Source organism: Streptomyces sp. NPDC002730 (assembly GCF_042888805.1).
In the GTDB taxonomy this organism is placed as follows: Bacteria; Actinomycetota; Actinomycetes; order Streptomycetales; family Streptomycetaceae; genus Streptomyces.
In genome coordinates, this window is the sequence record NZ_JBIAQG010000009.1 from 173015 (window position 1) to 229510 (window position 56496).

The window sequence follows — 56496 nt, forward strand, 5'->3', positions numbered from 1 at the left end:
CCGCCGGTGGCACCGATGAGTCGCAGGCCGGGGTACTTGTCCAGCCACCCCGCGAACGCGATCATGGCCATGCCCATCGAGACGTCGCCGAACCGGCCGATCTGCTCGACGAAGCCGAAGTCGTCGACCCGTTCCGTGCCGATCGGTTCGGCCGGGGCGTGCACCAGGACCGGCACTCCCATCTCGGCGGCCAGCGCGAAGAAGGAGTCGGCTCGCGGAGAGCCGAGCAGCTCGCCGTGGACACTGGAGGTGGTGATCAGGCCGACGAAGGCGGGGTCCGCCAGCGTCTCGCGTACCCCATCCAGGTGATCGTCGTCGCCGAACGGGTTGGCGTACACATACCCGCGCAACTGGTCGGGGAAGGATGCGATCAGGCCCGACATCCAGTCGTGGAAGCCGCGCAGCCGGTCCCGTGGTTGCGCGTAGTTGTCGACGCCCGGGACTCGCGCCATCGCGCCGGCGCCGACCGGACTGCCGATGATGGTGAGGTCGATCCCGGCCTCGGCGCGGGCGGCGAGCATCCCGTCGACGTCGGTCAGGCTGGGAGGCATGGGGAAGCGTCGGGCTGCCTCCGGTGGAGACAGATGCCCGTGGATATCGATGATCATGTGCGAGTCCCCGGGTTCGGTGTGAGTGCGTGGGCGACCGCGACACAGTCATCGTCGCCGCGTCCCTGCTCGGTGGCGCGGACGTGGGTCTCCGCGGCTGCGGCGGCGAGCGGAAGCCGCAGTCCGGCCGCCGCGGCCTGGTCCGCGACGAGCATGAGGTCCTTGGCCATCAGGCGCAGCCGGAAGTCGGGCTTGTCGAAGCGCCCGGCTGCCAGGCGTTTCGACTTGAACGCCATGACCGGCGAGGCGAAGCCGCTGCCGGCGATCGTGCTGAGGACGAGCTTCCGGTCGAGTCCGGCGGCGGCCGCCAACTCGACGGCCTCGGCCAGAGCCTGCACCTCGATCCCCATCAGCAGGTTGAGGAGCAGCTTCATCCGCATGCCGGAACCGAGTTCGCCGAGGTGGACGACCTCCTTGCCCAGCAGTTCGAGCAGCGGCCGCCCCGCGGTGAAGACCCGCTCCTCGCCGCCGACGAAGAGGCGCAGCTCGCCGGTGCGGGCGTGCTCCCGGTTGCCGAGCATGCCGACGTCCAGAACGGAGTGCGTGTCCCCGGTGAGGCGGACGACCTCGTCGGGGGCGACTGTGCTGGCGCAGACCAGGGCGCCGGGGTACGGGCCCCCGGCCAGGACCCCGTCCGGTCCCCGCAGCACGGCTCCGAGGGCTTCGCCGTCGGCCACGGTGCAGATGGCAGCGCTCGTGCCCTCGACGGCATCGGCCGGATGGGCTGCGGCGAAGGCGCCGGCCTGGGCGAGCGGCGCGGTCCGCTCCGCGGTGCGGTTCCAGACCCGTACCTGAATGCCCTGGTCAAGAAGGCGGGTGGCCAGGCCGGTTCCCATCGTGCCGAGACCGAGGACGGCGACAGGGCCGTCGGGGCGCTTCATGCCTTCCCTCCCACGGTCTCCTGAATGACCCGGAACCGCAGCGACTGGGTCTCGTCGACCCACTCGCGCAGCGGAGCCACCAGTGCGCGGTGGTCCTCGCCCTGCTGCCAGGCGAAGAAGTGCTCGGGCGTCTCCCACTCGCTGGTGATCACCCACTGCCGGGAGCCGTCGAGCGGTTGCCCCAGTCGGTCGATGAGGTGTCCGGGGACGCGGGCTACGGACTTGCGTATTCGCTCGTACACGTCCAGAAACCCTTGCTCGCCGCCCTCGATGACGTGGACCGCGTACACCACGGACAGCCGCTCGGCCGTTTGGCCCTTCTGCGCAGTGCTCATGTCTCCTCCTGATGGTGAGATCTGGCAGAACACGACTCCAACCGACTCATGGCTCCCGTGGCCACGCAACTCCGACGTGGGGACAGCCCAACGGAGAGAAGGGCTCCCCGACGGTTGCTAGCCCGTACGGGTGAGAATCGAATGGCCCCTTTCGGAGGCGGTCCTGGACGCCTGACGCCCCGTCAAGGGGAACCTGCTTGGTCCTTGACGATCAGTTGCGGCCACGCTGCCGCGACGCCGGGTCGTCCCGGAGGACGGCAGCCCGGCGACGCACGCTGAATCGAGGCCAGGGAGCTTGCGCGAAATTCCTGTGCTGAGGTGGTGCTGGAGCCCCCGGCGCGCCGGTGACGGCGCGTCCTCGGCTGGGGCGACCGGGTCAGCGCATTCGCACCCGGGACCCGTATTCCTCCACCGAGACGGCCGAGTCCGTCGAGTCCGTCGAGTCCATTGAGTTGATTGGGCCCTGCACCGGAGTCGGATCGAGGTAGAACCACTGCGCCGTCGGCCCCGGCACATGCGCCGCGCTGTTGTCGGGCGGCGGCTGCACCTCGGATGCCGACGGGCCGGGCGGGGCCGGCGCGTTCGGTGTGTTCGGGCGCAGCAGCTCCACGCGTACGTCCGATCCTCGGTGCTGGGCCACGAACTCGTCCACCTGGCTGCGACAGGCGTGGTCCCAGTGCGCCACGGCGGTCAGATCGAGCCGTACCCTCGGCTTCCCGGCGGCGGCGACCGCCTCCAGCGCGTCGATCAGCTTCGGCAGCCGCAGGAAGGTCATATTGCCCGCCATGACCAACTTCGCGGTGTCGCCCTCCACGCTGGTGCGTACCGAGGTCTGTGACATCCGCAGCGCGGCCAGCACAATGCCCGCCGCCAGACCCACCAGGACGCCTTCGAGCAGAGCGGTGGCGACGATCGCGACCGTGGTGAGGGTCATCACCACGAGCTCGCCGCGGTCCTGCCGCCACATCTTCGGGAATTCCTCCGGCGCGAACAACTTCCAGCCGCTGTGCACCAGCACACCCGCCAGTACGGAGATCGGGATGAGAGCCAGCACGCTCGGTAGTAGCAGGGCAAACGCGAGCAGCCACAGGCCGTGCAGCGTGCGGGACAGCCTGGTCTTGGCCCCTGCCTGCACATTGGCCGAGCTGCGTGCGACAACCGCGGTCATCGGCAGCGCGCCGAGGAAGCCGCAGAGGGCGTTGCCCGCCCCCTGGGCGATCAACTCGGAGTTGTAGCGGGTGCGTTCGCCGGTGTGCATGCGGTCCACGGCAGCTGCGGTGAACAGGCTCTCCGCCGAGGCGATGATGGTGAAAGTGACCACTGTGGTCAGTACCGAGCCACTGGCCAACGCCGCGAACTGCGTCGGTCCGGGAATCTGTACGGATGCCAGCAGGTTGCCGACCTGAAGCGTGGCGATCCGGACCCCCGGCAGGGAGGCCACCGCCATACCGCCCGCCACCGCGACCAGTGCGGGCGGCACCTTCCTCACCGGACCCGGCAACTTCTTCCACAGGAAGCTCAGCACGACGGTGGCCAGACCGAGCCCGGCCGCGATCGACTTCTGCGGATCGGCCGCGGTGTTCGCGATCAACTCCGGAATGCCCAGCATGTTTTCGACCGGCTTGCCGATGGCTTTGGCGTCGGCCAGCGGATAGGCCTGGCTGAACATCAGCGGCAGCCCGATCCCGGCCAGCATGCCCTGCACCACGGCTATGGAAATCGCCTGGAACATCCGGCCCAGCCGGATCAGCCCGAGCCCGATCTGCAGCACCCCGGACGCCAGCACGATCACCCCGAGCGTGGCCAGGCCGTGCTCCACCACCGCCTCCGCGACCAGTGCCGCCAGACCGGCCGCGGGGCCGCTCACCTGAAGGGTGCTGCCGCGCGCCATACCGACCACCAGGCCGCCGACGACCCCGGAAATGATGCCCAGTTCGGGCGGTGCGCCAGAGGCCACGGCCACGCCGATGCACAGGGGGAGGGCGACGAGAAAGACGACGAAGGAGGCGGTGATCTCGGTGGCGAGATCCACCTTCTGAGGAGTCCTGCCCTTATTCCCGCCGGGCGGCTGCGGTCGTCGTGACGGGGGCGGTGGTTGCGGGGCTGGTGTTCCGTGCGAGGGGGGCGCATCGCCGTACGCGTCGGACGAACCGTCGGTGTCGTACGAACCGTCGGCGTCGTACGGAGACGGCCCTGCGATGTCGGGTGTGGACGGCATCGCCTGCGTAGGACTCGGTCCGCGCACGGAGCGCTGGGCCCGGTGCCGACCGCCTCGGGCCCTGCCCTGGCGCCGCTTGCTGCCGTTGCCCTGGTCGTACCCGGAATCCTGTTCCTGACCGGGGCTCAGCATGCGTGCACCCGGAAGGTGTCGCCATCCTCGCTCAGTTCCCAGAGCTCGCCCGTGTCCACCTCGTAGTACCAGCCGTGCAGCCGCAGCATGCCCTGCGCCAGCCGTCGCCGGGCCGCCGGGTACTCCCGCAGCGCAGTCAGCTGTACCCGCACGTTGAGCTGCGCCAGTTCTGTCAGGCGTGCGGCTTCGCTCTCGGCGGAGGAGTTGACCGAACCGGCCGGCTCACGGTCCAGCACGGGAGCCAGCCCCGGCCTGGCGACCTCCAGCCAAGCCCCCACGCGAGGCAGTGTGGAGAAGTCGTTGCCGGAGGACAGCGCGCCCATCGCGCCGCAGTGCGAGTGCCCGCAGACGACGATGTCACGGACGTCCAGCACCTCCAGCGCGTACTCGACCGTGGCGGCCTCGCCGGACACCACGTGCTGCCCGAAAGGCGGCACGATGTTGCCCGCATTGCGTATTTCGAAGACTTCGCCGGGCCGTGCACCCGTGATCAACGCGGGTATGACACGGGAATCGGAACAGGCGATGAAGAGTGCCTGCGGAAATTGCCCCTCGGCGAGTTTCCGATATGTGTGGCTTTCGAAATCTACCCGGCGCCGGAACGACCGGGCGCGTTCGAGCAGAGCCTTCATGGTGCCTCCCTAGTGGGTGGTCATGGCCTGGACCTGGCTCAACACCGTAGAGAGGGCGATGCAAGGCGAAGGTTAGAGGAACACTAGAGCCACGTCAGAATCGGGCAAGGCGCTGTGACCTGTCTCCCAATGTCCGTGGACGCGGGTGCCGTCGATTTCAATCAATGTACGGTGATCGTCCCGGGTGCGGACTATCGGGAATTAATGTTGCGAGGATTTACTCAGGATTTACTCTGCATTCACGGGAAGACGGAACTCAATGACCCTGCGGGCTTTGCTCATCGAGGACGACGAGACGATCGCCGAACCCCTTGTGGAGGGCCTCGGCCGCTACGGCCTGACGGTGGGCCATGTGTCCACGGGCGCCGCCGGGCTGCAAGGCCCGTACGGCGACATCGTCCTGCTTGATCTGGGACTGCCCGATATGGATGGCATCGACGTCTGCCGTGGCATCCGCCAGGTCTCCGACGTGCCGATCATCATGCTCACCGCACGAGGAACGGAGGCCGACCGGGTGCTGGGCCTGGAGCTGGGCGCCGACGACTACCTGGCGAAACCAGTCAGCATCCGGGAGTTGATCGCACGCATCCGGGCCGTGACCCGCCGCACCGCAGCATGGTCGGGTGCCGCGACTGCCGCGGAAGCCGCCAACGGCCCCGGGGCCTTACCGCGGGCGGCTGTGGCGACCCCGCCCGCTACAGCACCCGACTGGGGATTGGGGGCATCTGCGTGGCAGGACCCCGAACCTTCGCGCGAACCCGGACGCATAGCGCCGCAGTCCTCCCCGACGGGGGCCCTGGTCGTCGACCGCCGCACCCGCGAAGTCTGGATCGGGGAAAGGCCGATCATCCTCACCCCCAAGGAGTTCGACCTGCTGGCCCTCCTGGCCGAGGACCCCGGGGCGGTCTACTCCCGCCAGGAGATCCTTGACCGGGTCTGGGATCTGCACTTCCACGGCCCCACCAAGACCCTGGACGTCCATGTCGCCACCCTGCGGCGCAAGTTGGGCGACCCGGCCTGGATCCAGACCTTGCGCGGGGTGGGCCTGCGCCTCGCCGTACGCCCCCGCACCGACACCAACCACCCGGAATCACAGCCCCGATGACACGCCGACTGCTGCTCAGCTATCTGACCCTCGCGGCCCTCGTCCTCATCTGCCTGGAGTTCCCACTTGGCTACGTCTACACCCGGGCCGAGCGTGAGCGCGCCACCAACGCCGCCACGGAAGAAGCGGAATCGGTTGCCGGCTACGCTGCCCTCTCCCTCGCCTACGGGCGTCCCAAGGAACTCGCCGAACGGGTCGACATCTGCGCGGAACGCATCGGTGGCCGACTCCTGGTTGTGGACAGCAGTGGCACCCTGCTCGCCACCTCGCACCCGCTCAGCCGCGACCAGCAGGCCGGCCTCGCCCAGCACCCGGAGATCGCTGCCGCGCTGCTCGGTGGTGACGGAGCCAACGTACGCACCTCCACCATCGGCGGCGTCCAGTGGCTCTCGGTCGCCGTGCCGGTACGGCACGGTGCGACGCTTCACGGCGCCGTACGCCTCACTGTCCCCACCGACGCGATCGCGAACAACGTCCACCGGGTGTGGCTTGTGCTGGGACTCGGCGGGCTCGGGGTGCTGGCCGTTGTAACCTTGGCCGCCTTCGCGCTGGCCCGCTGGATTGGCCGCCCGATCCTCGAACTGGAGCGCGCCGCCCACACCTTGGCCGGCGGCAGCCTCTCCACCCCGGCCTCCGTCACCACAGGACCGCCCGAAGTACGCAGCCTGGCCGCCACTTTCAACCGCACGGCCGCACTGCTGGAGCATCTGCTCGCTTCCCAGAGCGCCTTCGCGGGCGAGGCGTCCCACCAGTTGAAGACCCCGCTTGCCGCGCTGCGGCTGCGCCTGGACAACATGGAACCCGGCATCCCGCCCCAAATGCGAGGCAACCTGAACGCGGCGATGACCGAGACCGACAGGCTGGCCAGAATGGTCGAGGGCCTCCTCGCCTTCGCCCGGATGGAGGAGACCGCGCTCACGCCTGAACCCGTCGACCTGGACCGGGTACTGCAGGACCGCACCCTCGCCTGGACCGGGCTGTACGCCCGGGAGGGCGTCCGCCTCGTCCTCAAGGGCAATCCGGTCGGCACCGCCCTCGCGGTGCCTGGCGCACTCGAGCAGATTCTGGACAACCTGCTCTCCAACGCCCTGCGCGTCGCCCCCACGCGCAGCGTGGTGACCGTCTCCCGGCGGCTCTCGGCCACCGCGGCGGAGCTGCACGTCGAAGACCAGGGCCCAGGTATGACCGCCGAACAACGCAGCCGCGCGTTCGACCGCTTCTGGCGCGCCCCCGACGCCCCCAGGGGCGGCACCGGCCTCGGCCTCGCCCTCGTTCAGCGCCTCACCCTGGCCAGTGGCGGCGAGGCCCTGCTCCTCCCCGCCCCGGGCGGCGGCCTCAGGGCCGTCATCCGCCTCCAGCCCGCGACGCCCCGCCGCTCCAACAGCTTGCCGAGCCTCCCGCACCCCCGCCGCCGCCCGGCGGTAGGCGCCTGTACGGCTGCGGGGAAGCGGTGAAAGGCCCGTCGCCGAACGCGATTGCCCGGCCCCGGTCCTGGGGTCGGCGTGCAGGTCCAGACGCCGCCTCGCGCCCACGTCCCGGCCCGACCAACGCGGTGCGGGGCACGCCGTCGGCCCCCGCGCACAAGCGGCCGCCGTGGATTCGCGGTTACGGCCGCCTACAGCTCGCTGCTGTGATCACGTGCCCCTTTGCTGCTCATGTCTGCAGACAGGCGCTCGATCGCCACCATGGCCGCGTCGTCGTCCAGATATCCGCCTGCATGGCTGAGCAGGTCGTTGCACAGGTAACTCAGGAGGGCGCGAGGTCCCTCGCCGGACCAGACGGTCACCCGTTCAGCCAGGGGGTAGAACGTGCCGACCTTGTCGCGGGCCTCGATGACGCCGTCCGTGTAGAGCAGGACGATGTCGCCGACCTCGAAGGCAAAGACTTCGGCGGCGAAGGCGGACTCCACGAATTCGGTGAGGCCCAGAGGCGGTGCCGGGTGGTGAACTTCGAGCGGGGTGACCTGGCCACCACGCAGCAGCAGGGGTGGAGGGTGGCCGCAGTTGATCACGTGCAGGGCCGACTCGTCGTCGGGGACGTCGAGCACAGCGGCGGTGATGAATGTTTCGCTGTAATCCTCCATGTCGCTTCCAGGGGCTCCGGGGTCGGTCAGGTCCGAGGAGACGGTTCGCTCCAGATAGGCCACCAACACCGGCAGGTCGGCCTGTTGATGGGCGGCCGCCCGGAAGGCGCCGAGGAGGAGAGCGGCGTCTCCGATCGCCTCCAGTCCCTTGCCCCGCACGTCACCGATGATGAGCCTGGTTCCCTGGGCTGTGCGGGCGGCGGCATACAGGTCGCCGCCGATCTGCGCCTCGGCTTCGGCGGCCAGATACACGGAGGCGATGCGCAACGAGCCGATCCGGTGGGGAAGCGGCCGCAGCACCACTTCCTGTGCCGCCTGGGCCACCCAGCGCAGCTGGGTCAGTTCCTTCTCGTGCCGTTCCCGCAGATGGGCGAGGAAGGTCACGAACACCGAGATCAGGATCAGAGCGATGATCTGGAAGGTGTGGTTCAGGTCGGTGAGGCTGGTGCGCATCATCGCGACCACGGCCTGAGCCAGCACGGCTACCGCGCCGACGAGGCCCGTCGTTCGAGGACCGGCGAAAGACGCCGTGATAGCGGGAGCGGCGACCAGGAAGGGGCCGAGGTGGACTTCGGGTGGAGCCAGGGTGTCGACCACCGTGACGATCGCGATCAGCGCGAGCGGTACCGCCACCAGCACATGCCCCTGCTTCCATGACCAGCGCTCATCCCCACGGAGTCGTCGAGAGCCCATGGACCCTGAATACACCGCACCACGGCCGAGCGCCGCGCGCCCTGCCGTGGTGTGCTGCTGGAGCGCCGCACTCGGAGCGGCCCGGCCGAGCCGAGACGCGCGACGCGTCCTCGCTGTCGGGCTCGCCGGCACGGCCCTGCGGGGCACAAGGGTCCGGCGCTGACGGTGTCTCTCGCCGGGCTCGCTACGCCTGGCCGGCGTGCAGGCTCTCCAGGCGCCGCTGGAGCACCTGCAGCGCCCCGCGCTGACGGCCCGGGACACCCTGGCGCAGCCTGACGAGCGCCGGCGCGAGTGAGCGTGCCCGGGGCAGATCGCGGATCTGTTCCCACTGGTGGTGGGCCCGGTCGACCGCCCCTTCGACATCGGGATCGTCCGGGGCCTGCCGACGCGTCAGCCGGGCTTCGGCGGCGGCCATCCACAACTCGCAGCTGAGACCGGGATCCCGGGCGAGCCGGGCGAGATCGGCCCGGACCTCCAGCCAATGGATGGCCTGCACCGAGCCGGGGCCGTGGGTCCGTAGCTCCTGCTGTTCCCAGGCCGCGGCCGCCGCCGCGGCCTCGGCGTGCCGCCCGGCCTGCGCGGCGGCGAGAATCGCCGGATGCGGGTCGGCCGCCACCGCGGCCCGCGCGGCGGGGACCCCCGCGGGCGGAGGAGTGCCGATCGTGAGCAGCAGCGCGTCGTCGGCGCCGACCCGCGCCGCGGCCTGTTCGTGCAGCGTGGCACGGTCCGGCCGTGCGCCGCTGCGCCAGATCGCCGCACACGCCTTCAGATAGGCGGGGGCCGCGGTCCCGCGGCGTGGGGACGCCGGCGCGATACGGCCGTAGAGACGGACGCCATGCCCGAGGGCGAGGCCTTGCGCCGCGATGTGCTGCCACGCCTGGGCATCGGCGACCAGATCGACGACCACGGTCGTGGTGTCCGGACGCCGGATCGCCAGTTCGCCCGCGAGCCAGTGCCATGGAAGCGCCGTGTAGCGCATGGTCGTCGGTGTCGTCCGGGCGAGCGCGAGATGCAGGAGCCGCTGCCTGCGGTCCAACTGCAGCTGCCCGGCGATGTACAGGGACAGCGGCCCTTCCGCGGTCGCGGTGGCCCGGATCCGGGTGAGTACGGTCTGGGGGTCGAGCGGATCGGCGAGCTCGATCACGGTCGCGGCCGGTGTGCCCGTCAGCGCGCTGGGCGGTACGGCGGCGAGCGCGGGCAGCACCGAACTCGCGTCGATGAGACGGCCCTTGCCGACCGGGGCGGCTGCGATGAGCAGTGCGGTTCCCGGTTCTGCTGTGTCCCCTCCGTTGATCACCACAACCAGCACCGTAGCCGACGTCGCCGCGGCCGTAGCCGAACCCGAAGCCGAATCCGCCCGCAGGGTGCGGTACACCCTGGCCGAAGGCTTCCGGCCGTGCGGCCCGCCGGAGCCCACGGCCCGGCACAGCGGCCGGGCGGCAGCGCACACGGGTAGGGCTGTACGAGTTGTACGGCACGCAACCGCCGCCGTTTCTTGTCATGGCCCTTGCAGAGCGAGGTGGACGCTGCTATTCCACCGGTTAGGAAAGTTTCCTTCCAGTCGTATCCGTCAGGCAGCCGAATCCGTTGGTCCGTCGTATCCGCCTGTCAGTTCCACCGCCGGTCAGTTCCATCCGGCAGTCAGTCCCGCCCCCACCAGCCCAGGCAAGGGAGACCCCCCATGAGACCGGCACGGTTCTGGTTACGCTCGCTCGGCGGCGTCGGCACCCTCGGCGCCGCCCTGCTCCTCGGCCTCACCGCAGCGCCCACAGCCCCGGCCGCCCCTGCGGCGTCCGCGGCCCCGGCAGCTGCCACCGTCACCCACGAGGCCGAGAACGCGGTCATCTCACAAGGCGTCGTCGAGTCCAATCACGCAGGCTTCACCGGCACCGGCTTCGTCAACTACAACAACAGCACCGGCAGTTACGTCGAGTGGACGGTCGACGCCGCCCAGGCCGGCAGCACCTCGCTGACCCTCCGCTACGCCAACGGCACCACCGCCAACCGTCCGATGGACATCACCGTCAACGGCGCCGTCGCCGCCGCCAAGCGCGCCTTCCCCGGCACCGGCGCCTGGACCTCCTGGGCCACCACCACCGTCACCGCCGACCTCAAGGCCGGCGCCAACACCGTCCGGGCCACCGCAACCACCGCCAACGGCGGCCCCAACGTGGACCATCTCGCTGTCGAAACGGGCGGGCCGGCACCCGGCGGCAAGACCCCCGTCGCGATCAACGGACAGCTCAAGGTCTGCGGCACCAAGCTCTGCAACCAGTACGGCAAACCCGTTCAGCTGCGCGGCATGAGCACCCACGGTCTGCAGTGGTACAGCCAGTGCGTGACCTCCGGCTCACTCGACGCCCTGTCCACCGACTGGAACGCCGATGTCCTGCGCATCTCCATGTACATCCAGGAGGGCGGCTACGAGACCAACCCGCGCAAGTTCACCGACCTGGTCCACTCGATCATCGAGCAGGCCACCGCGCGCGGGCTGTACGCGATCGTCGACTGGCACATGCTCAGCCCCGGCGACCCGAACGTGAACCTCTCCCGCGCCAAGACCTTCTTCACCGAGATGTCGCAGCGCCACGCCAACAAGAACAACCTGCTGTACGAGATCGCCAATGAGCCCAGCGGTGTGAGCTGGTCGAAGATCAAGAGCTACGCCGAGCAGCTCATTCCGGTCATCCGGCAGAACGACCCGGACACCCCGATCCTGGTCGGCACCCGCGCCTGGTCATCCCTCGGCGTCTCCGAGGACTCGGACGAGACCGAGATCGTGAACAACCCGGTCAACGCCTCCAACATCATGTACACATTCCACTTCTACGCGGCCTCGCACGGCACCGAGTACCTCAATACGCTCTCCCGTGCCGCTGACAGACTCCCCATGTTCGTCACCGAGTTCGGCACCCAGACCGCCTCCGGCGACGGCGGGAACAACTTCACCAGGGCCCAGCAGTACATCGATCTGATGGCGAGCAAGAAGATCAGCTGGTCCAACTGGAACTACTCCGACGACGAACGCTCCGGCGCCGTCTTCAAGGAAGGGACCTGCAACAAGAACGGTCCCTGGACCGGCACGGGACAGCTCAAGCCCGCCGGTGTCTGGGTCCGCGACCGGGCCAGGACCCCGGACGACTTCCCGACAAGCTGACACCGGCTCCGTATGTACCCCGCCCGCCCATGTGATCCCATGGGCGGGCGGGGTACCGAAAGACATGAGCAGGAGCAGCAGTGACCAGCTATCGCCAGCCGGGAATCATCCTCACCGACCGGCACTTCACCGTCCCGCTCGACCACGCCGACCCGGCGGGGGAGCAGCTCGAGCTGTACGGCCGCGAAGTCGTCGCGAGCGGGCGGGCCGGCGGGGATCTGCCCTGGCTGGTCTATCTGGAGGGCGGCCCCGGCTTCGGTGCCCGCCGTTTCATCGGCAAACAGGCGTGGCTGGGACGGGCCGTGCAGGAGTACCGGGTGCTGCTCCTCGACCAGCGTGGCACCGGCCGCTCCACTCCGCTGAACCGCCAGACCCTGTCGCTGCGGGGCGGACCGCAGGCCCAGGCCGACCATCTCGCGAACTTCCGGGCCGACAGCATCGTGCGCGACTGCGAGACGATCCGGCCGCGGCTCACCGGCGGCGCGCCGTGGACCGTACTGGGCCAGAGCTTCGGCGGATTCTGCGCCACGCACTATCTCTCCACGGCGCCAGAGGGCCTGCGCACGGTGCTTGTCACCGGTGGTCTGCCCTCCCTGGACGCCGGGGCCGAGGACGTCTACCGAGCCGCGTACCCCCGCATCCAGCGCAAGGCCGAGGCCCACTACGCCCGCTACCCGCAGGACGTGGAACGGGCCCGCCGTATCGCCGCGCACCTCGCGGAGCACAAGATCGTGCTGCCAGGCGGCTACGCCCTCACGCCCGAGGCCTTCCAGTCACTCGGCATCCTGCTCGGCGGCGGGGAGGGCAGCCACCAGCTGCACTATCTGCTGGAGGACGCCTTCGTCCGTACGGGAGCGGGGTACGAACTCTCCGACGCGTTCCTGGAGAGCGTGCTCGCCACCCTCTCGCACGCCGCACATCCGCTGTACGCCGTATTGCACGAAGCGATCTACGCCCAGGGCGCGGAGCCGACCGCCTGGGCGGCCGAACGGGTCCGGGCCGAATTCCCGCAGTTCGACGCTGCCACAGCCCTGGCCGGTGACGGGCCCCTGCTGTTCACCGGGGAGACCGTCCACCCCTGGCACTTCGAGGTGGACCCAGCGCTGCGCCCGCTGCGCGAGGCCGCCGAACTCCTCGCCGCGCGCACCGACTGGACCCCGCTGTACGACCCGGCCCGGCTCGCCGCCAATTGTGTGCCGGTCGCCGCGGCCATCTACCACGACGACATGTACGTCGACACGGAGCACTCGCTGCGCACGGCGCGCACCATCCGGGGACTGCGCACCTGGGTCACCGACGAGTACGAGCACGACGGGGTGCGGGCGGGCGGTCCGCGCGTCCTCGACCGGCTGCTCTCCCTCGCCCGCGCGGAGCTCTGACGCACATTCAGCGCCGTATCCTGCGCCCATGACCGAGCAGTTGGAACCCATGCCCGACGACTGGCAGCGCGCGCTGGCCGTAGTCGCCCACCCCGACGATCTCGAGTACGGCTGCGCCGCGGCCGTCGCCGGCTGGACCGACGGCGGACGTGAGGTCGCCTACCTCCTGGCCAGCCGCGGCGAGGCCGGCATCGACACCATGGAACCGGCCCGGTGCGCCCCGCTGCGCGAGCAGGAGCAGCGGGCGAGCGCGGCCGTCGTCGGCGTCTCCACAGTGGAGTTCCTGGACCACAAGGACGGAGTGATCGAGTACGGGACGGGGCTGCGCCGGGACATCGCGGCGGCCATCCGGCGCCACCGGCCCGAGCTGGTCATCACCCTCAACCACCGTGACACCTGGGGTGGAACCGCGTGGAACACCCCCGACCACCGGGCCGTGGGCAGGGCCACGCTGGACGCGGCAGCGGATGCGGGCAACCGCTGGATCTTCCCCGAACTCATCGCGGAGCAGGGCCTCGAGCCGTGGAGCGGGGTGCGTTGGGTGGCCGTCGCGGGCTCCACTACGCCCACCCACGCGGTCGACGCGACGCCAGGCCTGGAGCGCTCCGTACTCTCGCTGCTGGAGCACCGCAGCTATATCGAGGTGCTGACGGACCAGGACCCGGAGACGTACTGCCGCAACTTCCTCACCGGAAGCGCCCAGGCTGCGGCGGAGCGCTTCGGCGGCCGTCCCGCGGTCACCTTCGAGCTGTTCCGGCGCTGACATCGGCGGTCCGGCCTTCTGGCAGTTCGTCGCAGGTGCCGGCCCGCGCCGAGGGCCGCCGCGCCCGGCCCCGGCTCGTACGGACCGGCTTCGCGATCTACCAGTACGACCGGGCGTACCGGTCCACACGGCTCGGCAGCGCCACGGGTCCGGGCCAGGCCGAAGCAGGCCTGATCGGGTCTTCCGCAGAGGCAAGCGACCGCTTAGTATGCGAAGGAGCGCAGTACCGCCTACGGTTTGTGGAGGCCCCGAAATGCAGGCATGGCGAGTGCACCGGAACGGCGAGCCGAGCGAGGTGATGCGGCTCGAAGAGGTGGACCGGCCCACGCCGGGCGAGGGGCAGCTGCTGCTGAAGGTCCGCGCCGCGAACATCAACTTTCCCGACGCGCTGCTCTGCCGCGGCCAGTACCAGATCAGGCCGCCGCTGCCGTTCACGCCGGGTGTGGAGATCTGCGGTGAGACCGAGGACGGCCGCCGGGTGATCGCCAACCCCGCCCTGCCGAACGGCGGACTCGCCGAGTACGTCGTCGCCGACGCGGCGGCGGTGCTGCCCGCGCCCGAGGCCCTGGACGACGCCGAGGCGGCCGCACTGCACATCGGCTACCAGACGGGCTGGTTCGGGCTGCACCGCCGGGCGCACCTCCAGGCGGGGGAGACGCTGCTCGTGCACGCCGCGGCGGGCGGCGTCGGCAGCGCCGCCGTCCAGCTCGGCAAGGCGGCCGGCGCGCGGGTGATCGGTGTCGTCGGCGGCGCGGAGAAGGCGCGCACGGCAAGGGAGCTCGGCTGCGACGTCGTCATCGACCGCCGGGAGGACGACATCGTCGCCGCGGTCAAGGAAGCCACCGGTGGCCGCGGCGCGGACGTCGTCTACGACCCGGTCGGCGGTGACGCCTACGCCAAGTCGGTGAAGTGCATCGCCTTCGAGGGCCGGATCGTGATCGTCGGCTTCGCCAGCGGCTCGATCCCCACCCCGGGCCTCAATCACGCCCTGGTGAAGAACTACTCGATCGTCGGCCTCCACTGGGGCCTGTACAACACGATGGAGCCGAGCGCGATCCGCGACTGCCACGAGGAGCTGACCAAGCTCGCTGCGCAGGGCGTGATCAAGCCGCTGATCAGCGGGCGCGTCGCCATGAAGGACGCCGCGGACGCCGTCCAGCGTGTCGCGGACGGCACGACCACGGGCCGCCTGGTCGTCATCCCGGAAGGAGAAGCCCGATGACGGACGCCACCGAAGTGCGCAGCCGCACTGAGCAGTTGCTGGCCGCACACCCACCGGCCACCACGGACCGCACCGACTTCCTGAAGGCGCGCTTCGACGCGGGCCTCGCCTGGGTGCACTACCCCAAGGGTCTCGGCGGACTCGACGCCCCGCGCACGCTGCAGACCGCCGTCGACGCCGAGCTGACTGCTGCGGCCGCGCCCGACAATGACCCGCGCCGTATCGGTATCGGCCTCGGCATGGCCGCGCCGACCATCCTCAAGTACGGCTCCGATGAGGTGAAGCAGCGCTTCCTTCGTCCTCTGTGGGTCGGCGAGGAGGTGTGGTGTCAGCTGTTCAGCGAGCCGGGCGCGGGCTCCGACCTCGCGGCGCTCGGCACCCGGGCCGTACGGGACGGCGACGACTGGGTCGTCAACGGCCAGAAGGTGTGGACGTCCAGCGCCCATGTGGCCCGCTGGGCGATCCTCATCGCCCGCACCGACCCTGACCTGCCCAAGCACCGGGGCATCACCTACTTCATCTGCGATATGACCGACCCGGGTGTCGAGGTGCGGCCGCTGCGCCAGATCACCGGTGAGGCGGAGTTCAACGAGGTCTTCCTGACCGATGTGCGTATCCCCGACGCACACCGCCTCGGCGAGGTCGGCGAGGGCTGGAAGGTCGCCCAGACCACCCTTATGAACGAACGCGTCTCCATCGGCGGCAGCCGCCTCCCGCGCGAGGGCGGGATGATCGGCCCGATCGCGCAGACCTGGCGCGAACGCCCCGAACTGCGTAACCACGATCTGCACCAGCGGCTGCTGACGCTCTGGGTGGAGGCGGAGGTCGCCCGGCTGGCAGGAGAGCGGCTGCGCCAACAGCTCGCCGCCGGCCAGCCAGGCCCCGAAGGCAGCGGAATGAAGCTCGCTTTCGCCCGCCTCAACCAGGAGATCAGCGGCCTCGAGGTCGAACTCCGCGGCGAGGAAGGCCTGTTGTACGACGACTGGACCATGAGCCGTCCCGAATTCGTCGACTTCACCGGGCGCGACGCCGGCTACCGCTATCTCCGCTCCAAGGGCAACTCCATCGAGGGCGGCACCAGCGAAGTGCTGCTGAACATCGTCGCCGAACGCGTCCTCGGGCTGCCCTCCGAGCCGCGCAACGACAAGGACGTCGCCTGGAAGGACCTGGCCCGATGACGACTCAGCCCACGCCCGATCTGCTGTACTCCGAGGCCGAGGACGACCTGCGGGCCGCCGTACGCTCTCTGCTCGCCGACCGCGTCGACACGGCGTCCCTCCTGGTGCGCGCCGAGTCCGGTACGCCGTACGACCCCGAGCTGTGGAAGGCGCTCGCCGGGGACATCGGCGCGGCCGGACTCCTCGTACCCGAGAAGCTCGGCGGGCAGGGCGCGAGCCACCGCGAGGCCGCCGTCGTGCTGGAGGAGCTGGGCCGCAGCGTCGCCCCCGCGCCGTATCTCACCAGCTCCGTCATCGCGACCCAGACCCTGCTCGCGCTCGACACGGGGACGGAGGCCGTCGCCGGGCTGCTGACCGAGCTGGCGGCCGGCCGCAGGACCGCCGTCCTCGCCGTGCCGCTGTCGGCGTCGCCCGACGGGCCGCTCCCGGTCGACGCACCCAGGATCACCGGTGTGGCGGATGCCGCTGCCGCCGATGTCCTCCTGGTGCTCAAGTCCGACGGCCTGTACGCGGTCGAGACGGCGAACGCCACCGTCGAGGCGCTGACCCCGCTCGATCTGACCCGTCCACTCGCCGCCGTCACCCTCGACGACGCGGCCGACGCCACCCGCCTCGCGGACGCGGAGACCGCCGAGACGGCCGTACGCCGCGGACTGCTCGCCGGGGCCGGGCTGCTCGCCTCCGAGCAGCTCGGACTCGCGGAATGGTGCCTGGAGGAGACGGTCCGTCACACCCGCGAGCGCCACCAGTTCAACCGGCCCATCGGTTCGTTCCAGGCGCTCAAGCACCGTATGGCCCAGGTGTGGCTGGAGGTCGTCTCGGCCCGGGCCGCGGCCCGCAACGCGGCGGACGCCCTCGCCACGGACAGCTCCGACGCCGCCCTCGCGGTGACCGTGGCGCAGACATACTGCTCCCGGGTGGCCGTGCGCGCGGCTGAGGAGTGCGTCCAGCTGCACGCCGGTATCGGCATGACCTGGGAACACCCCGCGCATCTGTACCTCAAGCGCGCCAAGTCCGACGAGATCGCCCTGGGCACGCCGGGCCGCCACAAGGAGGCGCTGGCCGCACTGGTCGACCTGCAGGCTCCGTAGGGGGCTGTGCACCGAGGCACTGTTCATCGCAACTCAGGCCGCCGCGCCGACCATCGGCGCGGCGGCCTTCGATGCCGCCGGAACTCAGCTCCGTGTGAGCAGGGCCGTACGGCCGGCCCGCGCCGTCCGACGCGGCAATCACCGGACGAGATCCGGCCGTTCACCACCCGGGACCGCCATGCCTGCGACACCCGGGACCGCCACGCCCCTGACGCGTTCGACCGCTGGACGGCAAGCTCCCCGCGCTCCGGTAGCCGTCTTGAGCACCAGGTGACAGGTGGCCGAACTCTTCGCGCTGCTCTGCCCATTGGGCTGCCCCGGGCGGATACTCACCGGTGTCCCTCCCGACCCGCAGAGCCCGGAGGCACCATCGTGCTGACCACCCGTCGCAGAGCCGTCACCACCCTCGCCGCCGCGCTGGCCGGCACCGTCGCCGTGCCCGCCTATGCGCAGGCCGCCGAGAAGTACGGCGGGCAGACCGGCCCGCAGCCGCTCCGCCGGGCCCACGCCCACAACGACTACCTGCATGAACGGCCCCTCCACGACGCCCTGTCGCACGGCTTCACCAGCGTGGAGGCCGATATCTTCCTGGTGAACGGCGAGCTGCTCGTCGCCCATGAGCCGGCGGACCTCGACCCGACCCGCACCCTGCGCTCGCTCTACCTCGACCCGCTGCTGGCCCGGGTGAAGGCCAACCACGGCTCCGTGTACCGCGGGTACCGGCGGCCCGTCCAGCTGCTGATCGACATCAAGACGGACGGCGCCGCCGCGTATCTCGAACTCGACCGCCGGCTGCGGCACTACCGGCGGATGCTCAGCACCTACGCGTACGGCCATGTCCGCCTCGGCGCCGTCACCCCGGTCATCTCCGGCGACCGCGCCGCCCGCGTACCCATGGAGGCGCAGCGCGTGCGGTACGCCTTCTACGACGGCCGCCTCGAAGACCTCGGCACCACCGCCCCCGCCTCCTTCGTCCCGCTGATCTCCAGCAACTGGACGCAGAGCTTCAGCTGGCTGGGCACCGGCCAATTCCCGGCCGCCGAGCGGCAGAAGCTGCACGCGATCGTCGCCGACGCTCATGACCACGGGCAGCGCGTCCGTTTCTGGGCGACGCCCGACGTGGCCGGTCCCGACCGCGACGCAGTGTGGACCGAGCTGCTCGCCGCCCGCGTCGACCACATCAATACGGACGATCTGGCCGCGCTCGAGCGCTTCCTCCGCGCACGGGGTCAGCACACCTAGTACGCCAGTGCGCACTTCGTGATCCATGTGCTGGATGCGTCAGAGGGCCGTGTTCCGGGGAAGCGGCTGCGTGATCCGTCACCGGTACCAGGCGGTGCGCCACGATTTCCTTCTTTCTGGGGGGAGTTGGTCTGGGTTACCAGACGACCGGGCCGGCCTTGTCGAAGAAGCCGCCGGTCGGGCCGTCGGCTCCGATGACGGCCATGCGGACGATGATCTCCGCGCCCTCTTCGACGCTGTTGGTGCCCCGGTGGCCGTTGAGGTCGGTGGCGGTGTAGCCGGGGTCGACAGCGTTGAACCGGATGGCGGGGTACGCCTTGGCGTACTGCGAGGTGACCATGACCAGCGCCGTCTTGGAGGAGTTGTAGTCCAGCAGCGCCACATGGAACTCGACGCGGCCCGGGTCGGCGGTCGCCGCCAGTGAGCCCAGACCGCTGCTGACGTTGACGACGACCGGGGCGTCGCCGGCCTGCAGGAGCGGCAGGAAGGCGTGCGTGACGCGCACGACTCCGAAGACATTGGTGTCGTAGGTGGTCTGCATGTCGGACCCGGTGACCTCGCCGACCGGCTTGCCCGCGCCGACGATCCCGGCGTTGTTGACCAGGACATCGAGGCGGCCGGCGTCGTCGCGGACGAATTCGGCGGCAGCCTTGACGGAGTCGTCGTCGGTGACGTCGATCTGGACGAAGCGGGCGCCGAGCTTCGCGGCCGCCGCCTGACCGCGCTGGGCATCGCGTGCCCCGACGTAGACGGTGTGCCCGGCCTCAATCAGGCGGCGGGCCGTCTCGAATCCGAGGCCCTTGTTCGCTCCGGTGATCAGTGTGGTGGTCATGCGCTCACTCCGGTGATCGGTGGGTCGGTGATGCCTCCACCCTCGTCGCACCGCGTACGAACAGGCAGTACCCGCCTTTGCCTATGGACTGCCAGTACCAGGCTGTCCGGGCGCGGCGGCCGGATACTGGGGGCGTGAGTGAATCCAGGGAACTGGGCAGGGCACTGCGCGGCTGGCGCGACCGCACGGCCCCCGCCGCGGTCGGACTGCCCGCCGGCGGAGTACGGCGCGCCGCCGGACTGCGACGCGAGGAACTGGCGCAGCTCGCCGACCTGTCGGTGGACTACATCGTCCGCCTGGAACAGGGCCGGGCCACCTCCCCGTCCGCGCAGGTCCTGTCCGCGCTGGCCCGCGCCCTGCGGCTGTCGGCGGCCGAGCGTGAGCACCTGTATCTGCTCGCGGGCCAAGCGGCGCCGGGCCCCGGGCAGCTGTTGGCTCACATCCCGCCAGGGGTCCGAAGGCTCCTCGACCAGCTGGACGGCGTACCGCTCAGCGTGCACGACGCGGCCTGGAACCTGATCCTGTGGAACCCGTTGTGGGCCGCCCTGTTCGGGGATGCGTCCGCTCAGCGCGGACGCGAGCGCAACATCGTCTGGCGCCACTTCGCCGGCCTGCCCAGCCGCGTCAGCCACACCCCCGAGCAGAAGGCCCGGTTCGAGGCGGCCGTGGTCGCCGATCTCAGAGCGGCGACCGCCCGCTACCCCACCGATGTCGGCCTGCGCTCCCTGATCAAGGACCTGCGGGGCAACAGCACCGACTTCGCACGCCTGTGGGACACCGGGATCGTGGGCGTCCACGAGACGGACACCAAAACCATCCACCACCCCGATGTCGGAGTACTCACCCTCGACTGTGACGTCCTGATGGTTCCCGGCAGCGATCTACGCATCGTCGCCTACACCGCCGCCCCCGGCAGCGACGCCTCCGACCGGCTGGGGCTCCTCAACGTCATCGGCACCCAGGCCATGACCGAGAACAGCACCCCGGCGTAGCAGTCAGCCGCGCCGCATACGACGCCCACGGCCAGCAGCCCGGCACACCCACCACCGACGACGGCTCGCTGACCCATCCCTGGGTCCACCTGCCCGAGGAGCACGGCAACTGACGCGCGGCCGTTTCTCAACCGTCGAGTGCCGCCGCCATGTGGTCGAGGTCGGCGTGGAGCTCGGCGAGACGTTGCTCCGGGACGGCGTCGGTCATGCGCTGGTCGATGGCGTAGAACGGCGGAGCGTGCCGCCGCAAGGCGACGGTGGCCCTCCTCGGTGAGGTGGGCGGGCAGAAGGCCGGGCCGGCGGTCCGCGGTCGCTCGGTGCGGTAGTGCCCAATGCGGCAAGTCCGCTTGTCGCCGGCATCTTCCTCTGGTCCACCGGATGATCCAAACGAAACGACCTACTTCGGACCCCCGAGGCCCGGCGCGCCCCAGACCGGGAACCAGCGGGCCAGATCCGTCTCGATGCGGAGGTCGTCCGTGAGCAACGCCCTGGTCTGCAGTTCCAGGGCGTTGTCCCGCTTCTCCTTCGTACCGGCGAGCGGCGCGAAGGGGTAGAAGGTACCGCGCTTGTACAGGTAGACCAGCGCCAGCGAGCGATCGCCGGATGTCTCATGGAAGGCGATCAGGGAGCAGAGCAGCTGCGGGCCGAAGCCGGCGTCCTGGAGCAGGGTGTTGACCGCGTGCAGGTCGTTGACCAGCGAGGCTGTATCGTCGGCGGGGTGGCGGGCGAGGAGCCAGGTGTAGCCGTACGCGTCCTGGCTGAACTCGACCGGGACACCGCCCCGGTCGGTGTCGGCGTCGAGCAGCTCTCGTACGTCCTCCTGGAGTTGCGCGAAGGCGCCGCCCTCCACGCTGGCGAAGCACACCGAGCCGATGCCGGTCGGAGTGAAGCCGGCGCCCGCCTGGAGGGTGATGGCGGCGGCGGGCAGGCCGAAGAGCTGGTCGAGGTCGGGCCGTACCGGCTTGCTGCGGCCAAGGATCGTGTCGAGGAGTCCCACAGAAGTGCCTCTGTCAGTCGTCTGTCGGGCGTCTGTCAGTCGTCGCGGGGGGCGCGTTACGGGCGGGCCAGCTGCGTCGAGATCTTGCCCAGCTGGTCCAGACGCTGCTCCAGCGTCGGGTGCGAGGACAGCAGGCGGCTCAGGCTCTCCTTGGAGGAGAACGCCGGCGCGAACCAGAAGGCGTTGAACGGCTCCGCCTTGCGCAGGTCCTGCGTCGGGATCCTCGCCATGTCGCCCGTCACCTTGGTGAGTGCGGACGCGAGCGCCGAGGGGCGGCCGGTCAGCAGGGCGGCCGCGCGGTCGGCGGACAGTTCGCGGTAGCGGGAGAGCAGCCGGGTCAGCAGGAAGCTGATCACGTAGACGACCGCGCTGACCAGGGGTATCAGGAGCATGGCGATCGCGGCGTTGCTGTCGCGGCTGCCACCTGCCCGGCCGAAGCCGCCCCACACGGCGATACGGGTCATCACGCCGGCCAGGACACCGAGGAACGATGCGATCGTCATCACCGCGACATCGCGGTGGGCGACGTGCGACAGCTCGTGGGCGAGGACGCCCTCCAGCTCCTCCGGCTCCAGCCGGCGGAGCAGGCCGGTAGTGGCGCAGACCAGCGCGGTCTTCTCGTTGCGGCCGATGGCGAAGGCGTTCGGCACATCGCTCTGGGCGATCGCGACGCGGGGCTTGGGCATGTCGGCGAGCGCGCAGATACGGTCGACGGCGCCGTGCAGCTCCGGCGCCTGCTCCGGCGTGACCTCGCGAGCTCCCATGCTGAAGGCCGCGATCCGGTCGCTGAACCAGAACTGCGCGATGAACAGACCGCCTGCGATCAGCAGAATGATCGGCCACGAGCCTCGGAGGATCGCCAGCAGGGCGCCAACGAAGACGACATAGAGCAGCCCGATCAGGAACATCGTCGTCACCATGCGGGTGGTGAGTCCGTGATCCGGGGCGTAGCGGGACGGAGGCCTGTTCCCTGGCATCTGACACCCTCCGGGACGGAGCTGTTTCTCGTTCCCCCTCACTCGATTGTGCTCCTGTCGCAGCTATAGCCGGGATAAGTGAGCTCGCGCACGCCGTGTGGGTGGACCGTGCCGCAGACCTTGGCGCGGGCGGGCCGGCCGCGTCGAGCCGTCCGTACTGGTCGCGACGGGGCAGATGCTCCGCGTCACCGGCACGCGTTCAGCACCTTCATCCGGCGCCTCTCCACTCGAAGTCACCGGCAGACAACACCCGAACGGCGGACACGCCAGTCGGCCGTATGGGCCCTCCACTACGCCAGACTGACGGCCGAATGCCGCAATTCCGGCGCGGCGGAGGAGGTTGGCGATGGCTATTTCGATCTCGTTGGTGCTGTTTCTGCTGGTGCTCACAGTGATCTTTCTGCGGAACGGCGGACTGAAGATGTCTCACGCCGTGGTCTGTGCCCTGCTCGGGTTCTTTCTCGCAAGCACGAGCATGGCGCCGACCATCCAGGAAGGCATCGCGGCCACCGCCCATGTGGTGGGCAGCCTCAGACCGTGACCTTCGGCGGCACTTCGACGTCCGGCGGCAGCTCGAAGTAGCCTCCGCCGCCGGCGTCCACATGCACCACATGGGTCCCGACGCGGACGATCTGAGCCTTGCCGACCCGCCAGGACCCGCACTCTTCCTCGCTGTCCACCAGCGGCGTCCACACCTCGCGGAACGTGCTGCCGTCCGGGTTCGTACCCGTCTCGATCAGCCGGTCACCGTCCCGTTGAAGGGTTCCCACATCCTCGCCGGGTTCCCCGACGTCGTGGTGGAAGCGGACACAGGTGCCGTCGTACGTGGTGATGCCGGCGAAGCCGCGGCTGTCCGCGTAGTAGGCGTCGATCTGGAGCCAGACCACCTGCTCGTTCTCCTGCAGGGGTCCGCCGTTGCGGCTGATTCCGGCGCGCAGCCAGGCGCCGCGAGTGGGGGCATTCACGTGCACCAGCATGTCAGCCGGTGCCGTGCGGCCCGCTCATTTCGCGATCATGAAGCGTCCATAAAACCCATGGCCCTTCCATGGACACCTCAAGGGGCCGGCTCTAACGTCGGGCGGCGGCGCGACCCGTACACCCGTACGCAACCGAGGAGCCGTATGTCCCGAAGAGCGCTCGTCCGCGCAGTGGCCCTGGCCCTGGCCGTCGCCGCGACCACCTCCACCGCCCCCGCCGCGCAGGCGGAGGAGATACCCAAGGCACCCGGCCACCGACTGGTCAGCCAGTACGAGGGCACGCCCGCCGACGCTCGGCCGGTGCCGGGACAGGCGCCCCCGCAGCACCCCTTCCTCGCGCCCAACGGGCGCAGCGGCATGCACGCGGACGCGGCGGGCAGCGGCACCCATCCCTACTCCGGTCCCCTCGGCCGCGACCCCGAGGTCACCAGCGAGCGGATCGCCCCGGTCGGTGGCGAGTGCGCCACCGCGACCTTCGACGCCGCCGGCCGGCTGATCACCGTCTGCGGGACCTTCACCGGGTTCCTGCTGAAGCTTCTCGACCCGCGCACGCTCGACACGCTCGCCGAGTACCGGTTGCCGCAGCGCTCCTCGACCGTCGAGGCCATCACCCGGCTGGACTTCTCCAAAATCTTCAAGGACACGTCCGGCGGCGCCTACTTCTACCTCGACGACCAGGACCGGGTGGTGCTGGCGGACTCGCGACAGCACATCCTCCGTATCGCCCATGAGCAGGCGGGGGACGGCAGTTGGCGCTTCGTCGTCGACAACGACTGGGATCTGACCGCCCACGTTCCGCACGACTGCGTCAGCTGGACGAACCTGTTCCCCAGCGGCACCTGCGACCCCGTCACCTCCGTCATGCCCGACTGGCAGGGCCGCATCTGGTGGGTGACACGGCTCGGACGCGTCGGCAGCGTCGATCCTCGGACGTCCGCGATCCGTTCGGTCCGGCTGGACGGCGAAGAGATCCAGAACTCCTTCTCCGTCGCCCAGGACGGCGTATCGATCGTCTCCGACCACGCCCTCTACAGCTTCCGTTCGGACGCCGACGGGACGCCGAAGATCCAGTGGCGCCAGACGTACGACCGCGGCACGGGCACCAAACCCGGTTCCGTGAACCAGGGCTCCGGCACCACGCCGGACCTGTTCGGCGACGGCTATGCCGCCATCACCGACAACGCCGACGACCGGATGAACGTCCTCGTCTACCGCCGTGGCACCGACGTCCCGGACGACCGCCGCCTCGTCTGCAAGGTGCCCGTCTTCGGATCCGGCGCGTCCACCACCGACAACTCCCTGATCACCTGGGGCAACAGCATCGTCGTCGAGAACAACTACGGCTACGAGAACCCGGCCTCACTCACCTTCGGTCGCACCGTTGTCGGCGGCGTGAGCAGGATCGACGTACGCGAGGACGGCAGTGGTTGCGACACGGTCTGGCAGAGCGGCGTCCGCTCGCCCTCCACCGTCCCCAAGCTCTCCACCGCCAACGGCCTCCTCTACTTCTACGAGAAGGAGCCCAACCAACTCGGCATCGACGCCTGGTATCTGACCGCCGTCGACTTCCGCACCGGCGAGCGGCGCTGGAAGCGGCTCACGGGCACGGGCCCGTCGTACGACAACAACTGGGCGCCGATCACCATCGGCCCCGACGGCACGGCCTACGCCGGGGTCTTCAACGGCATCGTGGCGGTACGGGACCGCGGCTGACGCCTCATGCACCCACGACACGCGACCGGATCAGGAACCGCACTCCTTCCGGCGCCTCCAGCGAGAAACCGCTGCCCCGGCCCTCGACGACATCGACGATGAGCCGGGTGTGGCTCCAGACCTCGTACTGGCTCCTGGACATCCAGAAGGAGACGGACTCCTCGACGCCGTCGACCCGGAGGTCCTCGAGGAGGACGTCGGACGCGCCTGTACGGAATTCACCGTCCGGGTAGCACATGGGCGCGCTGCCGTCGCAGCAGCCGCCCGACTGGTGGAACATCAACGGACCGTGGGCCGCCCGCAGCCGCCGCAACAGATCGGCGGCTGCGGGGGTCAGCTCCACGCGCGGGGCCTCAGTCATCCCGCCAGCAGAGCACCGGCGAGGTTGCAATGCCGTTGCAGCGCCTTCGCGGAAGATTCCTGCCCCTGCGGTGTCGATCGGGCCCGACGCCGTTCGACATACCGGTGCAGGCGCCGAAAGGGGCGCACCACGAACCAGGAGGAACGGTCATGCGGAAGATCATTTACTTTGTCCACTCGTCGCTCGACGGACACATCGACGGGCCCGGCGGAGCCTTCGACTGGCCGGTGCTCGGACCGGAGCTCGGCGCGTACGGCGACGGCCTGCAGGAACGCGTCGACACCTTCCTCTACGGGCGTGTGGTCTGGGAGATGATGTCCGGCTACTGGCCCGACGCCGAGTCGATCTCCGACGACCCGCACGATCTCGCCTTCGCGCCGGTATGGCGCCGTACTCCGAAGATCGTCTTCTCCAGGACCCTGCAACAGCCGGACGGGAACGTCCGCGTGATCGGCGAGAACCTCGCCGAGGAGGTCGCGGCCCTGAAGCGGGGCCCGGGCAAGGACCTGCTGCTGACCGGCGGTTCGACGCTGCCGGCCGCCCTCACGGAGCTCGGTCTGATCGACGAATATCACATCGTCGTGCACCCGGTGGTCCTGGGTGGCGGCAGGCCGCTGTTCCTGCAGGGGAAGGAGCGGCTGAACCTCGAGTTCGCCGAGTCGCGGTCCTTCGACGCGCGGACCGTGCTGCTCCGCTACGAACGTCCGGAGGGATGATTGCGTGGCCCCGGGGCGTTGAGTCCCTGTACGCAAGTCTCCGACGATGGGATGGATGACATGCCTCTTGAGGGCGAGTACGAGCCGAGCCCGGAGAAGTGGGTGCGCGACCAGGTCGAGCTCTTCGAGAGCTCCGGCGGTACCAAGGGAACGACGATGCGCGGTATGCCCGTCATCCTGCTGACGACCAAGGGTGCCAAGAGCGGCAAGATCCGTAAGTCCCCGCTCATGAGGGTCGAGCACGAGGGCACCTACGCCGTGGTTGCTTCGTTGGGAGGCGCCCCGAAGAACCCCGTCTGGTACTACAACGTCGTCGCCGACCCCCGGGTGGAGCTGCAGGACGGCCCGGTGCGTCAGGACATGACGGCCCGTGAGGTGACCGGGCATGAGAAGGCCGTGTGGTGGGAGCGGGCCGTCGAGGCGTACCCCGACTACGCCGACTACCAGAAGAAGACCGACCGTGAGATCCCCGTCTTCGTCCTGGAGCCCGCGGCCAAGGACAGCTGAGCGCAGGCCTCTGACCGGCGTGGCTTACGTCCCTGCCGGTCAGAGGCCCCCTGCCGACAGATCGTCACGCACCCCCCACGCGATCGCACGGCTGATTCTCGATGCCACCCACAGCGGCTGGGCTCGGAGGGGCTCCGACCTGCGGAGTGAGCCCGTTCACCAACTACCGGACGAGTCGCATTGCTGGTGACGAAAGCCGGCCGGCCCGCGCCGGCAAGGCCCACCACACGGTGAGCAAGGGGTGAGCAAGGGCTGTGCATGCGGCTGGCTCTTGATCGTCCTATGCTGATATGTGGAGAAATCGGGCAGTCGACGGCCGGTGCTGGGCCGGCGGAGAGTGGGCTTCCATGGCTGAGCGACTCAAAAGATCAGGGTTGATCGGCGAGCTTTCGGCCGAATTCGTCGGCACCATGATTCTCATCCTCTTCGGTTGCGGCGTGGTGGCCCAAGTGGTCGCCGGCGGAGCCCTCACGGATCCCCCGGGCGGCCTTGGGAACCACGACAGCATCGCCTGGGCATGGGGTCTCGGCGTGACCCTCGGCGTCTATGTGGCGGCGCGACTGAGTGGTGCTCACCTCAACCCCGCGGTGACCGTGGCCCTGGCGGCGTTCAGGGGTTTCCCGTGGACCAAGGTGGCGCCCTACGCGCTGGCGCAGACGGCCGGCGCGTTCGTCGCAGCCCTGCTGGTGCGCTGGAACTACACCGAGGCGCTGGCGAAGGCGGACCCCGGCCACACCATCAAGACGCAGTTCGTCTTCTCCACGCTGCCTGCCAACGGCAACCCGAATCTGCCGGTCAGCGAATGGGGCGCGTTCCGCGACCAGATCATCGGCACCGCGATCCTGCTGCTGCTGATCATGGCGATCACCGACCTGCTCAACACACCCCCCGGCGCCAACCTGGCCCCCTTCATCATCGGCCTGGTCGTCGTGGCGATCGGCATGGCCTGGGGCACCGACGCGGGGTACGCGATCAACCCCGCACGTGACTTCGGTCCCCGGCTGGCCAGCTTCTTCACCGGATACGGCGGAGCGTGGCGAGATCAGTACGGGAACTTCTACTTCTGGGTGCCCATCATCGGTCCACTGATCGGCGGCCTCGTCGGAGCGTTCCTCTACAAGTTCTTCGTCGGCCGGTTCCTGCCGACCGCGGAGCCGGAGCCCCCAGGACGCGTCCCGACCCCCGAGGCCTGACCGGCCCAGTGCGAGGCCGCAACCCAGTCCATCCCACAGGAGAGGCGGCATGCCATGGCGGACTTCGTCGGCGCAGTGGACCAGGGAACCACCAGCACGCGTTTCATGATCTTCGACCACGACGGGAACGAAGTGGCGAAGCACCAGATGGAGCACCACCAGATACTCCCGCGCTCGGGGTGGGTCGAGCACGACCCGGTGGAGATCTGGGAACGTACCAACTCGGTGATACAGAACGCCCTCCGGCACGGGAACCTGTCCCCGTCCGACCTGGCGGCGATCGGCATCACCAACCAGCGGGAGACAACCGTTGTCTGGGACCCCCGCGACGGCCGTCCCTACTACAACGCCATTGTCTGGCAGGACACCCGCACCGACTCCATCGCTGCCGCCCTGGAACGCTCGGGCCAGGGTGACGTCATCCGCCGTAAGGCGGGGCTGCCGCCGGCCACCTACTTCTCCGGCGGCAAGATCAAGTGGATTCTGGAGAACGTCGACGGCGTCCGCGAGGCGGCGGAGCAGGGCCATGCCCTCTTCGGCAACACGGACTGCTGGGTCCTGTGGAACCTCACCGGCGGTCCCGACGGCGGCATCCACGCCACCGACGTGACCAACGCCAGCCGCACGATGCTGATGAACCTGGAGACCCTCGACTGGGACGACGAGTTGCTGGGTTTCTTCGACATTCCCCGGGCGATGCTGCCCACCATCAGCCCGTCCTCCCACCGGGAGGCATTCGGCGCGACCCGTACCTCCCGGCCGCTGCGCGCCGCCATCCCCATCACCGGGGTGCTCGGCGACCAGCAGGCGGCCACCGTCGGGCAGGTCTGTTACGCGCCCGGCGAAGCCAAGAACACCTACGGCACCGGCAACTTCCTGGTGCTCAACACCGGGACCGAACTGGTCCGCTCGCAGCACGGCCTGCTCACCACCGTGGCGTACCAGTTCGGCGACAGCCCGGCGGTCTACGCCCTGGAGGGCTCCATCGCGGTCACCGGGTCCGCGGTGCAGTGGCTGCGCGACCAGATGAAGATCATCAGTGACGCCGCCGAGAGCGAGCGTCTGGCCGGCACCGTCGAGGACAACGGCGGCATGTACTTCGTCCCCGCCTTCTCGGGCCTGTTCGCCCCGTACTGGCGCTCCGACGCCCGTGGCGCGATCGTCGGCCTCGCCCGGTACAACAACAACGGCCACCTGGCGCGGGCCACCCTGGAAGCCATCTGCTACCAGAGCCGCGACGTGGTGGAGGCCATGGAGCAGGACTCCGGCGTCCACCTGGACGTGCTCAAGGTCGACGGCGGTGTGACGGCCAACGACCTGTGCATGCAGATCCAGGCCGATGTCCTCGGCGTACCGGTCAGCCGCCCGGTCGTCGCCGAGACCACCGCGCTCGGTGCCGCCTACGCGGCCGGTCTGGCCACCGGCTTCTGGCAGGACACCGACGAGCTGCGCACCCACTGGCAGGAGTCCAAGCGCTGGGAGCCCGGGTGGTCCGAGGAGCAGCGCGCGGAAGGCTATGCGGGCTGGAAGAAGGCGGTGGAGCGCACGCTCGACTGGGCCAAGGTCGAGTAGGTCCCCGCCGGGCGCGTCCCCGGCCACGCGCGGCGCACGACCGCAGCACGAGGAGGAGACCGATGGCGAACCCGGTGGCTCTCTCGCCCGAGGCACGCGCGGAGGCTCTCGTCCGGCTGGGGGAGGGGGAGCTGGACGTCCTCGTCGTCGGTGGCGGTGTAGTGGGTGCCGGGTCAGCCCTCGATGCCGCCACCCGGGGCCTGACGGTCGGTCTCGTCGAAGCCCGGGACTGGGCCTCGGGCACGTCCAGCCGCTCCAGCAAGCTGATTCACGGCGGCCTGCGCTACCTCGAGATGCTCGACTTCCGGCTGGTCGCCGAAGCACTCAAGGAGCGGGGACTGCTGCTCCAGCTCCTGGCGCCGCATCTGGTCCGGCCGGTGTCCTTCCTCTACCCGCTGCAACACCGGGTCTGGGAACGCCCTTACGTCGGCGCCGGCGTGCTGCTCTACGACACCATGGCCGCGGCCTCGGGCACCTCCAGCGGCCTGCCCCACCACCGCCACATGCTCAAGCGCCAGGCACTGCGCGAGGCGCCCGCTCTGCGCTCCGACGCCCTGGTCGGCGCGATCCAGTACTGGGACGCCCAGGTGGACGATGCCCGGCACACCATGTTCCTCGCGCGCACCGCAGCCGCCTACGGGGCATTGGCCGCCAACCGCACCCGCGTCAGCCGCTTCCTGCGCCAGGGCGAGCGGGTGGTGGGAGCTGTGGTCACGGACCTGGAGACCGGCAACGAGACCGAGGTGCGAGCCAAGCAGGTCATCAACGCGACCGGCGTGTGGACCGACGACACCCAGGCCATGGCCGGTACCCGCGGCCAGTTCCACGTCCGCGCCTCCAAGGGCGTGCATCTGCTGGTCCCGCGTGACCGGATCATTTCCCGCACCGGGCTGATCCTGCGCACCGAGAAGAGCGTGCTGTTCGTCATCCCCTGGGGGCGGCACTGGATCATCGGGACGACCGACACCGACTGGACACTGGACAAGGCCCACCCCGCGCTGAGCTCCAAGGACGTCAGCTACCTGCTGGAACACGTCAACCGCGTTCTGGTCACACCGCTGGCCGCCGAGGACGTCGAGGGCGTCTACGCGGGTCTGCGCCCGCTCCTGTCCGGCGAGGCCGCGGAGACCAGCAAGCTGTCCCGGGAGCACCTGGTCGCGCACCCGGTCCCCGGGCTCGTCGTGGTGGCCGGCGGCAAGTACACGACCTATCGGGTGATGGCCAAGGACGCGGTCGACGAGGCGGCCCGTGGTCTGGACGAGAAGGTGGCCTCCTGCGTCACGCAGCGCGTTCCGCTGCTCGGCGCCGACGGCTATCCGGCCCTGTGGAACTCCCGGCACAATCTCGCCAAGCGCTCCGGGCTGCATGTCGCCCGCATCGAACACCTGCTGAACCGTTACGGCTCCCTGGTGCAAGAACTGCTCGACATGGTCGCGGCCGACCCCTCACTCGGTGAGCCGTTGCCGAGCTCCGACGATTATTTGCGGGTCGAGGCCGTCTACGCGGTGACCCATGAGGGAGCCCGCCATGTGGAGGATGTGCTCGCCCGGCGTACCCGGATCTCCATCGAGTCCTGGGACCGCGGCGTGGACGCGGCGCGTACCGTCGCCGAACTCATGGCACCTCATCTGGGGTGGGACCGGGCGCACCGGGAGCGCGAGGTCGACCACTACCTGAAGCGGGTGGCGGCCGAACGCGAGGCTCAGCAGCAGCCGGACGACCAGACGGCCGACGCGGTGCGGCTCGGCGCCCCCGACATCATCCCGGTGCGCTGAGCGGGACGTTCCAGCGGGTGCCGGCCGAGCGCTTCGACGGCCGCCGGTGCCGCGCTTGGCACGGGGTACGACGACGCCACTCCCGGCTCGCCCTCGCCAACCCAGCGGTTCGTTACCACGGTGCGCCGGCGGTCGGATCCCAGGGGCTGCCGTCCGCGGCCCGCGGCCGCAGCAGAAAGCGGGCCGCCCCGCCGCCCCCGCTGCGTTCAGCGGGTCTCGCCGACCGGGTGTTGCCGGTCCGCCGGGCGGCCGAGGACCACGGCGGCAAGGTCGGCGACGGTCGACCGCGAGAGCAGGTGGAGCGCCCGCCTCGCCGGGGAGAGACCGACCGCGTGCCGGGGGAGCCGCAGGCGGAGAGCCCCGGGCAGCGTGGCGAACACGATCGGCGGCTCGAGCGTCAACGCCTCGCCGTCGACCCCGACGGCCACGGGACCGCCGGAGCGCACCTCGAACCGCTCCGCGGTCCACTCGCGCCAGCCGGGGAACCGCCGCACCTGCCCGGCCGCCTGCAGGGTCGCGAACCCCACGGCTTCGGCTGCGTCGCGGATCGTGAGCGTGACCACGCCGAGCCTCCCGGAGTCCATGCGCTCCCGGGTGCCGTGGCCTTCGAGGCGGTCGAGCTGGTAGGGGCCGTTCGAGACGAGGATCACCGTCGCCGTGGAGTGCGGGGCGCCGTCCGGCCCGATGAAGCGCAGGTCGGGCGGGACCGCGTCCGGACCAAGGAGGTCGGGGAGTGTCTCCGCGGCGGTTTTGAGCTTGGCATCCCGGTACTGGGACGACTGCACGAGGCGCCCGTACAGGCCGAGCGAGGCGTTGTTGACGAACACACGGCCGTTGATGGTCGCCAGATCGATCCGCCGCTCCACCCCGTCGACGAACGCGTCGAGGGCGCCGACCACATCGTCACGGTCCAGTCCGAGGTCGAGCGCGAGATGGTTGCGCGTGCCGGTGGGGACCACGACATGCGGGATGCCGTGCCGCGCGGCGACCTCCGCGACGATCGCCTGCGAGCCGTCCCCGCCGGCCATGCCGATCGCATCGGCACCGCGCGCGACTGCCTCCTCGGCGAGTTCTCGCAGGTCCTCACCCGGCTTCAACAGAACGGCCTTGATACCGCGGCGGCGGCACTCGTCCGGCAGGCCGAACTGCCCGACCTTGCCTCCGCCGGACTTCGGGTTCATCAGCAGGACCGGGCGGACCGGCTTCGCGGCGGGTCTGCCCGCCGCCGCGACGGAGCCTCCGCGCCGGCGCAGCGCGACGCGCGCCGCGGTCGTGGAGAGCGCCGCCAGCACGAGGATCACCGCGAAACGCGGCAGGCTGAAGTCCGAGAGGAACGCGACAGCCACCAGCAGTGCCAGCGCCAGGACCATGCCCAGGCCCGCCATCGCGCGTCGCATTCCTCTGCGCGAGACCGCGTGCCAGCCTGCCGTCACCCCGACCAGCAGCGCCGCGACGGTGGCTACCAGAGCCGCCCAGTTCATGACCGCTCCGACGATGAGGGTGGTCAGCGCTCCCGGCAGCGCCGCCAGGGCGGTGAACGCGGCGAGGCGTTCGATGGGGCGGGGCCGGCCGGGAAGGTCGTGATCGGCCACTACGGAAGGCACCTCCTGGGTCGGTGGCGGGGCAGGCGGCGCTCCGCTGCCCGTGCCGCAGTATCGGGATGCCGCCGGGGCACAGGCAGGCGGCCGCGGCGGAACGGCCGGGGGTCGCAAACCGCGGTCATCGGAACCTCCAGCATGGATGCTCGCCCGCACGCCGCTCGCGGGACCCGCTAGGTGCCCGGCACCGAGGGTAGACGGTGGCGTTGGGGCGAGACGGCTGGCGCACCCGGCGCCGTGGAGAGGTGGCAACGCCGACGCGCGCTGAGCGGTCCGCGTTCCGCGCGACCCGCGACAGCACCGGCGTACACCGCTGGCCGGCGTGGGAGGCACACGCTCGGCTCGGCGCGGTCCCGTCGCATAGGCGGCTGCTGTCAGGGGGCCTTTTCGAGGTGCTCACCGCGCGGGCCGATCACGGTCGAGGAACCCCCACCACTTGCATGCTAACTCTGCTCACACTGCCCCCCGGCCGTCCCAGGTCCGTGTCCGGCTTTGGGCGGCACTGGCTGGGGGTTGTATGGGCGGCGCCCTGTGCGAACTGCTCCGCGGCCAGGGCAACCCAGGCGTCATCGCCGGCGCACCGGTGCTGCCGGGCGACACACCGGGCGCACCTCCGGATCTCCGGCCGCCTCCCGGTCACGCCCGACTCCGAGCAGGCCGAGTTGTCCTTCGCAATGCAGTCGTGGAAAACAATTCTCTGAGTCGCGTTGTTTCGAAACCGTTTCGGCTGCGTCGTCCGTTGCCCCGCAACCACGGCCGGCCATTTCTGCCCGAACGGGCAATGCACCCGCACCAGCGGGCGCATCCCCCGGATGATGTTGACGCGGGTTCGTACGAACGGGTCAGATCGTCATTGCTGTGGACGCCCATGGCAGAGCGCTCACTTCTGAACGAGGAGAACGTGTGATGAATACTCAAGACGTCCCTTCGTACCCCACCCTGCGCACCAATCCGTTCGACCCGCCAGCCGAACTCGCGGCCCGCCGTGAGCAAGAGCCTATAAGCCGGATTCGCTACCCGGACGGCCACCTGGGCTGGCTTGTCACCAGCCACAGCCTGGCCCGCCAGCTGCTTTCCGATCCGCGCTTCAGTGCCCGCTCCGAATTCAAACGAGCGCCGGTGGCACGCCCTGGTGTGGATCCCTATTTCGGCGTTCCCGCTCTGCCCGGCTGGATCCTGGACATGGACCCGCCTGAGCACACGCGCATCCGCCAGCAGCTGACCGGGAAATTCACCGCCCGACGCATGCGGGAGATGCGTCCACAGATCGAGCGTGAATGCCTGCGGCTGACCTGCGGTGCCGCCCACACCGCCGTCGAACTCACCGAGGGTCTGGTCGTCAGGACGGACCGGATGCACGAGAACCTCGGCCTCACCGGGAGCCTCATGATGTCCGAGCGTCTCGCTGCGGTGCTGGCACCCCGGCGTCGGCAACAGCTTCGAGCGGCACCTGATCGACCAGCGCGGTGAGCGTCATCCGCTGGGCGTGGAAGGGTTCACCGGTGGCATGCACCCGCTCTACCTTCTCGAACAGTTCACTGTCGCCGGCGGCCATGGGGTAGGCCTCCAGAAGCATCGCTCCGCTGACGGCGGTGCGCGGTCGTCCTGCAGGATCGACGAAGTGACGGTTTGTGTGATGGATGCGGTAGACGGTCAGGTGCCCGTTGGCCTCGAGGTGAGGCAGCAGCACCAAAGCGGGATCGTAGAGGCCGTCGACGAGGTCGACCAGTTCAGCGAGGTCTCGTTTCAGCGCGTTGGGTGCGCCCGATGAACCGATGACTGGCGCTGTGTGCGTTTCCAGTGTGTGGGCGCAGAGTTCAGCGAGGGCTTCCACTTGACGCTGGATCTGAGGCGGTTGCGGCGCAAGGCGGTGGGGCCAGCAGATTTCCAGGACTCCGATGATCCGGCCGCCGGCGCCGGCCGGTACGGCCACTCGACCGCCACCGGTTGCCCGACAATCGCTGATTGAGGGAAGGCCCGCTTCGGCGAGTGCTTGGAACCACACGGCCTGGCGCTCGGTCAGCGCTCGGCGGGCCACGGTCTCCACACCGGGCGCCGCGGTGACCGCGCCTCCGAGCAGGTGGGGCGGAGTTGACCTTGCGGCCACCGCATCCATGGGGCAGCGCGGCCTTCGGCCGTCATACGTGCCATCAGGGTGGTGGTAGTCCTCGTCAACCCTCTTGGGGCGGCTGTCGGTCGACCAACTCGATCTTGTGGCTGCCGCGTACCGGAAATGCAGAAGTGCCCGGGAGGGTTGCTGTCAAAAGGTTCCTGTCCTGGATTCGCTCCTTCGTGCCCACCGTAACCCCATTCGCCGGAATGAAATGACGCAGGCGGCCCCGGACAAGGATGTCCGGGGCCGCCCTGTGAATCTGAGGTCGTGCCGCTACCAGCGGTACCATCGGCCGCGGCTTCCTCCGGTTCCGGCGGAGCGCATGACGAAGCCGAGCAGCCACACGGCGAGCACGATCACCGCCACGATCCACAGTGCCTTCAATGCGAATCCGGCACCAAAGAGAATGAGGGCGAGCAACAGAACGAGAAGCAGGGGAACCATAGTTATCAACCTCCAGGACCTCATGTGCCCGGGGTTTGGCTCTCCATGCGCGCGTTTTAGGAGTCTCGCTTTTCGTTCGGCACGCAACTCCATCCGCCACGCGCCAAGAGTTCGGTGTCCCGGTCAGTACCCGAGGTGGAAGCGGATCGCGGTGCCATCGGGGCCGGTGTGGAGGCGGACCAGGTCGGTGAGGTAGTTGACCATCAGCAGGCCCCGGCCGCCGAGTTGGTCGCGCAGGGGCGGACGACGCCCCGCCAGCGGGTCGCTCAGCTGCCCTGAGTCCCTCACCTCGCACAGGACCTCTGAGCCCTCGTCCCAGACCCATACGGTGCCTGATCCACCGCCGTGCACCACGCTGTTGGTGGTCAGCTCGGCGACAGCCAGGGCGAAGTCCCCCAGACGCTGGCCTGTCAGACCCAGGTGTTTGGCCCGTTCGACCGCGAAGTCCCTCGCATCGGGAAGGCGTTCGGCTTCAAAGGCGAAGGCGGCGGCCCACAGCGGGCGTGCCAGCGGCTGGTTGTAGGCAGCCACGATCCGGTCGGGGTCGTACGTGTCGCTGTTTTCCTCACGTCCTCCGTCGACGACGACGGGGTGTGTGGCGTACGCGTCGGCGAGCACCGCGGTATCGAGCCGTACGGCGTCGTAAGGGCACACGATGGTGACCTCTCGTCCGCGGAACGCGGTGTTGATCAGCGCCTCGTGCTGGACACAGGCCGGGTACTCGGCCGAAGTACGGCCGGCCCAGATCGGCTCACCGATGATCCGCACCCGCCGGCCGGGATGGGCATCGGCAAAGGCCCGCAGTACCTTGGGAATGATCCGCCCCGGGTTGCGCCCGGCCTCGGTCATGTCGATGAACCGCACTGTCTCCGCGCTTCCCCCCAGCTCCGCGCGCAGCAGTTCGAGGTTGCTCCCCGGGGCAGCCACCGCCACCGGCTCCCCCAGGGCGAGACCCTCCTGGATGAACGGCACCGTCCCGGCCAGGTACTCCTGGCTTCCCCGGTAGAACAACGCCGGGTGGACGAACGACTCAGCCGAGTGCGTCACGCCGTCACCTCGATCGCCACCAAGCCGGGCCAGAACATCTCCAAAGCGCGCCGCAGTCCGGGCGGTGGCCCCGTGAGGACCATGCGCCTGCCGCTGCCCAGCTGCTGGGCCGCAACCGCCAGGGCGGACGCACCCGCCACGTCGACGAACGTCACCGCGGACAGATCCAGGTGAACGTCACCACCCCCGCCGACCAAATCCTCCAGTGTCCGCTCCCACGCCGTGCGGGTGGTCAGAGTGATCTCGCCGGCCGCGTGCACTCCCGACCGATCCGTCAGCGGACAGATCTCCAATACGGCCAACCTGCGCGGCAATGATGCTGCCGGCGGGTCCGCACCGCGTGAGGCATCCACACTCCCACCTCCATGGAGTCGGCAACGTCCCACCCTCGCCGACCCTACGCCCACAGCGTCCCCCAGATCGCATCGGCCAGGGTTGATGAGCTGCCCTGGATCGAGGACGCGGGGGAAGGTTGCCCCGAAGGACGCCAAGGCCCTTTCGAAGCTGTTCTTCGAGGTCGTCGCGGATGTGGTGCAGCAGTGCGACGAGCCGGGCCCCGCGTGAGTCGACGCGGTTACGGGCACGGGTGCTCCTCGCCCTTCGGCCCCCACCTCGTGCGTTCATCGCCGCGCGCCACCGTGCCGCACAGCAGCTCGGTCGTCGGCTCGTCGTTGCTGCCCCGCAGCACCGCAAGCAGCTTGTCCTCCGTCAGCCGGCCACCGCCCGCCGCGCCGTGCGCGTCGATACGGCCGGTGGCGCCGTCGAAGCCCCCGCCGCCCAGGCCCTGGTAGAGCACGCCTTGCAGCAGCCCGCGGTCGAGGCGGTCGTCATGTCCGCCGGTGGTGCGCCAGGCCTGGTCGATGCCTTCGGCGAGATAGCGCAACGCGTCCCAGGCGAGCGCGACATGGCCGTCCTCGCGCATGGCCTTCGTCCTGGCGCTGTGGTCGCCGCCGTAGGCACGGTCGTACGCGGCGAGGAAGGCCGCGGCCTCCGGGCTCCGTGCCGCCAGCGTGGGGGCGTAGCCGTGCGAGACATAGAAGAGGGTGAGGCCCTTGAAGTCGTCCCAGGGGCGCCGCTCTTCCGTCAGCGTGTTGGTGACGTCGTCGCCGCCGAGCACGCTGATCTTCGGGCAGCCGCCGGAGATACGGGCGATTTCGGCCAGGAACAGCTGGAACTGGCTGGCCCGCGCCGACCACACCACTGCCGTCCGCGGCTCCTCACGCACGGCACGGCAGACTTCGCGGGCCAGGTCCTCCACGGTCGGCACGGGCCGCCCGCCGAGCGCACCCGGCACAGGTCCCGGTTCCGGTGCGTCGGTGGGGGTGTAGAGGAGCACGTCAGTGTGCCCGGGCCCGTACGAAGCACTGAAGGACGCGGCAAGGCTGTTGCTGTAGGCGTCGGTGGCGTCGGCAACGAGACTCACCCGGCGCGCCTTCTCCCCGCCCGTGGTCATCCCCGCGCTCGAAGCGAACGCTGCCATCAGCTCGGCGGCCCGCGCATCGGTGGGAGCCGTCTGGTAGTAGTGCTCGCCCTGGCGAAGGAGTTCATCGGCGGTGCCCGAGGTACCGACCATCGGGATGCCTGCCTTGTCGAGTGTGCGTATCGCGTCGTACGTATTGCGGCGGCTCTGACCGAAGCCGACGACGCCCGCGATGGACGGATCGCTCGCGGCGAGCTCCGCGATCCGGTCGGCGACGGCGGGTGCGTCCTTGAAACGGTCACCCGCGTTGGCGGCGAGCACCCGCAGCGGGACGCGCTCGCCGGAACGCAGCGCCTGGGCGTTGATGTGCTGCTGCGCCAGCGCGATGCCGCGCAGCTCGGCCAGTGTGCCGCCGCGCACCGGGTCCTCGGCGTCCTTGCCGCCGGTGAGCGGGCCGAAGTAGACGACGGTGCGGCGACCGGGGCGCGGGTCGTCGCCGGGCCGGCCCGCGAGCTCCTTGTCGACCTCCTCGTTCTGCCGTTCGATCTGCTGGAGCACGGCCCGTACGGCCTGCTCACTGGGCTCCTTGCCGAAGCCGGCCGCACCTTCGGCGACGCCGACGCACTGCCCGTCCGTGCCGAGGAAGGTGGAGCCCTGGCAGGGGTCGTCCTCTTCGCGGCTCCCGATGTCCGGTACGAGGACGAGGCCGGCGGCGAGTGCGAGTGCGAGCGTTCCGATGCCGAGCACTCCGGCCACCTCGGCGCCGGGACCCCAGCGCGGCGAGGGGGTCACCAGCGTAGGCCAGCGGCCGAGCCAGTACACCGCGGCCTGGTCGTCCTCGGGTCCCTCGGCCACCGGCACGACGATGCCGGTCGGCTGACCCGGCGACATCCCGCGCCGCTCGATGTTGACCAGCTCGGCGCCGGCGTGGGCGAGGCCCGATGCGTCGATGTCGGGGATGCGCGAGGCCAGCGAACGTACGCCGCCCGCCACGGCGAACACCGAGGTACAGCGCAAGTCCTCCATGGCCGAGCGGAGTTCACGAAGGAAGCGCTGGACGCGTGAGTCGGCCGGCCCTGCCTCGTCGAAGAGCAGTACGAAGCGGGAGGTGCGGCGTCGCCGCCAGGGGTTGGAGAGACGGGCCCGGCACGCCTGGTCGAGGTCGGCGAGCAGGGCGTGCATGAGCACTCGGTCCATACGCTCCGGCTCATTGGCGGGCTCGCCGTGTACGAGGTCGAGCGCGGAGCGGAAGAAGTCGGTGGGCGGGCTGCCGTGCTGACGGCGCACCCACTCCGCGTACCAGCTGCGGCTGCGGGCCCGCCCCAGCATGCGGCGGTTGGCGCGCCAGCCGTAGAAGGCGCGTGGCAGCCGCTGGAAGAGCGGGCCCGCGATGAAGTTCCACAGCAGCTCGAGCAGCGTGCCGCCGCTGGCCTGGTCGCGGCCGCCGAGCCACCACAGGGTCTGGGCGGTACGCGACCAGTTGCGGTGCTCCGCGTAGCAGTGATTGCGCAGCTCGGCGTGGCGGCGCTCCATGAGTCCCTCGATGGCGGGCGCGGTGACGACGGAGCGCAGTAACCGGTAGCTGTGCAGCCGTAGTTCACCGGTGCCGGGCGGCATGGTCTCGGCGAGCTGAAGGGTCAGATGCTCGAAGAGTTCGAGCGGGGGCGGGTCGGTCCCGTCCGGGATCTGCGGGATGTACGCGTGTGGTGCGAGGACCTCGCTGCGGCCACGCATCCGTGAGCGGAGCCCCGTGACGATCCGGCGTCCCGCATTGCCGCCGCCCGGCTCACTGAGCAGGACGACCGGCACTCTGCTGCGGCTGCGCCGCGGCTGTACCACCAGTTTGTCGAACGCGTCGATGAAGCGGTCGACGCCCGGATATGCCGGAATACGGCTCTGTGGATCCCCCGCGGTCATGAGCAGGCCCCCCTTGTTCCCCCTGAGAAGCAAGGGTTATTCCCCCTGAGTACCGAACGCAAGCGTGGGGTTGGATCACAGGGCAGGCACAATCTCGCCGGGGGCGTCCCCGCCCGATGGCTTCTCGAAGCACTCAACTTGGCGCTGGAGGGGGGAGCTCGTCAGCGGCGAGCCCTCGCGGGTCAGGTGTGGGCTCCGCGCTCGGTTTCACCATCGGGCTGCGCTGCGAGCCGCGCTTGCCGAAGGTCTCCGGGTTGTCGACCGGGTCGGGGACGGCGAGCAGTATCCCGTCCAGGGCCAGGACCCGCAGCCCGTGGAAGAGCTCCGTACCTCTGGCCAGCCGTCGGGCCATTGCCGGGAACGGCTCCCGTTCGAAGCAGCCCATGTGCGCTGTGGCTCCGCCCGGCCGCCCGGGTGAGCCGTGTCTCACCTGGGCGGTGCCGCTTGTCTATGCAACTAGTTGCATAGAAGGATCGGGGCATGGCGCTCGAGCACGCGATCCTCGTCTCCCTGCTGGAGAAGCCGGGCTCCGGCTATGAGCTGGCCCGGCGGTTCGAGCGGTCCATCGGCTACTTCTGGACCGCGACCCATCAGCAGATCTACCGCGTCCTCAAGCGCATGGAGAGCGACGGCTGGATCGACGTCCGCGAGGTGCCGCAGCAGGCCCGGCCGGACAAGAAGGAGTATTCCGTCGCCGCCCCGGGCCGGGCCGCCCTCTCCCAGTGGCTGCACGAGCCGATCGAGCCCGAGAGCGTCCGGCACGACCTCGCCGTGAAGATCCGCGGCGCGGCCTTCGACGACCCCGCCGCGCTGATCCGCGAGGTCGAGCGGCACCACCAGGCGCACACCGAACGACTCGCGCACTATCTCGTGGGGGAGCGGCGTGACTTCACGGGACCCGAGGTTCCAGGAACGCCCGACGCCGGGCGGGAACTCCAGCATGTCGTGCTGCGCGGCGGCATCGCGTACGAGCGGATGACGCTCGCCTGGCTCGACGACGTACTCGACACGCTTCACCGGCTCGGTCCCGAACGCTGAACCGCCGCCGGCGAGCCACCGGTCCGTCCCGACCACTCCCGTCAGCCTCACTTACCTGAAGCTCTCCAGCCCACAGTCCTCGACCCTCAAGCCGGAAAGGCGAACATCCATGGCCGACCCACTGCTGTTCAACCCGCGCACCTACGACCCGGCGCACTTCGACCCCGAGACCCGCAGGCTGCTGCGCGCCACCGTCGACTGGTTCGAGGACCGCGGCAAGCGCAAGCTGATCGAGGACTACCGCTCCCGTGCCTGGCTGGCGGACTTCCTTGCGTTCTCCGCCAAGGAAGGCCTGTTCTCGACCTTCCTCACCCCGGCCTCCGCCGGCGGGCAGAAGGACAATCGCTGGGACACCGCACGGATCGCCGCCCTCAACGAGATCTTCGGGTTCTACGGGCTCGACTACTGGTACGCGTGGCAGGTGACCATCCTCGGCCTCGGCCCGGTCTGGCAGAGCGACAACGCCGCTGCTCGCACCCGTGCGGCGGAACTCCTCTCCCAGGGCGAAGTGTTCGCCTTCGGCCTGTCCGAGAAGGCCCACGGGGCGGACATCTACTCCACCGACATGCTGCTGGAGCCCGACGGCGACGGCGGCTTCCGGGCCAGCGGCTCCAAGTACTACATCGGCAACGGCAACGCCGCCGGCCTGGTCTCCGTCTTCGGCCGCCGCACCGACGTCGAGGGCCCCGACGGCTACGTCTTCTTCGCCGCCGACAGCCGCCACCCGGCGTACCACCTCGTGAAGAACGTCGTCGACTCCTCGAAGTACGTCAGCGAGTTCCGCCTCGACAACTACCCGGTCGGCCCCGACGACGTACTGCACACCGGCCGCGCTGCCTTCGACGCCGCCCTCAACACTGTCAATGTCGGAAAGTTCAACCTCTGCACCGCCTCGATCGGCATCTGCGAGCACGCGATGTACGAGGCCGTCACCCACGCACACAACCGCATCCTCTACGGCCGCCCCGTCACCGCCTTCCCGCACGTGCGCCGCGAGCTGACCGACGCGTACGTCCGCCTCGTCGGCATGAAGCTGTTCAGCGACCGCGCCGTCGACTACTTCCGCTCCGCCGGCCCCGATGACCGTCGCTACCTGCTGTTCAACCCGATGACGAAGATGAAGGTGACCACGGAGGGCGAGAAGGTCATCGACCTGATGTGGGACGTCATCGCGGCCAAGGGCTTCGAGAAGGACACCTACTTCGCCCAGGCCGCCGTCGAGATCCGGGGGTTGCCGAAGCTGGAGGGCACGGTCCACGTCAACCTTGCGCTGATCCTCAAGTTCATGCGCAATCACCTGCTGCACCCGGCCCAGTACGCCCCCGTGCCGACCCGCCTCGACGCGGCCGACGACGCCTTCCTCTTCCGGCAGGGACCGGCCCGCGGCCTGGGCTCCATACGCTTCCACGACTGGCGCACCGCCTACGACGCGTATGCCGATGTGCCCAACGTCGGCCGCTTCCGGGAGCAGGCGGACGCCCTGTGCGAGTTCGTCACCACCGCAGCTCCCGGCGAGGAGCAGAGCCGCGACCTCGATCTTCTTCTCGCTGTCGGCCAGTTGTTCGCGCTGGTCGTGCACGGCCAGCTGATCCTGGAACAGGCGCGCCTGACCAGCGTCGAGGAGGACGTGCTCGACGAACTGTTCTCCGTCCTCGTACGCGACTTCTCCGCGCACGCCGTCGAACTGCACGGCAAGGACTCCGCCACCGCGGAACAGCAGCACTGGGCGCTGGGCGCGGTCCGTCGCCCGGTCGTCGACGACGCCCGCTCGGCCCGAGTCTGGGAGCGCGTCGAGGCGCTGTCCGGGGCATACGAGATGGCGCCGTAACGGCAGAGCAGATCGGGCTGTCCGCCCGCCCGGGGCCGGCGACCGCCCGTCTCGGACCGCAGGAAGCCACGGCGCTCCCAGCGACTCCGAGGCGGGCGGTCACGCGCCTGGCAGAGAGGGGGCGTACAAGGCAGCGCCGTGGAGAGCACCGGACGGCGTCCAGCCCAACCCCCGCAAAGAAGGCGGCGCTTGACCAGCGGGAACGGTGGTTTTGGGGGACGTCGGTGGGGAGTTGGTCCGTGAGTGGTCCGGATCTTGGTCGCCCGGGTTTGGCGGCCCGCCCGCGCCCAGGCCGACACGCATCGGCCGGGAGCGGGCGTTCGTCCGGCCGACGTCAGGAGCTCGTGAGGATGACGAGTTGCTGGGTCGCTCGGGTCATCGCGACATAGCGGTCGACCGCTCCCTCGATGCCCTTGCCGAACGCCTCTGGGTCGATGAGGACGACCAGGTCGAACTCGAGCCCCTTCGACACCTCCGGGGTCAGCGACCGGACGCGGGACGTCGCCCGGAACGTGGGATCGCCGATGACGCAGGCGATCCCGTCGGCATGTGCGGCGAGCCAGGTGTCGAGGATCGAGCCCAGATCCGAAGCGGATCCGTGGACGACGGGGACGTCGCTGCTGCGGATGGATGTCGGCACGTTGGCGTCCGGGAGCACGGCCCGGATGACCGGCTCGGCTTCCGCCATGATTTCTTCCGGCGTCCGGTAGTTGATGCTCAGGGAGGCCAGGTTGATCCGGTCGAGCCCGATCCGCTCGAGCCGTTCCTGCCACGACTCCGTGAACCCGTGCCTGGCCTGGGCACGGTCCCCGACGATGGTGAAGCTCCGGGACGGGCAGCGGAGCAGCAGCATCTGCCACTCCGCGTCGGTCAGTTCCTGGGCCTCGTCCACGACGATGTGCGCGAACGGGCCGGCGAGCAGGTCCGGTTCGGCGCCGGGCAGTGCGCTCTCGTCGACCAGGGTGTCCTGCAGGTCCCGTCCGTGCAGCATCCCCACCGCGCCTTCGCTCTCGTCGATCAGGATGTTCTGCAGCAGGCTGTCGATGACGTCGGCCCTGCTCGCGCGTTCGGCGGCGACGGCGGCCTCGTTCCGGCGCTTGCGTCGGGACGCCTCCGGGTCGCCGAGCCGCTGCCGTGCCGCGTCCAGGAGCGGCAGGTCGGACACCGTCCAGGCCTGGGCTTCCCCGCGCTGCAGCAGCGACACGTCATCGGGGCTGAGCCAGGGAGCGCACATCTGCAGGTAGGCGCGTACCGACCACAGGTCTCCGACCAGGTCGGCCGCTTCGAGCAGCGGCCACGCGCGGTTGAAGGCCGTGAGCAGCTCCCTGTTCTGCTGCAGTGACTTGCGGAGCAGGTCATCAGGGGCGTCGCCGTCGTGCTTGTCCACCAGGATCGTGAGCAGTTCCTCCAAGACCTGGTCGCGCGCCTCGTTGTGCGGAGTACCGGGCTCTGCTGCTTCGAATGCCGAGGCCCATTCGTCGGCGCTCAGCCAGATGTCGGACCAGTGGGTCGTGACCGTCATCCCCTTGGTGGGCGGCTCCTCGTAGAACCTGACGGCCGACTCGATCGCTTTCACCATGTTCGCGGACGACTTGAGGAGGGCCACGTTCGGGTCGGCCTCGATCGCTGCTCCGGCTCCCTCGGTGACGAGGTCCCGCAGGGTGCAGGTCTGCACGCCCTCCTCTCCGAGGCTGGGGAGGACATCGGCGACGTAGGCCAGGTAGGGCCGGTGCGGACCGACGAACAGCACGCGGCCCCGGTGGTGACCGAGGCGGGGGTCGGAGTAGAGGAGGTAGGCGGAGCGGTGCAGGGCGACAACGGTCTTCCCCGTACCCGGACCGCCGTCGACGACGAGAGCGCCGCGGGATCCCGCCCGGATAATGGCGTCCTGGTCGGCCTGGATGGTGCCGAGCACGTCTCGCATCCGTGGCGACCGGTTGCTGCCCAGGCTGGCGATGAAGGCGGACTGATCGTCGAGCGCGGCGTGCCCGGCAAACCCGTCCGAGGTGAACACCTCGTCCCAGTAGTCGCTGATCCGGCCGCGGGTCCAGCGATACCTGCGGCGGCTTGCCAGACCCATCGGGTTGCCGTGGGTGGCTCCGAAGAACGGTTCAGCCGCGGGGGAGCGCCAGTCGACCAGCAGCCGACGACCCGCGCTGTCCGTAAGGCCAAGTCGTCCGACGTACACAGGCTCGGGGTTGTCTGCGCCGACCATGTGCCCGAGGCACAGGTCCAAACCGAAGCGACGCAGTGCGCGCAGGCGAGCGGTCAACCGGTGGATCTCCATGTCCCGGTCCATCGCCTGCCGGCCTACGCCGCCGGGCGCCTTGAGCTCGGCATCGAGGCGGCCGGACAGTTCGGCGATCGACTGCTCGAGGCACTCCGCGATGGCCGCGAAGTGCTGCTCATCGCCGGCGATCAGCGTCGGGTCGGCCTTGGGGGAGAGGTGGTCGGGAAGGTCAAACGCCCTGGTAGTCAGGGGGTTCACGTTATTGGCTCCGATCTGAGGTCACTTTGACCATTGCGTGCAGCAAGGCGTCCGGACCGGCGTCACGAACCTGGTGGCCCAGGGTGTGCAGGTTCTCGTGTTCCGGGTCCTGGCTCGACGATCCCGCGTGGTTCACGCGGACACGGGCGGCCTTTCTCGGCTGACCGCGTCGAGCAGCAGCTTCGCGGCCACCGTGGTCCCGTCGGTGCGGATCGTGGCGGCCACGGCGGTCGCGCGTGCGCGGGTCTCGGGGGTCAGGGCAGTTTTGAGCGCGGCCGACAGGGACTCGAAGGTCGGAATCGGACCGTCGTGTGCCGCGCCGATGCCCAGCTCGGCCACCCGGCCGGCCCAGTACGGCTGGTCCACGATCTGGGGTACCACCACCTGGGGCGCGCCGGCCCGGGCGGCCGTCGTCGTCGTGCCCGCGCCGCCGTGGTGCACGACGGCGGCCACCCGGCCGAACAGCGCCTGGTGGTTGGCCTCGCCGACGGCGAAGCAGTCGCCCTGGTCGTCGATCAGGCCCAGGTCGGCCCAGCCGCGGGAGACGAGTACGCGGCGGCCCTGCGCGCGGATCGCCTCGACGGCCACCTGGGCGGCGTCCTTCGAGGCGCGCATGGGCATGCTGCCGAAGCCCACGTACACCGGCGGTGCGCCGGCCTCCAGGAACGCCACCAGCTCGGCCGGGAGCGGGCGTTCGTCCGGCAGGATCCACGCGCCGGTCTGCACCACGTCGAGATCCGTCAGCTCCTGCCACGGGCCCAGGACCGGGTCGGCCGCCAGCCACGGCTGGTCGGTGAAGACGTGGTCGCGGACGTTGTCCACCGGTGGCAGGCCGATCGAGGCCAGGTGGGTGTTGAGTGCCTCGCCGTACAGCGCGTTCACCTTCTGGGCGTCCAGGTCCCACAGCACCCGGTTGTCGGTCACGTCCGGCGGGAACGGCGTGCCCGGCCGCGGCGACGGCGGGTAGTGCGGCGACGGCAGTTCGAACGGATGGAAGCACGCGTACACGTAGCGGATGCCCAGCTTCTCGGCCACCGACCGTGTGCCGGCCGGCATCAAGCCGGTGGCCACCAGCACATCGCATCCCTCGGCCGCCGCGGCGATGGTGTCGAACCGCGCGGCGACCAACTCGGCCGCGAACCGGGGCACGTCCGCCGCCGACGGCGGCCGCGCCCCGGTCACCAGCTCGCGCACAGACTGGCCGAACGGCACCAACTCCACGCCGACACCGGCCAGCAGCTCAGCGAACTCCTTGTCCGGAGGTGCGCACACCCGCACCTCCGCGCCGAGTTCCCGCAACCGCACCGCGAGTCCCACCAGCGGTTCGACGTCCCCGCGCGACCCGTACGTCGACAACAACACGCGCATTCGTGACTCTCGTTCCCTTGGATTCTGGCCTAGGCCGGAGATTCTGCGGCACGACGGGGGTCTTGCCGCAAGCCCCCCGGTGCGCTATAAGTTAAAAGTGGCAAGGAGAGTGGGTACTCTCTTTGCCCTTTGTCGTCCGCTGTGGACGGACAACCTCCTCGGGAAGCGGCGGCGCACCGCGTACGGCGGTACCGTCGGCCCAGGAGGATCTCCCCTGGGCCTGTAGGCATTGCGTTTCTTGCGCGGTGAGTGTCATGGTCATCACTGGCGCCCTCATCGGTATCCCGCTGCTCAACGGCCTTTGCCTGCTGCGGGAGGCCGCCTGAACCTTGCCATGCCGTCGCGTCGGAGCTGCGCAGCATCGGGTACCGCGGCCCGGCTGTCCTTCCCCCGGCATCGCGCCTTGGAGTGTCTCGGCGACGCCGCTGGGGTCCTCGCCCAGCATTCCGGGGCGCTGGCCGCGGCGTCGAACCAGCTGGCGAGGGTGGTCGCCGACGCCATCGCGGCCCAGTGGACCGTCAGTGCCATGCTCTTGGCCGTGGCGTGGCCGCGTTGGGCGTGGACGATGATGTTCAGTCTCCGAGGGCGAGGTGGACGCCGAAGCCGGCTATGACCGTGCCGCTGATCCGGTCGAGGATCCGGCGTGCTGAGGGGCGCCGAAGGCTGCCGCGGAGCACCCGGGCGAATGCGATCAGTACGCCCGACCAGAGCGAGGCGAGCAGGATGTGCACGCCGGCCAGCAAGGTGCCGGTCGTCAGGTGCGGGGCGCCGGCCGGAATGAATTGCGGCAGGACAGCCATGTAGAAGGCGCCCACCTTGGGGTTGAGCAGGTTCGTCAGGGTGCCCCGGCGCCAGCCGCTCCCGAAGCTGCCGACAGTATCCGGCTCGTGCGCAGCGTCGGCCCGAGCCAGATCCGCCCGAGCCCGTCGGCGCAGGGTCGATGCCAGGATCCGGCTTCCCATCCACACCAGATACGCGGCCCCTGCCCATCGGAGTACCGCGTAGGCGAGGTGGGAGGCGGTCAGTACAGCGGTGATGCCGAGCGAGCTGAGCACACCCCAGACGAGGGTTCCGGTCTGGATGCCGAGGACGACGCCCCAGGCGCGCCTGCGGTGACCCAGTGCAGCGGTGCGCAGTATGAGGGCGGTGTCGAGGCCGGGTATGAGCGTGAGGAGTCCCACGATCAGTGCGAAGGACCCCAGTGCGGAGGCAGTGATCATGAGTGGCCACTGTAATGCCGGAGACGTCAACTTCCCATTTCCTGCCCGGAATCGGGCAGGAAACTCTTGTAACGTACGCTGAATGACGTGCACGATAGGAACGGTCGAGCGCATATGGCGGTATCCGATCAAGTCGACGGGAGGCGAACAGGTGCAGCGAGCGGACGTTGACACCCGCGGTCTCGTCGGCGACCGCCTGTTTGCGGTGCGCGACGGCACGGGCAAGTTCGGCTCGGGGAAGAACACCCGACGATTCCGCCGCATGCCCGGCCTGCTGCAGTTGCGTTCCCGCTACCCGGACGGAACGGAGCAGCCCGAACTGCTGGATCCGCACGGCGTGACCGTTGCGGAGCCGACTGCCTACCTTCGCCGATACCTTGGCCGACACGACGTCGAACTGGCCCGCGAGGAAGCCATCTCCCACTTCGACCAGCTTCCTCTCAGCATCCTGACCACAGCCACCCTCGACTGGGTGCGCGCGGCCGTACCCGATGTACCGGTTGACGAGCGGCGCTTCCGGCCGAATCTCCTGGTGCGGACCCGACCGGGTACCCGTCCGTTCGTCGAGGACGAGTGGTTCGGGTGCAAGGCGTGGATCGGCGGTGCCCTGCGCGTGGAGTTCGTGCGCTCCAGCGAGCGGTGTGTCATGACCAATGAGGCCCAGCAGGATCTGCCTCATTCCCCGCTGGTACTGCGAGCAATTGCGAAGGCACATCAGGCCCGGCTGGATGCCCTGGCCATAGTGGTGGCGCCCGGCCCGGTGAGTTCCGGGGACGCTGTCGTTCTCATCTGACGAGGCCCATTGCCGTGCGGCGCACGTCACTTGTCAGTTCCGGACGACACCACGCCTGCAAAGTCAGCAGCGGTGAGATGGATCTGGGACAGCGAGGGGGCCACGGCGGTGAGGTCGCCGGGCCCCCTCGTGTCGCCTCATAGGAGCCCTGCCGGGTCATCTGACCTGTGTGTTTGCGGTACCGGTAGACCGTCATCGGCAGCAGTACGCCGGTGCGAGGCAGGCGACGCCCACGGCGGCGCAGCAGTCCTCGCCCTGCACGAGACCGCCCATCCCGCCTGCCGCGCGCACGAGTTCGGTGCGGGCCAGGATGGTGGTCGGGCCGATCGGGATGGTGTCCGCCCCCCCCGCTGCACGCCGGGCTGGCACACCGACTCGTCCGCCTCGAACCGGGCTGCGCTCCGTTCCGCTGGTCGATCCCACGCTGCTGTATGCCTGGTCGCTGCTGTGGCGGACCGGAAACGGGCACCCGGGACTGGACGGCCTCACCGCCGCCTGCGCCGCGGAAGCGGGGCGAAGCCGATGCCCGTATTCCGGCCGACTGCCTGGGCGGCCTCGCCGGGTTCGGGATCCTGCCCCGACCACCGTGGAGGGTGGAAGCCCGCCGTGGCCGCGATCAGCCTGGTCACCTGCCTCGATGCCCTGCTCGTCGGCGGTGCAGTGGCGTGCAGGAGACGTTTTAGGGGCGCTTTATCGCCGATGCGGACAATGCCGCGTCATCGCGGACGAACGTCCGCCGTCCCAGAAAACCAGGGGGCCGCATGCTGCCCAAGTTCCCGATGTCGCGCCAGTGCCCTTACCACCCGCCCGCCGACTCGATTCCCGGCTGTCCTCCGGCCGGGCCCGCCCCCGGTGCTGGTGCCCCGGATGACCGCCGCCAAGCTCGTCGCGCTCGTCGGGATGGACCGGCCTCGTGCCGGCCTGCGTGCTGCAGGGCCCTTCCGGTGCGCATGAGCTCCTGGAAGTCGGCCACGTCATAACCGGCGCCGTCCAGGGCCTGGAGGAACCGCCTCCGGGCCACCCCGAGCATCTCACCGCCGGCGGTCCGCTGACCGAGCTGGAATTCATGCTCCGCAAGGAGCTGCCGGGCTGGCCGTGAGCCTCTCGGTGCGCGCTGCGCCGAAGCTGATGAGGCCGGCAGTCGCGGCGAGTGCGATACCGGTCCACGATGGCGATGAGGTGTCCAACAGGTCTGCCAGGAAGGGCACGTAGAGTGCGGCAGCGCCCAGCCCCGCCGCAGTCAGCACAGCTGCGGGCAGAAACAGATTTTGGCGCGTGAACAGTCGCTCCCGCAGCCCCAGAGCGACGCCGAGCTGGGCGGCCAGCAGGGCGATGAACAGGACGGTCTGCCACGGGCCGCCGGAGTGCCGGACCCAGAGGCTGGCAGCGAGGCTGGCTGCCGTGACCAGGACCGACAGCCGCAGTACCCGCTGCCAGAGCCCGTCGCCGAGTACGTGCTGCTGCGGCGGGCGCGGCGCGCGTCGCATGGCGTGGGGTGAGACCGGTTCGGCGCCCATGGCAACCCCTGTCAGACCATGAGTGAGCAGGTTGATCCACAGAATCTGACCTGCTCGCAGAGGCAATGCGAGTCCGAGCATCGGGCCAATGAGCATAACGAGGATTTCCGCGGCACCGCCGGCCAGCGCATAGACCAGGAACCGGCGGATGTTGGCGTAGACACGGCGGCCCTCTTCCACGGCCGAGATCACCGAGGTCAGTTCATCGTCGGCGAGGACCAGATCGGCAGCTTGGCGGGCAACTTCGGTTCCCCGGCGGCCCATCGCCACGCCGATGTCGGCCTGCCGCAGGGCGGGGCCGTCGTTGACGCCGTCGCCGGTCATCGCGGTGACCTCTCCGCGGGCGCGCCACGCTTGGATGATGTCCAGTTTCTGTTGAGGCGTGGTACGAGCGAAAACCCTGACCCGGGTGGGGTCCGGGATCTGTCCGGCGGCCAGCTCTTTGCCGGTGGCCACGCGGCTCGGCATGGTGGCGTCAGCTCGCGTGAGGATACCGACCCTTTCCGCGATCGCACGGGCAGTCGCCGGGTGGTCTCCAGTGATGAGAACCGGGGTGATCCCGGCACGGCGGCAGGCTTGCACGGTCGCAGTGGCTGCTTCTTTGGGCGGGTCGCTGATGGCTGTAAGTCCCAGCAGCCGCAAGCCGCTTTCCGACTCCTCGATCGGGACAGGAATACAGGTCGACGAACCTGACGCTATGGCCAGGACGCGGTAGCCCTCGGCGGACAGGGCGGCGGCCTCCTTACGCGCATGCTCCAGTGACGCGGGACTTTCGTTCAGAAGCGCGGCGTCCAGCACCATTTCAGGTGCGCCCTTGAGGTAGATCTCGATCGTTCCCGAGGGCGTGCGGTGGATGGTGGTCATACGTTTGCGGAGGCTGTCGAACGGCACCTCGTCGACGCGGGGATGAGTTCGCACCAACTCGTCGGGTGTGCAGCCCACTTTGGCGGCGGCGGTCAGCAGGGCGGCCTCGGTTGGATCACCGAGCGGGGTCCATTGCGCGTCTGCTTCCCCGGGCGGAATCAGCGACGCGTCGTTGCACAACGCCGCTGCGATGAGCACTTCTCGTACGGCATTCCTGGTTGCGGGTTCTGGATGTCGGCCGGTCGTGAGAATTTCACCAACGGGTTCGTATCCCGCGCCCGTCAGGGTCACCGTGCCATGGGCGGCGGTCCATACTCGTTCGACGACCATGCGGCCTTCGGTGAGGGTGCCTGTCTTGTCCGTGGCCAGTACGGTGACCGATCCCAGGGTCTCCACTGCGGACAGGCGGCGAACCACGGCGTTGCGAGCGGCCATCCGCCGCGCGCCCAGCGCCAGGCCGAGGGTGACGACGGCCGGCAGTGACTCCGGGACGGCTGCCACGACGAGGCTGATGGCCGTTACCGCCATCGTCTCCAAGGACTGGCCGCGCACCAGTCCCAGGACGAGCACGAGGAGGCACAGCCCTACAGTGACCAGGGCCAGTACCCGGCCGAGCCCGGCCAGGCGCTTTTGGAGCGGGGTCTGTTGCTGTCGGGGGTGCAGCGAGGCGGCGATCATGCCGAGGGCGCTGCGCGGCCCGGTGGCGGTGACGGTGGCGACAGCGCGGCCACGCAGTACGACGGTTCCCGCCTGCAGTTGTCCCGTGTGCGGATCCGTTCCGTGGACGTCCTTGTCGACCGGTACGGATTCGCCGGTCAGCGCCGACTCGTCGATCAGCAGGGCAGCGGCCTGCGTGAGCGCGGCGTCAGCGGGGACGATGTCGCCCTCACCGAGTACCAGCACGTCGCCCGGGACGACGGCTGACGAGGTCACCTCCTGTTCCGTCCCGCCGCGCAGTACTCGTGCGGCAGGCGCGGTCATGGCGGAGAGGGCAGCGACCGCATTGTCGGCGCGCACCTCCTGCACCACCCCGACGGTGGTGTTGAAGAGCACGACCACACAGATGACGACTGCGTCGGCGTGGTCTCCGGTCGCCACGGTCAGTGCCGCGGCCGCCAGCAGCACGATGATCAGCGGGTCACGAAGCTGAGCGAAGATTCGGGACCGAAGCGATATCCTGCGCTGTTCGCTGAGCTCGTTGGGACCGCACTCCGCCAGCAGCTGGGATGCCTGCTCCTGACTGAGACCTGTCGCCCGGGCGGCCCCCGGAAGGGGTGCGGACGTAAGGGGCATGGTGACTCCGGTTGCTTCAGGTGCTCATGGTCTTACGGGCCTGGCTCAGTGGGCGCTGGGTGCGTTGGCGGCGTCAGTTGGAGCTTTGACCGCGTCAGTTGGAGCTGGGGTGCATCAGCGTCCTGTCTCCGACATCACGGACCAACGCCGGGGCGCTCAGCTGTTCCAGTTCCATTCGCTGACTTCGGGCAGGTCGGTGCCGTGCTCACGAATCCAGGCGTGGTGGCCCAGACGGACGTCCGCCGCCTTGTGTGAGGCGACCGCATTCGGTCCCCATTGACGCAACTGCTCGTCGTGGACGCCGGTAGTCTGCGTCGTTGTGGGGGAGGAGCTCACCACAATCGACCACTGTCGGCACTTTTCCCGGTCACGCAATAGGCGTGCAAGGGGTTGATGCCGAGGAGAAGCGATCGGCGTGTGACGCGGAATGCACGCGTCCGCCCGATGGACAGCTTCGCCTGTACCGCCGGCCCCTTCACGCATCACTCGCCTCCTCGGTGCAGAGTGACTGATCTGCTGCCGGGGGCTGGGGCCTCACTGTGCAGCCCATAGGCGAGTACCGACCCTGTGTGGAGCGGGCAATGCCCGCACGGACCGGTGTGGAGAACTCGGTGACAAGGCGCGCACCGGGCCGCTTGCCGCCCGTACAGCGTGACGGTCATGGACACGAACTCCTGCCCCATGGTGTTGGTCCTCGGCAGTCGCCATGCGCCATCACTTCAGTGGGGGAGGGCTCATGGGCGTGGTGCCCGCCATCTCAGCCTGTGCCGTATTCGGGTTCAGGGGCGAGGGCCGAACGGCCTCTCCAAGGGGCCCACCGGCCCTGGCAGAGCGACTCGATGGCCTCTTCGCCGGCATCCCGGCAGCATCATCCATATCGTGGTGGGTGTCATCGAGCGTCGCAGGGCTGATGGGTTCGTGCCCCGCAGCATGCTGGACGGCTTCGTGAACGCGGGTTCTTTGACGGCATGGATTCGTCTTGGTACGCGTGGATGCGTGCAGACCGATCCGTCCGGGGCAGGCTGGAGGAGCCAAAGGCAATGTGCCGGCGGCCTTAGGGAGCCGAAGTGGGCGAGGACACGGATGCCGAGGGGGATACCGGGGCGGCGGCATCGCAGCTGCGGCTGGACGAGCTGCTGAACAACCCGCAGTCGCAGGCAGTCCTTGCGCGCTCGCCCCGGGATCGCGTAGATCCGCTGCTGGAGGCGGTTCTGGCCGTCGGCAGCGACTTGGACCTTGGTGTTGTACTGCAGCAGATAGTGCAGTCCGCAGCAGACCTGGTTGATGCTCGGTACGGGGCCCTGGGCGTGATTGGTGAGGAAAATGGGCTCAGCCAGTTCATAACGGTCGGCATGGGCGACGAGACCATCGAGCAGATCGGGCCCTATCCGCAGGGCCGGGGCATCCTGGGGCTCCTGATCCGTGAACCGCACTCGCTGCGGCTGGTCGACCTGGGCGAGCAGCCCGATGCCTCCGGCTTCCCGGCCGGCCATCCACCGATGCGGACCTTCCTCGGTGCCCCTGTCCGGGTGCGTGAGAAGGTGTTCGGCAACTTGTACCTGACCGAGAAGCGGGGCGGGGCCGAGTTCGGCGCCGATGACGAAGCGGTGCTGGTCACGCTGGCCGTGGCAGCCGGGGTGGCAATCGACAATGCTCGGCTGTACGACGCCGTCCAGCGTCGGGAGCGCTGGCTGATGGCCAGCGGCGAACTGACCCGTGCCCTGCTGTCCGGCATTGAACCCGCCGAGGTACTGAGGAACTTCACCGCCACCGTCCTCGAGATGGCCGACGCCGACGTGGTCACCCTCGCCGTGCCCGTTCCTCGCACCGGCAATCTGGTGATCGAGGCCGCCGCCGGAACGGACGCGAATCGTGCCCTTGGACTGGTGTTGTCGCACACCACCTTGGCCGGGAAGGTCTACAGCTCAGGCGAGACGATCACCACCCAGGACTGGAACGCCGACCCCCGCGCCGAACGGGACACCGCTTCCACGACCCTGGGACCGGTCTTCATGGTCCCCCTCGGTACGCCCGAACATGTGCGCGGTGTCCTGCAAGTCGCCCGCCACTGCGGCCGTCCCGCGTTCTCCGACGCGGCCGTGGCCATGATCGCCGGATTCGCCAACCATGCCGCTCTTGCGCTGGAGATCGCCGGACATCGGCACGACGCCGAACACCTCCTCGTTCTGACCGACCGTGACCGCATCGCCCGCGATCTGCACGACCTGGCCATTCAGCGCCTGTTCGCCAGCGGTCTGAGCCTGCAGTCCACCCTCGCCCAGGTCGCCGACCGACCGCAGGTCGCCGAGCGCATTGCACGAGTCGTGGATGACCTCGACGACACCATCAAGGTCATCCGCTCCACCATTTACGGATTGCAACAGCGCGGTCGCCCCGAGGACACCGGGCTGCGCTCCCGCCTGGTGGCCGAATCGAACCGGGCATCCGAGGCGTTGGGATTCGCGCCTGCGCTGCGCATGACCGGGCTGCTGGACACCCTGGTCCCACAAGCAATGGCAGACCACCTTCTTGCAGTGCTCCGCGAAGCCCTCGCAAACGCCGCCCGGCACGCCGACGCCACCGAGGTGGAGATCACCGCCCAGGTGACCTCGGCGCACCTTACGCTGCGGGTGACCGACAACGGCCGGGGTACTGCCCCCGCGCGCGCCCACCGCAGCGGCCTGGCCAACCTCCACACCCGCGCCGAGGAACTCGGAGGAGCTCTGGTCCTTGCGCCCAATCAGCCCACTGGCAGTGTCGTGGACTGGAGCGTTCCCCTTTCGGCCGACGAGTGACCCCGCCCCGGACAGCGCGGCACGAAGTAGTGCACGGTCCCCCGTGAGCGCTCAGTCTCCGCTGCCCGTCGTAGGTCGGGCTCGGCGACCGATGGATCGTCGACACCTCCCCGCACGGCGGCACGCGCCTGACGTGGCAGGTACCGGGCGTCCCTGGGTGAAGGCTCTCTCCCGGACTGACGAGTGCCTTCCTCCGCTTCAGCGGACCCGCCGAACGGGGGCCTGCGGAGCGGCCTGCGTGACCATGACCGCAGCCTGGATGCGCCGCTCGACGCCCAGCTTGGCAAGCAGGCGGGAGACGTTGTTCTTGACCGTCTTCTCCGCGAGGTAAAGCCGTTTGCCGATCTGGGAGTTGGTCAGTCCCTCTCCGATGAGATCGAGGATCTCCTGTTCGCGGGCGGAGAGCCCGGACAGTGCGCCAGTTTCGGTGTTCTGCGGAGATTCGCCGCGGAGGTTACTCATCAGACGGGTCGTGGTCGCTGGGTCGAGCATCGACTGGCCGGAGGACACGGTGCGGACCGCGGCAACAAGCGCAGACCCTTTGATCTCCTTCAGCACATAGCCTGCGGCCCCCGCCATGATCGCGTCGAGGAGTGCGTCGTCGTCGTCGAAAGAGGTCAGCATCAGACATGCCAGATCCGGCATCCTTGACCGCAGTTCTCGGCAGACCGTGATCCCGTCGCCGTCCGGCAGCCGCACATCCAGCACGGCGACGTCAGGACGCAGCGCCGGCCCTCTGGCAAGAGCCTGTTCTGTTGTCCCCGCCTCACCGACGACTTCGATATCGGGCTCCGCGTCGAGCAGGTCGCTCACCCCGCGCCGCACGACCTCGTGGTCGTCGAGCAGGAATACGCGAATAGGCTTCCGCGGTGAAGTTTCCAGGTCCTCGGTCATTGCTTGTCCTCCACACTGTCACGAGCACCTTGCCCTGTGGTTCCATCCTTAGTCCGTCGCCATGGGGCCGCGCCAGGGCCGGATGGGCCCCGCGTATCTCGCCACGGGAGCCCCCACCCGACGGGCGGTCACCTGGACCGGGGCTTGGTCTCAGGCGTGGGGCACGACGGCCACCGAGCAGGCTGCGTGATGAATCACGCCGTGAGCCACAGACCCCAGATGCATTCCGAGGGGGGATGTTCGCTCGCGTCGGCCGATGACCAGCATCGGCGCATCGGCAGCCGCTTCGACCAGGTGGGCGACGGCCTGCCCCGAAACGCTGCTGGCACGGACGGCAACGTCAGGGCTCTTTTCGCGCCACGGCTCCAGGACCGTGTTCAGCGTGTACTCACGTTCCCTGACCAGCCCGGAATCGTCGATGAGCGTGCCCCCACCGGCGGCGATCGCGTACGACGACGGCAAGGTGTAGCCGTGTACGACGTGCAGGCCCACGCCGCGTACGAGGGCCGCTTCGAAGGCGAATTTGAT

General features: G+C 69.5%; 50 protein-coding genes and 2 pseudogenes (2 of these 52 only partly in view). 24 read left to right on the forward strand and 28 right to left on the reverse strand.

The features are described from left to right. The 5 genes from ACFYXH_RS23460 to ACFYXH_RS23480 all read right to left on the reverse strand — a co-directional run. Nucleotides 1-608, reverse strand: the 5' portion of a protein-coding gene (locus ACFYXH_RS23460; protein ID WP_389566165.1) for an amidohydrolase family protein. The gene continues 367 nt to the left of window position 1, outside the view; the window shows 608 of its 975 coding nt (coding positions 1-608); the start codon lies at nt 606-608; the stop codon falls past the left edge of the window. Beyond that, entirely contained in the window at nt 605-1489 is an 885-nt protein-coding gene (locus tag ACFYXH_RS23465; protein ID WP_389566168.1) for an NAD(P)-dependent oxidoreductase, read from the reverse strand. The genes ACFYXH_RS23460 and ACFYXH_RS23465 overlap by 4 nt, the downstream gene beginning before the upstream one ends. Next, nucleotides 1486-1824, reverse strand: a complete 339-nt coding sequence (locus tag ACFYXH_RS23470; protein ID WP_389566171.1) for an antibiotic biosynthesis monooxygenase family protein — start codon at nt 1822-1824, stop codon at nt 1486-1488. Before ACFYXH_RS23470 ends, ACFYXH_RS23465 begins: the two co-directional genes overlap by 4 nt. A 376-nt stretch (nt 1825-2200) precedes the next feature. Next, nucleotides 2201-4174: a SulP family inorganic anion transporter gene (locus tag ACFYXH_RS23475; RefSeq protein WP_389566174.1), complete on the reverse strand. Its 1974-nt coding sequence runs from the start codon at nt 4172-4174 to the stop codon at nt 2201-2203. Then, a complete protein-coding gene (locus tag ACFYXH_RS23480) occupies nt 4168-4806 on the reverse strand; it encodes a carbonic anhydrase (RefSeq protein WP_389566177.1) in 639 nt (212 codons plus the stop codon). Before ACFYXH_RS23480 ends, ACFYXH_RS23475 begins: the two co-directional genes overlap by 7 nt. Before the next feature lie 259 nt (nt 4807-5065). Here ACFYXH_RS23480 and ACFYXH_RS23485 point away from each other — a divergent pair, with 259 nt between their 5' ends. Together ACFYXH_RS23485 and ACFYXH_RS23490 are read left to right on the forward strand one after the other, a co-directional pair. Continuing rightward, nucleotides 5066-5911, forward strand: coding sequence for a response regulator transcription factor (locus tag ACFYXH_RS23485; RefSeq protein ID WP_389566180.1), 846 nt, complete (start codon nt 5066-5068; stop codon nt 5909-5911). Further along, nucleotides 5908-7365 carry an ATP-binding protein gene (locus ACFYXH_RS23490; RefSeq protein WP_389566183.1) on the forward strand — a complete coding sequence of 486 codons (1458 nt, stop codon included), beginning with the start codon at nt 5908-5910 and terminating at the stop codon, nt 7363-7365. Before ACFYXH_RS23485 ends, ACFYXH_RS23490 begins: the two co-directional genes overlap by 4 nt. Before the next feature lie 161 nt (nt 7366-7526). Here ACFYXH_RS23490 and ACFYXH_RS23495 read toward each other — a convergent pair whose 3' ends face one another. Further along, a complete protein-coding gene (locus ACFYXH_RS23495) occupies nt 7527-8687 on the reverse strand; it encodes a PP2C family protein-serine/threonine phosphatase (RefSeq protein ID WP_389566186.1) in 1161 nt (386 codons plus the stop codon). Between the two features lie 184 nt (nt 8688-8871). Next, nucleotides 8872-9996: a hypothetical protein gene (locus ACFYXH_RS23500; protein ID WP_389566788.1), complete on the reverse strand. Its 1125-nt coding sequence runs from the start codon at nt 9994-9996 to the stop codon at nt 8872-8874. A 372-nt stretch (nt 9997-10368) separates the two neighbouring features. Between ACFYXH_RS23500 and ACFYXH_RS23505 the strand changes: the two genes are divergently transcribed. The 7 genes from ACFYXH_RS23505 to ACFYXH_RS23535 all read left to right on the forward strand — a co-directional run bounded on the left by ACFYXH_RS23505 (nt 10369) and on the right by ACFYXH_RS23535 (nt 18719). Continuing rightward, entirely contained in the window at nt 10369-11844 is a 1476-nt protein-coding gene (locus tag ACFYXH_RS23505; RefSeq protein ID WP_389566189.1) for a cellulase family glycosylhydrolase, read from the forward strand. Nucleotides 11845-11924: 80 nt separating this feature from the next. Beyond that, nucleotides 11925-13223, forward strand: coding sequence for an alpha/beta fold hydrolase (locus tag ACFYXH_RS23510; RefSeq protein WP_389566191.1), 1299 nt, complete (start codon nt 11925-11927; stop codon nt 13221-13223). Between the two features lie 28 nt (nt 13224-13251). Beyond that, nucleotides 13252-13986, forward strand: a complete 735-nt coding sequence (locus tag ACFYXH_RS23515) for a PIG-L deacetylase family protein (RefSeq protein WP_389566193.1) — start codon at nt 13252-13254, stop codon at nt 13984-13986. A 253-nt stretch (nt 13987-14239) separates the two neighbouring features. Further along, nucleotides 14240-15208, forward strand: coding sequence for an NADPH:quinone oxidoreductase family protein (locus tag ACFYXH_RS23520; protein WP_389566195.1), 969 nt, complete (start codon nt 14240-14242; stop codon nt 15206-15208). Further along, a complete protein-coding gene (locus ACFYXH_RS23525; RefSeq protein ID WP_389566197.1) occupies nt 15205-16386 on the forward strand; it encodes an acyl-CoA dehydrogenase family protein in 1182 nt (393 codons plus the stop codon). Before ACFYXH_RS23520 ends, ACFYXH_RS23525 begins: the two co-directional genes overlap by 4 nt. After that, the gene (locus tag ACFYXH_RS23530; protein ID WP_389566199.1) at nt 16383-17477 is read left to right on the forward strand and encodes an acyl-CoA dehydrogenase family protein; all 1095 of its coding nucleotides are present in this window, start codon (nt 16383-16385) and stop codon (nt 17475-17477) included. Before ACFYXH_RS23525 ends, ACFYXH_RS23530 begins: the two co-directional genes overlap by 4 nt. Before the next feature lie 369 nt (nt 17478-17846). Continuing rightward, nucleotides 17847-18719 carry a phosphatidylinositol-specific phospholipase C/glycerophosphodiester phosphodiesterase family protein gene (locus ACFYXH_RS23535; protein ID WP_389566790.1) on the forward strand — a complete coding sequence of 291 codons (873 nt, stop codon included), beginning with the start codon at nt 17847-17849 and terminating at the stop codon, nt 18717-18719. A 136-nt stretch (nt 18720-18855) separates the two neighbouring features. Here ACFYXH_RS23535 and ACFYXH_RS23540 read toward each other — a convergent pair whose 3' ends face one another. Further along, nucleotides 18856-19551 (reverse strand): SDR family oxidoreductase, encoded by a 696-nt coding sequence (locus tag ACFYXH_RS23540; protein WP_389566201.1) that lies wholly within the window; start codon nt 19549-19551, stop codon nt 18856-18858. Nucleotides 19552-19685: 134 nt separating this feature from the next. On the opposite strand from ACFYXH_RS23540, the gene ACFYXH_RS23545 reads away from it, so the two are divergent. Next, entirely contained in the window at nt 19686-20543 is an 858-nt protein-coding gene (locus ACFYXH_RS23545; protein WP_389566203.1) for a helix-turn-helix transcriptional regulator, read from the forward strand. Nucleotides 20544-20670: 127 nt separating this feature from the next. On the opposite strand, the gene ACFYXH_RS23550 is transcribed toward ACFYXH_RS23545, so the two are convergent. The 3 genes from ACFYXH_RS23550 to htpX all read right to left on the reverse strand — a co-directional run bounded on the left by ACFYXH_RS23550 (nt 20671) and on the right by htpX (nt 22517). Further along, complete coding sequence (locus ACFYXH_RS23550; RefSeq protein WP_389566206.1) at nt 20671-20793, reverse strand: hypothetical protein; 123 nt, start codon at nt 20791-20793, stop codon at nt 20671-20673. Between the two features lie 147 nt (nt 20794-20940). After that, on the reverse strand, nt 20941-21540 hold the full coding sequence (locus ACFYXH_RS23555) for a hypothetical protein (RefSeq protein WP_389566209.1): 600 nt from the start codon (nt 21538-21540) through the stop codon (nt 20941-20943). Between the two features lie 56 nt (nt 21541-21596). Then, nucleotides 21597-22517 carry a zinc metalloprotease HtpX gene (gene htpX, locus ACFYXH_RS23560; protein WP_389566212.1) on the reverse strand — a complete coding sequence of 307 codons (921 nt, stop codon included), beginning with the start codon at nt 22515-22517 and terminating at the stop codon, nt 21597-21599. Nucleotides 22518-22863: 346 nt separating this feature from the next. Between htpX and ACFYXH_RS23565 the strand changes: the two genes are divergently transcribed. Beyond that, nucleotides 22864-23058: a hypothetical protein gene (locus ACFYXH_RS23565; protein WP_327327556.1), complete on the forward strand. Its 195-nt coding sequence runs from the start codon at nt 22864-22866 to the stop codon at nt 23056-23058. On the opposite strand, the gene ACFYXH_RS23570 is transcribed toward ACFYXH_RS23565, so the two are convergent. Continuing rightward, entirely contained in the window at nt 23048-23482 is a 435-nt protein-coding gene (locus ACFYXH_RS23570; protein ID WP_389566214.1) for a hypothetical protein, read from the reverse strand. The genes ACFYXH_RS23565 and ACFYXH_RS23570 overlap by 11 nt on opposite strands. 156 nt (nt 23483-23638) lie before the next feature. Here ACFYXH_RS23570 and ACFYXH_RS23575 point away from each other — a divergent pair, with 156 nt between their 5' ends. Beyond that, nucleotides 23639-25207 (forward strand): hypothetical protein, encoded by a 1569-nt coding sequence (locus tag ACFYXH_RS23575; protein ID WP_389566216.1) that lies wholly within the window; start codon nt 23639-23641, stop codon nt 25205-25207. A gap of 4 nt (nt 25208-25211) precedes the next feature. On the opposite strand, the gene ACFYXH_RS23580 is transcribed toward ACFYXH_RS23575, so the two are convergent. Beyond that, on the reverse strand, nt 25212-25568 hold the full coding sequence (locus ACFYXH_RS23580) for a DUF779 domain-containing protein (protein WP_362683712.1): 357 nt from the start codon (nt 25566-25568) through the stop codon (nt 25212-25214). A gap of 149 nt (nt 25569-25717) precedes the next feature. Between ACFYXH_RS23580 and ACFYXH_RS23585 the strand changes: the two genes are divergently transcribed. The 5 genes from ACFYXH_RS23585 to ACFYXH_RS23605 all read left to right on the forward strand — a co-directional run bounded on the left by ACFYXH_RS23585 (nt 25718) and on the right by ACFYXH_RS23605 (nt 31331). Next, nucleotides 25718-26284 (forward strand): dihydrofolate reductase family protein, encoded by a 567-nt coding sequence (locus ACFYXH_RS23585; protein ID WP_389566220.1) that lies wholly within the window; start codon nt 25718-25720, stop codon nt 26282-26284. A 60-nt stretch (nt 26285-26344) separates the two neighbouring features. Then, nucleotides 26345-26791 (forward strand): nitroreductase family deazaflavin-dependent oxidoreductase, encoded by a 447-nt coding sequence (locus ACFYXH_RS23590; protein ID WP_327327561.1) that lies wholly within the window; start codon nt 26345-26347, stop codon nt 26789-26791. Between the two features lie 347 nt (nt 26792-27138). Beyond that, entirely contained in the window at nt 27139-27984 is an 846-nt protein-coding gene (locus tag ACFYXH_RS23595; RefSeq protein ID WP_389566223.1) for an MIP/aquaporin family protein, read from the forward strand. A 54-nt stretch (nt 27985-28038) separates the two neighbouring features. Next, the gene (glpK, locus tag ACFYXH_RS23600) at nt 28039-29556 is read left to right on the forward strand and encodes a glycerol kinase GlpK (protein ID WP_389566226.1); all 1518 of its coding nucleotides are present in this window, start codon (nt 28039-28041) and stop codon (nt 29554-29556) included. A 62-nt stretch (nt 29557-29618) separates the two neighbouring features. After that, a complete protein-coding gene (locus ACFYXH_RS23605) occupies nt 29619-31331 on the forward strand; it encodes a glycerol-3-phosphate dehydrogenase/oxidase (RefSeq protein ID WP_389566229.1) in 1713 nt (570 codons plus the stop codon). 206 nt (nt 31332-31537) lie between these two features. Here the strand turns inward: ACFYXH_RS23605 and ACFYXH_RS23610 are convergent, their stop codons facing one another. Further along, a complete protein-coding gene (locus ACFYXH_RS23610; RefSeq protein WP_389566232.1) occupies nt 31538-32923 on the reverse strand; it encodes a diacylglycerol/lipid kinase family protein in 1386 nt (461 codons plus the stop codon). Between the two features lie 864 nt (nt 32924-33787). On the opposite strand from ACFYXH_RS23610, the gene ACFYXH_RS23615 reads away from it, so the two are divergent. Next, nucleotides 33788-34399: a hypothetical protein gene (locus tag ACFYXH_RS23615; protein WP_389566235.1), complete on the forward strand. Its 612-nt coding sequence runs from the start codon at nt 33788-33790 to the stop codon at nt 34397-34399. On the opposite strand, the pseudogene ACFYXH_RS23620 reads toward ACFYXH_RS23615, so the two are convergent. The 4 genes and pseudogenes from ACFYXH_RS23620 to ACFYXH_RS23635 form a co-directional block, all read right to left on the reverse strand. After that, nucleotides 34347-34982, reverse strand: a pseudogene (locus ACFYXH_RS23620) (GAF domain-containing protein); the annotation flags it as partial. The gene ACFYXH_RS23615 and the pseudogene ACFYXH_RS23620 sit on opposite strands and share 53 nt — an antisense overlap. A gap of 333 nt (nt 34983-35315) precedes the next feature. Continuing rightward, a complete protein-coding gene (locus ACFYXH_RS23625) occupies nt 35316-35486 on the reverse strand; it encodes a hydrophobic protein (RefSeq protein WP_326654632.1) in 171 nt (56 codons plus the stop codon). A 123-nt stretch (nt 35487-35609) separates the two neighbouring features. Beyond that, complete coding sequence (locus ACFYXH_RS23630) at nt 35610-36533, reverse strand: anti-sigma factor RsbA family regulatory protein (protein WP_389566237.1); 924 nt, start codon at nt 36531-36533, stop codon at nt 35610-35612. After that, nucleotides 36530-36793, reverse strand: a complete 264-nt coding sequence (locus ACFYXH_RS23635; RefSeq protein WP_389566239.1) for an STAS domain-containing protein — start codon at nt 36791-36793, stop codon at nt 36530-36532. The genes ACFYXH_RS23630 and ACFYXH_RS23635 overlap by 4 nt, the downstream gene beginning before the upstream one ends. 178 nt (nt 36794-36971) lie before the next feature. Here ACFYXH_RS23635 and ACFYXH_RS23640 point away from each other — a divergent pair, with 178 nt between their 5' ends. Beyond that, the gene (locus ACFYXH_RS23640; RefSeq protein WP_389566242.1) at nt 36972-37097 is read left to right on the forward strand and encodes a hypothetical protein; all 126 of its coding nucleotides are present in this window, start codon (nt 36972-36974) and stop codon (nt 37095-37097) included. A 10-nt stretch (nt 37098-37107) separates the two neighbouring features. Here the strand turns inward: ACFYXH_RS23640 and ACFYXH_RS23645 are convergent, their stop codons facing one another. After that, nucleotides 37108-39870 (reverse strand): ABC transporter substrate-binding protein, encoded by a 2763-nt coding sequence (locus ACFYXH_RS23645; protein ID WP_389566245.1) that lies wholly within the window; start codon nt 39868-39870, stop codon nt 37108-37110. A 133-nt stretch (nt 39871-40003) separates the two neighbouring features. Continuing rightward, nucleotides 40004-40255, reverse strand: coding sequence for a hypothetical protein (locus ACFYXH_RS23650; RefSeq protein WP_389566248.1), 252 nt, complete (start codon nt 40253-40255; stop codon nt 40004-40006). Nucleotides 40256-40350: 95 nt separating this feature from the next. Between ACFYXH_RS23650 and ACFYXH_RS23655 the strand changes: the two genes are divergently transcribed. Both ACFYXH_RS23655 and ACFYXH_RS23660 read left to right on the forward strand, forming a co-directional pair. After that, a complete protein-coding gene (locus ACFYXH_RS23655; RefSeq protein ID WP_389566251.1) occupies nt 40351-40908 on the forward strand; it encodes a PadR family transcriptional regulator in 558 nt (185 codons plus the stop codon). A gap of 109 nt (nt 40909-41017) precedes the next feature. After that, nucleotides 41018-42736: an acyl-CoA dehydrogenase family protein gene (locus ACFYXH_RS23660; protein ID WP_327327575.1), complete on the forward strand. Its 1719-nt coding sequence runs from the start codon at nt 41018-41020 to the stop codon at nt 42734-42736. Nucleotides 42737-43070: 334 nt separating this feature from the next. On the opposite strand, the gene helR is transcribed toward ACFYXH_RS23660, so the two are convergent. From helR to ACFYXH_RS23675, 3 genes are all read right to left on the reverse strand, one after another. Then, a complete protein-coding gene (gene helR / locus ACFYXH_RS23665; protein ID WP_389566255.1) occupies nt 43071-45224 on the reverse strand; it encodes an RNA polymerase recycling motor ATPase HelR in 2154 nt (717 codons plus the stop codon). Between the two features lie 132 nt (nt 45225-45356). Next, entirely contained in the window at nt 45357-46592 is a 1236-nt protein-coding gene (locus ACFYXH_RS23670; protein ID WP_389566257.1) for a glycosyltransferase, read from the reverse strand. 572 nt (nt 46593-47164) lie between these two features. Next, nucleotides 47165-47812 carry a LysE family translocator gene (locus ACFYXH_RS23675; protein ID WP_389566260.1) on the reverse strand — a complete coding sequence of 216 codons (648 nt, stop codon included), beginning with the start codon at nt 47810-47812 and terminating at the stop codon, nt 47165-47167. Nucleotides 47813-47894: 82 nt separating this feature from the next. Here ACFYXH_RS23675 and ACFYXH_RS23680 point away from each other — a divergent pair, with 82 nt between their 5' ends. After that, nucleotides 47895-48605 (forward strand): MOSC domain-containing protein, encoded by a 711-nt coding sequence (locus ACFYXH_RS23680; RefSeq protein WP_389566263.1) that lies wholly within the window; start codon nt 47895-47897, stop codon nt 48603-48605. A 136-nt stretch (nt 48606-48741) separates the two neighbouring features. Here the strand turns inward: ACFYXH_RS23680 and ACFYXH_RS23685 are convergent. Next, nucleotides 48742-48971, reverse strand: a pseudogene (locus ACFYXH_RS23685) (glycosyltransferase); the annotation flags it as partial. A 547-nt stretch (nt 48972-49518) separates the two neighbouring features. On the opposite strand from ACFYXH_RS23685, the gene ACFYXH_RS23690 reads away from it, so the two are divergent. Beyond that, entirely contained in the window at nt 49519-49704 is a 186-nt protein-coding gene (locus ACFYXH_RS23690; RefSeq protein ID WP_389566266.1) for a DUF6059 family protein, read from the forward strand. On the opposite strand, the gene ACFYXH_RS23695 is transcribed toward ACFYXH_RS23690, so the two are convergent. Both ACFYXH_RS23695 and ACFYXH_RS23700 read right to left on the reverse strand, forming a co-directional pair. Next, nucleotides 49670-52279: a cation-translocating P-type ATPase gene (locus ACFYXH_RS23695; protein ID WP_389566269.1), complete on the reverse strand. Its 2610-nt coding sequence runs from the start codon at nt 52277-52279 to the stop codon at nt 49670-49672. The two genes, ACFYXH_RS23690 and ACFYXH_RS23695, sit on opposite strands and share 35 nt — an antisense overlap. A gap of 156 nt (nt 52280-52435) precedes the next feature. After that, nucleotides 52436-52762, reverse strand: coding sequence for a hypothetical protein (locus ACFYXH_RS23700; protein WP_389566824.1), 327 nt, complete (start codon nt 52760-52762; stop codon nt 52436-52438). Between the two features lie 584 nt (nt 52763-53346). Here ACFYXH_RS23700 and ACFYXH_RS23705 point away from each other — a divergent pair. Beyond that, entirely contained in the window at nt 53347-55074 is a 1728-nt protein-coding gene (locus tag ACFYXH_RS23705; protein WP_389566271.1) for a GAF domain-containing protein, read from the forward strand. 198 nt (nt 55075-55272) lie between these two features. On the opposite strand, the gene ACFYXH_RS23710 is transcribed toward ACFYXH_RS23705, so the two are convergent. Continuing rightward, nucleotides 55273-55968 (reverse strand): response regulator, encoded by a 696-nt coding sequence (locus tag ACFYXH_RS23710; RefSeq protein ID WP_389566274.1) that lies wholly within the window; start codon nt 55966-55968, stop codon nt 55273-55275. Nucleotides 55969-56118: 150 nt separating this feature from the next. Then, nucleotides 56119-56496, reverse strand: the 3' portion of a protein-coding gene (locus ACFYXH_RS23715) for a universal stress protein (RefSeq protein ID WP_389566793.1). It continues 39 nt past the right edge of the window; the window shows 378 of its 417 coding nt (coding positions 40-417); the start codon falls outside the window, past its right edge; its stop codon occupies nt 56119-56121.

What these genes read in the sequence shown, in the direction of transcription:
- ACFYXH_RS23465 (WP_389566168.1), bottom strand. Translation starts at nt 1,489, where the DNA reads ATGAAGCGCCCCGACGGCCCTGTCGCCGTCCTCGGTCTCGGCACGATG.
- ACFYXH_RS23470 (WP_389566171.1), bottom strand. Translation starts at nt 1,824, where the DNA reads ATGAGCACTGCGCAGAAGGGCCAAACGGCCGAGCGGCTGTCCGTGGTG.
- ACFYXH_RS23475 (WP_389566174.1), bottom strand. Translation starts at nt 4,174, where the DNA reads ATGCTGAGCCCCGGTCAGGAACAGGATTCCGGGTACGACCAGGGCAAC.
- ACFYXH_RS23480 (WP_389566177.1), bottom strand. Translation starts at nt 4,806, where the DNA reads ATGAAGGCTCTGCTCGAACGCGCCCGGTCGTTCCGGCGCCGGGTAGAT.
- ACFYXH_RS23485 (WP_389566180.1), top strand. Translation starts at nt 5,066, where the DNA reads ATGACCCTGCGGGCTTTGCTCATCGAGGACGACGAGACGATCGCCGAA.
- ACFYXH_RS23490 (WP_389566183.1), top strand. Translation starts at nt 5,908, where the DNA reads ATGACACGCCGACTGCTGCTCAGCTATCTGACCCTCGCGGCCCTCGTC.
- ACFYXH_RS23495 (WP_389566186.1), bottom strand. Translation starts at nt 8,687, where the DNA reads ATGGGCTCTCGACGACTCCGTGGGGATGAGCGCTGGTCATGGAAGCAG.
- ACFYXH_RS23505 (WP_389566189.1), top strand. Translation starts at nt 10,369, where the DNA reads ATGAGACCGGCACGGTTCTGGTTACGCTCGCTCGGCGGCGTCGGCACC.
- ACFYXH_RS23515 (WP_389566193.1), top strand. Translation starts at nt 13,252, where the DNA reads ATGACCGAGCAGTTGGAACCCATGCCCGACGACTGGCAGCGCGCGCTG.
- ACFYXH_RS23520 (WP_389566195.1), top strand. Translation starts at nt 14,240, where the DNA reads ATGCAGGCATGGCGAGTGCACCGGAACGGCGAGCCGAGCGAGGTGATG.
- ACFYXH_RS23525 (WP_389566197.1), top strand. Translation starts at nt 15,205, where the DNA reads ATGACGGACGCCACCGAAGTGCGCAGCCGCACTGAGCAGTTGCTGGCC.
- ACFYXH_RS23530 (WP_389566199.1), top strand. Translation starts at nt 16,383, where the DNA reads ATGACGACTCAGCCCACGCCCGATCTGCTGTACTCCGAGGCCGAGGAC.
- ACFYXH_RS23540 (WP_389566201.1), bottom strand. Translation starts at nt 19,551, where the DNA reads ATGACCACCACACTGATCACCGGAGCGAACAAGGGCCTCGGATTCGAG.
- htpX (WP_389566212.1), bottom strand. Translation starts at nt 22,517, where the DNA reads ATGCCAGGGAACAGGCCTCCGTCCCGCTACGCCCCGGATCACGGACTC.
- ACFYXH_RS23565 (WP_327327556.1), top strand. Translation starts at nt 22,864, where the DNA reads ATGGCTATTTCGATCTCGTTGGTGCTGTTTCTGCTGGTGCTCACAGTG.
- ACFYXH_RS23575 (WP_389566216.1), top strand. Translation starts at nt 23,639, where the DNA reads ATGTCCCGAAGAGCGCTCGTCCGCGCAGTGGCCCTGGCCCTGGCCGTC.
- ACFYXH_RS23580 (WP_362683712.1), bottom strand. Translation starts at nt 25,568, where the DNA reads ATGACTGAGGCCCCGCGCGTGGAGCTGACCCCCGCAGCCGCCGATCTG.
- ACFYXH_RS23585 (WP_389566220.1), top strand. Translation starts at nt 25,718, where the DNA reads ATGCGGAAGATCATTTACTTTGTCCACTCGTCGCTCGACGGACACATC.
- ACFYXH_RS23590 (WP_327327561.1), top strand. Translation starts at nt 26,345, where the DNA reads ATGCCTCTTGAGGGCGAGTACGAGCCGAGCCCGGAGAAGTGGGTGCGC.
- ACFYXH_RS23595 (WP_389566223.1), top strand. Translation starts at nt 27,139, where the DNA reads ATGGCTGAGCGACTCAAAAGATCAGGGTTGATCGGCGAGCTTTCGGCC.
- glpK (WP_389566226.1), top strand. Translation starts at nt 28,039, where the DNA reads ATGGCGGACTTCGTCGGCGCAGTGGACCAGGGAACCACCAGCACGCGT.
- ACFYXH_RS23605 (WP_389566229.1), top strand. Translation starts at nt 29,619, where the DNA reads ATGGCGAACCCGGTGGCTCTCTCGCCCGAGGCACGCGCGGAGGCTCTC.
- ACFYXH_RS23625 (WP_326654632.1), bottom strand. Translation starts at nt 35,486, where the DNA reads ATGGTTCCCCTGCTTCTCGTTCTGTTGCTCGCCCTCATTCTCTTTGGT.
- ACFYXH_RS23640 (WP_389566242.1), top strand. Translation starts at nt 36,972, where the DNA reads ATGAGCTGCCCTGGATCGAGGACGCGGGGGAAGGTTGCCCCGAAGGAC.
- ACFYXH_RS23645 (WP_389566245.1), bottom strand. Translation starts at nt 39,870, where the DNA reads ATGACCGCGGGGGATCCACAGAGCCGTATTCCGGCATATCCGGGCGTC.
- ACFYXH_RS23650 (WP_389566248.1), bottom strand. Translation starts at nt 40,255, where the DNA reads ATGGGCTGCTTCGAACGGGAGCCGTTCCCGGCAATGGCCCGACGGCTG.
- ACFYXH_RS23655 (WP_389566251.1), top strand. Translation starts at nt 40,351, where the DNA reads ATGGCGCTCGAGCACGCGATCCTCGTCTCCCTGCTGGAGAAGCCGGGC.
- ACFYXH_RS23660 (WP_327327575.1), top strand. Translation starts at nt 41,018, where the DNA reads ATGGCCGACCCACTGCTGTTCAACCCGCGCACCTACGACCCGGCGCAC.
- ACFYXH_RS23670 (WP_389566257.1), bottom strand. Translation starts at nt 46,592, where the DNA reads ATGCGCGTGTTGTTGTCGACGTACGGGTCGCGCGGGGACGTCGAACCG.
- ACFYXH_RS23675 (WP_389566260.1), bottom strand. Translation starts at nt 47,812, where the DNA reads ATGATCACTGCCTCCGCACTGGGGTCCTTCGCACTGATCGTGGGACTC.
- ACFYXH_RS23680 (WP_389566263.1), top strand. Translation starts at nt 47,895, where the DNA reads ATGACGTGCACGATAGGAACGGTCGAGCGCATATGGCGGTATCCGATC.
- ACFYXH_RS23695 (WP_389566269.1), bottom strand. Translation starts at nt 52,279, where the DNA reads ATGCCCCTTACGTCCGCACCCCTTCCGGGGGCCGCCCGGGCGACAGGT.
- ACFYXH_RS23700 (WP_389566824.1), bottom strand. Translation starts at nt 52,762, where the DNA reads ATGCGTGAAGGGGCCGGCGGTACAGGCGAAGCTGTCCATCGGGCGGAC.
- ACFYXH_RS23710 (WP_389566274.1), bottom strand. Translation starts at nt 55,968, where the DNA reads ATGACCGAGGACCTGGAAACTTCACCGCGGAAGCCTATTCGCGTATTC.